Genomic DNA, 57,671 nt, shown 5'->3' on the forward strand with positions numbered 1-57,671 from the left:
CGCGTCGGATGCCTCGGATGTCGCGTGGGTGGCGTTGCGCGTGCGCTATCGGCGACTGCTGGCCCGGATAGCGGCCTACGACCTCGGGCAGGACGACCCCGCGGGCGCGATTCCCGCCGTGGCCTCGTCGTTGGCCGACCTGGCGGGAGCGGCCCTCGAGGCGGCTCTCAGCGTGGCGAGGGCGCGGGTCAGCGGGCCCGGGCCGGGATCGTTCCCTCGTGAACAGGTGGAGGCGACCCGGTTCGCGATCATCGCGATGGGCAAGACGGGCGCGCGTGAGCTGAACTACGTCAGCGACGTCGACGTGATCTTCGTGGGGGGATCGGCCGATGAGGACGCCGTCACCGAGGCGCGCGCGATCGACATCGGCACGCGGCTCGCCGTGCAGACGATGCGCGGCATCTCGGGTCCCGAGATCGAGCCGCCCCTGTGGGAGGTCGACCCGAACCTGCGCCCCGAGGGCAAGCAGGGCGCGCTCGTCCGCAGCCTCGCCTCGCACGAGCAGTACTACGCGCGGTGGGCGAAGAGTTGGGAGTTCCAAGCCCTGCTGAAGGCCCGGGCGATCGCCGGGGACCCGACGTTGGGGGCCGAGTACGTCGCCGCCGTCCAGCCCCTGGTGTGGCACAGCGCCGCGCGAGAGAACTTCGTCGAGGGCGTCCAGCGCATGCGCGAACGCGTCACCGATCACATTCCGTCCGCGGAGGTCAATCGACAGCTCAAGCTCGGGCCCGGCGGCATCCGAGATGTCGAGTTCACCGTGCAGCTCCTGCAGCTGGTCCACGGTCTGACCGATGAACGGATCCGCCAGCGCGGCACGCTCGAGGCGCTCGACGCGCTGGTCGCCGAGGGGTACATCGGGCGGTCCGAGGCCGAGGCGTTCGGTCGCGACTATCGCCTCCTGCGTCTGCTCGAGCACCGCCTCCAGCTTCGCGGTCTCCGCCGCACGGCGCTGTTGCCCGAGAAGGACGACGACCTGCGGGTCCTCGCACGAGCGTCGCGACTGGCCGACTCGGCATCGGGGGTGCAGGCCGTGTGGGAGGGCATCAAGCGCGAGGTGCGCGACATCCACGTGCGCCTGTTCTACCGCCCCCTGCTGTCGGCCGTGGCCGCCCTTCCCGAGGGGGAGCGCACCCTGTCGACCGAGCAGGCGCGCGATCGCCTCGCCGCGATCGGCTTCCGCGACCCGGCCGGAGCGCTCCGCCACATCGCCGCGCTGACCAGCGGCTTGAGCCGCAAGGCGACGATCCAACGGCACCTCATGCCGATCATGATCCGGTGGTTCGCCGACGGCGTGGATCCCGATTACGGCCTGCTCGTCTTCCGCCGCATCAGCGAGCGGCTCGGCAACACCCCCTGGTTCCTGCGGATGCTGCGCGACTCGGCCGGGGCCGCCGAGAGTCTCACGCGGGTGCTCTCGGGCTCGCGGTACATCGGTGAGCTCATGGAATGGATCCCCGAGTCGGTGGCCTGGCTCGACGACGACGCGCTGCTGCGCCCCCGTTCGGGAAAGGCGCTCGAAGAAGAGGCGCGGGCCATCCAGACCCGCTGGCAGAACATCGACGACGCGATGCGTTCGGTGCGGGCGCTGCGCCGGCGCGAGATGCTGCGTGTCGCGATGGCCGCGGTTCTCGGAACGGTCTCGCTCGAGGAGCTCTCCGACGCCCTCAGCACCATCACCGAGGTCACCATCCAGGCCACCCTGCGCGCCGTGCGCCGTGTCGTCGTCCCGCCCGAGGACGACGATCTCGACTTCGCGGTCATCGCGATGGGACGCTTCGGCGGACGCGAGATCGGTTTCGGATCGGATGCCGACGTGATGTACGTCTATCGCGCGAACGGAATCGACCCGCAGCGGGCCAGTCAGCTCGCGCTGAAGCTCGTCGCCGGCCTGCGCGAGCAGTCGGAGGACCACCGTCTGCCGCTCGACCTCGATGCGGAGCTCCGACCCGAGGGGCGGAGCGGTCCTCTCGCCCGCTCCCTCGACGCCTACGCCGAGTACTACCGGCGGTGGTCGTTGTCGTGGGAGGCGCAGGCGCTCCTGCGCGCCCGTGGCGTGGCCGGCAGTGTCAAGCTCATCGGGGCGTTCCTCGAGCTCGCCGACGAGGTGCGGTATCCGGTGTCGGCCGATCAGAACGGGCTCCGCGAGATCCGGCGCATCAAGGCGCGCGTCGAGAACGAGCGTCTGCCGCAGGGCGCCGACCCCGCTCGGCACCTCAAGCTCGGCCCCGGTTCGATCAGCGACGTGGAGTGGCTCGTGCAATTGCTGCAGCTCCAGCACGCGCGCGCGATCCCCGCGATGCGGACGACGTCGACGCTCGAGGCGTTGGATGCCGCTGTCGACGAGGGGATCATCGAGGCCGACGCGGCCGAGAAGCTCGCCGCGGCTTGGCATCTCGCGAGCCGTCTTCGTTCGGCGAACACGCTGTTGTCGGGCCAGACGAGCGATGTGCTTCCCGTGGACCGAGCGAAGCTCGACGGTATCGGTCGCATCCTCGAATATGCTCCGCGCTCGGCCACGCAGGTCGAAGAGGACTACCTGGGCACCACGCGCCGCGCGCGCCGCGTCTTCGACAAGCTGTTTTACGGATGACCGTGAGCGGAAGGGATGCCGCCCGCTCGCGGCATCCCTTCCGCACAGCTCACGACATGAGACGTTCGCGCACCTCGCGTCGCTGGACCTTCCCGATGAGGGAGCGGGGCAGGTCGTCGACCACGACGACACGACGCGGCACTTTGTAGGCCGCGAGGCGCGCCTTGCAGAAGTCGCGGATCGCGTCGGGTTCGACGTGGACGCCGTCGCGCAGCACGATCGCCGCCGCGACGTCTTCTCCGCCGCTCGACTTGGGTAGGGCGACGACCGCCGCTCCGGCGATGTCGGGGTGCGAGGTCAGGACGTCTTCGACCTCGCTGGGCGACACGTTGAACCCGCCCGTGATGATGATCTCTTTGAGACGGTCGACGATGGTGACGAAGCCGTCCGGTGAGACCGAGGCGATGTCGCCCGTGCGCAGCCACCCGCCGTCGAGCAGTGTCGCCGCCGTGTCGGAGGGGCGGTTCCAGTACCCCTGGAAGACCTGGGGACCGCGCAGGAGGAGCTCTCCGGGCTCGCCGAGGGGCCGGTCGACGGTCGGGTCCTCGGGGTCGACGACGCGGATGTCGGTGCTCGGAAAAGGCACGCCCACCGTTCCGGGGCGGCGGGACGGGCCGATGGGGTTGCCGAGGGCGACCGGCGACGACTCGGTCATTCCGTACCCCTCGACGAGAAGACCCCCGGTGGCGGCCTCCCACCGATCGACGGTGGCGACGGGCAGGCTCATCGCCCCCGAGATCGCGAAGCGCACGGTGCTCAGGTCGAGCGTGCCCCGGGCTGCGGCGCGCGCGAGCTGGTCGTAGATGGGGGGAACGGCGGGAAGGAAGGTGGGCGGGCTCTTCTTCGCCGCCGCCGCGACCAGCTCGAGGTCATACTTCGGGAAGAGCACGAGCTTCGCCCCGATGCTCATGGCGAATGTCAGGCAGAGCGTGAGCCCGTAGGCGTGGAACAGGGGGAGGACCCCGTAGAACGTCTCTTCACCGTCGCGAAGGCCCGGTACCCACGCGCGGCCCTGCATCGCGTTGGCCCGCAGGTTCGAGTGGGTGAGGACGGCGCCCTTGGGGCTGCCCGTGGTGCCGCTCGTGTACTGCAGCAGTGCGATGTCGTCGAGAACGGGGCCGGGGTGCTTTCGAGACAACGTGCCGTGCGTGAGGAGCTTCTCCCACGCCTGCGGACGCTTGGACCGCGGCGCGCTGGTGAGCTGCTCGCGCGCGGCCTTGGCTTTCGCCACCGGGAGGCGCAGCGCGAGGCGCTTCGCGAAGGGGAGGGCGGTCGTGATGTCGACGCTGATGATCTTCTCGAGCGCCAGGTCGGCCGGGAACTCGGCGACGGTGTCGGCCAGCTTGTCCCACACGATGGCGAACCGGGCGCCGTGGTCCTCGAACTGATGACGCAGTTCGCGGGGCGTGTACAGCGGGTTGTGCTCGATGACGATCGCGCCGAGGCGCAGCGCGGCATAGAACGCGACGACGTGCTGCGGCGAGTTCGGGAGGACGAGGGCGACGCGGTCGCCGGCCCGAACCCCCAGTCGACGCAGGCCCTCTGCTGCGCGGGAGACCTGGTCGCCGAGCTCGCGATAGGTGGTCGGCGCACCGAAGAACTCGAGGGCGGTCTTCTTTCCGTACCGCGCGACCGAGGCCGCCAGCATCTCGGGCAGTGTCTGCGAGGGCTCGTCGATCTCGAGGGGCACCCCCTCGGCGTAGGAGGTGGACCACGGACGCGACGCGTATGGGGACTCGGCCATGCTCCCATCCTCCCGTGCCCCTCCGACATCGCGGCGGAGGTTCACCTGAAGGGATGCCGGGAAGCCGGCGACGAGGCGAAAAACTGACGACCCTCGCAACCGGCGGCCGATCGGCCTAACCTGGCCCGCATGTGCCGCAATATCGTTCCCCTGCACAACTTCACGCCTCCGGCGACGGATGCCGAGTGCCACGACGCGGCGCTCCAGTTCGTCCGCAAGATCGTGGGGACGACGACGCCATCGCGGGCCAACCAGGACGTCTTCGATCGCGCCGTGGACGAGATCGCGGCATCCGTCCGGAATCTGCTCGACGACCTGGTGACGAAAGCCCCGCCGAAGGTGCGCGAGGTCGAGGCGGCGAAGCGGCAGGCCCGCTCGGCCGAGCGCTACGAAGCCATCCGCGTCTTCCAGGAGCAGAAGCGAGCGTCACGCGCCGGATGATCCGCAGGCGAACGACGATGCCCGCCCCCGCGAAACGGCGGGGACGGGCGTCGACGTGGAGGATCGGGCGATCAGACCCCGAAGTACAGCTCGTACTCGAAGGGGTGCGGGCGCTGGGCGATCGGCTGGATCTCGTTCTCGATCTTGTACTCGATCCAGGTGTCGATGAGCTCCTGCGTGAACACGCCGCCGGCGAGCAGGAACTCGTGGTCGGCGCGCAGAGCCTCGAGCGAGTCGAGCAGCGAGTTCGGAACCTGCGGGATGTTCTTGGCCTCTTCGGCGGGGAGCTCGTAGAGGTCCTTGTCGACGGGCTCGTGCGGCTCGATGCGGTTCTTGATGCCGTCGATACCGGCCATGAGCTGAGCCGCGAACGCGAGGTACGGGTTGCCCGAGGCGTCGGGAGCGCGGAACTCGATGCGCTTTGCCTTGGGGTTGGTACCCGTGATCGGGATACGGATGGCCGCGGAGCGGTTACCGGCCGAGTACACCAGGTTGACCGGAGCCTCGAAGCCCTTCACCAGGCGGTGGTAGCTGTTGAGGGTCGGGTTGGTGAACGCGAGGACCGCGGGGGCGTGCGCCAGCAGACCGCCGATGTACCAGCGGGCGACGTCGGAGAGTCCGCCGTAGCCGGTCTCGTCGTAGAACAGCGGCTTGCCGTCGTTCCACAGCGACTGGTGCGTGTGCATGCCGGAGCCGTTGTCACCGAAGAGCGGCTTGGGCATGAAGGTCGCGACCTTGCCCCACTGCTCGCAGGTGTTCTTGACGATGTACTTGAACTTCAGGATGTCGTCGGCCGCGTGCAGCATCGTGTCGAAGCGGTAGTTGATCTCCTGCTGACCACCGGTGCCGACCTCGTGGTGCGAACGCTCGAGCGCAAAGCCCGCCTCGATCAGCTTGAGGGTGATGTCGTCGCGCAGGTCGGCCGTCTTGTCGACCGGCGAGACGGGGAAGTATCCACCCTTGTAGGGGGTCTTGTTGGCGAGGTTTCCGCCCTCCTCTTCGCGTCCGGTGTTCCAGGCGCCCTCTTCGGAGTCCACCGAGTAGAAGCTCGAGTTCTGCTTCACCTCGTAGCGGACGTCATCGAAGATGTAGAACTCGGCCTCGGGGGCGAAGAACGCGGTGTCGGCGATGCCGGTGGAGGCGAGGTACTTCTCGGCCTTCTTGGCGACCTGACGCGGGTCCTTGCCGTAGATCTCACCATTACGCGGGTTGTAGATGTCGAAGATCATGACGAGGGTCTTAGCCTCGCGGAACTGATCGACGTACGCGGTGGTCACGTCGGGGATCAGCTGCATGTCCGACTCGTGAATGTTCGCGAACCCGCGGATCGACGAGCCATCGAACAGCTGTCCGACGGTGAAGAACTCCTCGTCGACGGTCGAGGCGGGGATGTTGAAGTGCTGCTGCACACCAGGAAGATCCGTGAAACGGATGTCGAGGAACTTGACGTCCTCGTCCTGGATGAACTTGAGCACCTCGGACGAATCTTTGAACATGAAGACTCCAGAGGTAGAACATTCGGGATCATGCCGGCCTCGGCCAGCCTCCTCGACCCTACCCAGAACCGGTGTCCCGGTCATATCTCGCATGTTTCGGGGATGTTACGCGGCGCCGATTACGCTGGATGCCGTGAGCGTCCCCGCCGAGAACGAGTATCCGGGCCAGCGGCTCGGCCTTCCCCGCGAGGGTCGCGGCTCCATCGCCCGCCCAGGACGCCGCATCGCGGCCCTGCTCATCGACGTCGCGAGCGCCGGCCTCATCGGCTACGCGTTCTTCTCCGCACCCGACCCGGTGACGGGCGTGCCGTTCGCGAATCCGATCGCGACGAACCTGATCTTCTTCGCCGTCCAGATCCTCTTCATCCCCCTCCTCGGCGGCAGCCCCGGACACCGGATCCTGGGGATGCGCCTGGAGCTGGCATCCGGGGGCTGGGTGGGCCTCTGGCGCCCGATCGTGAGAACCGTCCTCCTCGCCCTCATCATCCCCGCGGTCGTGTGGGACGCCGACCAGCGCGGCCTGCACGACAAAGTCGTCGGAACGGTCCTCGTGCGTTCCTGAATCCCCGATCCATGGAAAAGGCCCCCGCCGGAGCGGGGGCCTTTCTCATGAGATCAGCGGGGACGCGGGGAGCGCATCTTCGTCGGGTCGACGCCCTTCGGGATCGGCAGCGACGACAGGCCCTGCGACACCGAGGACACGCGCTTGATGACGGCCGCCATCGTCGAGCGGTCGACCTTCTTCGGGAGCGCCTTGATCGTCGAGGCGAGCTTGGCGATCGGCACCTCGTCGTCGCCGTGTCCGACGTAGAGAACGGTGACGGGCACGCCGGCGGCGACGCGCGTCACACGGGAGCGCTCCTCGCCGACGAGACGCGTCAGACGGCTGCGGTTACCCTCGCCGATGAGGACGACACCGCCGCGGCCGATGGCCCGGTAGACGGCCTCCTGCGTGCGCGGGTTGACGCCGATCGGAGCCTCGGAGGCCTGCCAGTTGCGCCCGAGCGACGACGACAGCACGTGACCGGTGGCGCCGGGCATGCCGTCGATCTTCTTGTACATCGCGGTCGTCGACAGACGCGTCATCGTGATCATCGACGCCAGGATGCCGGCCAGCAGGCCCGTGACACCCCAGAGGATGATGCTCCAGGCCGCCAGCGGCGGGATCAGGAAACCGATGAGCACACCGAGGGCGATGCCCACCAGCACGATTCCGGCCAGCAGGAACGGCAACCACCGGTACTCCTTCTGGGTGAAGGTGTACAGGGTTTTGATCTGCGAGAAGAAGCCCGGACGCTTCTCGGGCGTGGTGGTGCGAGCGGCCATGAGAATGATTCTATCTTCGCCGCGAGTCCTTCCTCCCCAGGCGGCGGATCCCTCGTTCGCTCCCCACTTCAGGGGCGACGCGCCCTCGAGGGGCGCCGGGTTCGGCCACCATCGCGGAATGAGCAGCTCCACGGCATCCGTTCTCGCCGAACCCCTCGACGCGTACCTCAGACGTCGAGCGCGCAGCACCCTTCCCCTGACGCCGGGGGAGGCCGTCACGGCAGCCGTCGGCCTCCTTCGCGGATGCCGCGCATCCACCACCGCGGCGGACGGGAAGACCTGGTGGCTCACCGCGACCGGGTGCCCCGTGGCGATCGACGACCCGGACGGACCCGACGCGATCGCAGCGACCGCCGAGACGCTCTCGCACCTCGCTAACATCGCCGACGACACGCCCACGCGCGAGATCGTCGGTCGCGCACGAGAAAGCGTGTTGACGCGCCCTCCACGCGATTGGGAGGCGGTCGAGAGGCGTCTGTTCGCGCACGCGACGCCCGTTCCGCTCGTGCTCGGCCCGTTGTTCCCGGCAGCGGAACCCGTCGCGGATCCGCCGACGCGCGAGCAGGACGGTCCGGCGATCCGGGTGCTCGACCTCGTCGATGCCGACCTCGCCGACGCGACCCGACAAGCGCTCGAGCGTGTCCGCGGACACTGGCGTCGGTCTCGCGTCTTCCGCATGTCCACGTTGAGCGCGAGCATCGGGGTGATCGCCGTGCTGGCCTTCTGCCTGATCCCCGAAGACCGCGCAACGCCGCAGCCTTCTACCGGCCAAACCGACGTCGATCCCGCGCCGACCTCGACGACGCCGTGGCTGTCGGACCCGCTGCCGGTGGACGAGCGCCGTCCGCTGTCCGACGACGTGGAACAGATCGCCCGCACACTGTTCACTGAGCTGCAGGGATGCCGAGGCGACGCGGCCTGCGTGTCCAGGTACGAAGAGAACTCCGCCTTCCCACGGGAACCTGTGGCGGCTGGGGCGGCGGCAGGAAAGATCACCGTCGTCGACGACTTCGGGGGAGTGACCGTCGTGCGGGTCGATGCGGCAGAAGCGACGCAGTACGTCACCCTCGTGCGCCAGAACGAGCGATGGCTGGTCCGCGCCGTCAGAACGGTCGCGGACCAGCCATCATGAGCCGGTGCTCGGTGCGATCAGATTCCGAGGTCACCCTCGAACTGCGCCGCCTCGAGGCGAGCCTTGACCGCGCCGAGGAAGCGAGCGGCGTCGGCTCCATCGATGATGCGGTGGTCGTACGACAGCGCGAGGTAGACGTACGAGCGGACCGAGATCGCGTCCTTGCCGTCGACCGAGACCACACCGGGCTTCTTCACCACGGCACCGAGGCCGAGGATCGCCGACTGCGGCAGGAACACGATGGGCGTGTCGAAGAGCGCGCCGCGCGAACCGGTGTTGGTCAGCGTGAACGTGCCGCCGGCGAGCTCGTCGGGCTTCAGCTTGTTGTCGCGCGTGCGGGCGGCGAGATCGGCGATCTCGCGCGCCAGCTGCGCGATGTTCTTGTCGCCGGCGTCCTTGACGACCGGGGTGAGCAGACCGCGCTCGGTGTCGACGGCGATCGACACGTTCTCGTGAGCGGGGTAGACGATCTCGTCACCCTCGACCGTGGAGTTGATGATCGGGTACGCCTTGAGACCCTCGATGGCCGCGATGGCGAAGAACGGCAGGAACGAGAGCTTGTCGCCCGTCTTCTGCTGGAACTCGCCCTTCATGCGGTCACGCAGAGCCGCGAGCTTGGTCACGTCGACCTCGACCACCGTCGTCAGCTGAGCCGTGGCCTGCATCGACGCGACGGCGCGCTCGGCGATGACCTTGCGCAGGCGCGACATCTTCTGCGTGGTACCGCGCAGGGGCGAGACCTCGACCGGCGCGGGGGCGGCCGCCGGGGCCGACGCGGCAGCGGGAGCCGCAGCGGCGGGAGCGGACTTGGCTGCCTCGGCGGCCTTGAGCACGTCTTCCTTGCGGATGCGTCCACCGACGCCGCTGCCCTTGACCGAAGCCAGGTCGACGCCCTGCTGCTGCGCCAGGCGGCGCACGAGCGGGGTGACGTAGGTCACGTCGTCGTTGGACGAGGCAGCCGGAGCCGCGGCGGGAGCAGGCTGTTCGGCCGGCTTCTGCTCGGCGGCGGGAGCGGGCTGCTCGGCCGGCTTCTCCTCCGCCGCGGGGGCGGGTTGCTCGGCCGGCTTCTCTTCGGCGGCCGGGGCGGCGGGCGCCTCGGGCTGCGCGGCCGGGGCGGCACCACTGCCGATGCGCGCGAGGGCGGCACCGACGTTGACCGTCTCGTCTTCCTGAACCAGGATCTCCTGCAGCGTGCCGGCGACCGGCGAGGGAATCTCGGTGTCGACCTTGTCGGTCGAGATCTCGAGCAACGGCTCGTCGACCGCGACGTCGTCGCCGACGGCCTTCAGCCAGCGGGTGACGGTGCCCTCGGTGACACTCTCGCCGAGCTCGGGGAGCTTCACCTCGGTGGAGTCGCCACTCGCGGCGGGCGCGGACTCGGCAGCGGGCTGCTCGGCGGCGGGCTGCTCGGGAGCGGCCTCGGCGGGGGCCGCCTCTTCGGCCGGAGCGGACTGCTCCTCGGCCGGGGCGGCCTGCGGGGCGTCGTCGGACGAGGCGGCGCCGGAGCCGTCACCGATCTTCGCGAGGACCGCTCCGACCTCGACGGTCTCGTCTTCCTGGACCAGGATCTCCTCGATCACGCCCGAGACGGGCGAGGGGATCTCGGTGTCGACCTTGTCGGTCGAGATCTCCAGCAGACCCTCGTCCTCCTGGACGGTGTCACCGACCTGCTTGAGCCAGCGGGTGACCGTTCCCTCGGTGACGCTCTCGCCGAGAGCGGGGAGGACGACGGAAGTGCTCATGGATATGTCTCCTTCGTACCGGATGCGGTACCTAGCTTAGTGACCGGTTTGTGGTCAGAGTGCGTGCAGGGGCTTGCCGGCGAGAGCCAGGAAGGCTTCGCCGAGCGCCTCGCTCTGGGTGGGGTGTGCGTGGACGAACGGCGCGATGTCTTCGGGGTGGGCTTCCCATCCCACGGCGAGCTGCGCCTCCGAGATCAGTTCACCGACGCGATCGCCCACGAGGTGGGCGCCGACGACGGGGCCGTCGACACGTCGGACGATCTTCGCGATGCCCGAGGTGCCGATGATCTCGCTGCGGCCGTTTCCGGCCAGGTTGTACTCGTACGCCTTCACGGCATCGGATCCGTAACGATCCTGCGCCTGCGCCTCGGTGAGCCCGACGGACGCGACCTCGGGGTGCGAGTAGGCGACGCGGGGGACGTCGACGTCGGGGACCAGCACGGGCGCCAGCCCGGCTATCTCCTCCGCCACGAAGATGCCCTGCTGGAAGCCGCGGTGCGCGAGCTGCAGGCCGGGGACGATGTCGCCCACCGCCCACACGTGGTCCGCGGCGGTGCGCAGACGCTCGTCGGTCTGGACGAAGCCGCGGTCGAGGACGACGCCGGCTTCTTCGTAGCCGAGTCCGGCGGTCACCGGGCCCCGGCCGACAGCGACCAGGACGTAATCGGCCACGAGCTCGGAGCCGTCGTCCAGGGTCACGGTCGCCGAGTCCGCGGACTGCGAGAGGGAGGCGAACCTCTTCCCGAGCTGGAACGAGATCCCGCGCTTTCGGAACGCGCGCTCGAGCGCCTTGCTCGACGCCACGTCCTCGGCCGGCAGCAGGTGGGGGAGTGCCTCGACGATCGTGACGTCGACGCCGAACGAACGCCACACGCTCGCGAACTCGACACCGATCACGCCACCGCCCAGGACGACCACTCGCTCGGGGATCACGTCGAGGTCGAGGGCCTGCTCGCTGGTGAGCACCCGCCCGCCGATCTCGAGGCCCGGCAGGCTCCGGCTGTACGAGCCGGTGGCGAGGATGACATCGGTTCCGCGGTACACGTCGTCGCCGACGCGAACCGTCGGCCCCGCCGCGAGCACCCCTTCGCCGTGGACGACACGGATGCCGCGAGCCGAGATCAGGCCCTCGAGTCCCTTGAACTTCTTCGCGACGATGCCTTCGCGGTACGCCCGCACGCGCGCCGGATCAATGCCCGAGAAGGTCACATCGACGCCGATGTCGGCCGCGCCACGGGCGGCATCGGCGACCTCGCCGGCGTGGAGGAGCGCCTTGGTCGGAATGCACCCCCGGTGCAGGCAGGTGCCGCCGAGCTTGTCCTTCTCGACGAGCACGACGTCTTTGCCCAGCTCGGCGAGGCGGAGGGCGGCGGCGTAGCCACCGCTTCCACCGCCGAGCACGACGACGTCGGCGGAGTACTCGGTCACCGTACGCCGTCCGTGGCCAGCATCTCGACGAGCGAGCGGACCGTCGCTCCCGTCACGCCCTTGTCGGTGTACCCGAAGGGCGCGGACTTGTTCATGCCCACACCGGCGATGTCGAGGTGCACCCAGGGGATACGCGGAGCATCGGCGTCCGACGAGACACGACCCACGAAGTGGCGCAGGAACAATCCGGCGAACAGCGAGCCGCCCGCGGGGTCGCCGATCTTGGCGTTCTGCAGGTCGGCGATGGGGGAGTCGAGGTCGTCGACCATGTGGCCCGGGAGCGGCAACTGCCAGGCGAGCTCTGCCGTCCGCGAAGACGCGGCCAGGTACGTCGCGACCGCCTCGTCGTCTCCCATCACACCGGTGTGGCGGTTGCCGAGCGCGACGGTGATCGCCCCCGTCAGAGTGGCCACGTCGACGATGAGATCGGGGTTCTCGCGGCTGGCCGCGGCGAGGCCGTCGGCGAGCACGAGGCGACCTTCGGCATCGGTGTTCAGCACCTCGACGGTCGTGCCGTCGAGGGTGCGCAGTACGTCGCCCGGGCGCGTCGCGCGACCCGAGGGCATGTTGTCCGCGATGCAGAGCCAGGCGCTCACGTGCACGGGCAGACGCATCTCGGCCGCGGCCTTGAGGACGGCGAGCACTGTCGCGGCGCCGCACATGTCGTACTTCATACCGACCATGGATGCCGGCGGCTTGAGCGAGAGGCCACCGGTGTCGAACGTGATGCCCTTGCCGACGAGGGCGACGTGACGCTCCGCGTCGGCGGGCGCGTAGTCGAGGCGCACCATGCGCGGCGGGCGGTCGGATCCCTGCCCGACTCCGAGGATGCCGCCGTATCCGCCCTCGCGAAGGGCGTTCTCGTCGAGCACCTCGACCTCGACGGGCAGGCCCTCGACAGCCTTCACGGCGGCGTCGGCGAAGTCGGCGGGCCCGAGCCACTCGGCCGGGGTCGTCACCAGGTCCTTCACCAGCGCGACCGCACCGGCGACGGCCGCGACCGCAGCGGTGTCGCTGTCGGCGGGCGCCTCATCGGCGACCACCGTCACGCGGGTCGCGCGCACCTTCGCCGCCTTCTTCTTGTAGTCGGCGAAGCGGTATCCGCCGAGAGCGGCACCCTCGGCGATCGGACGCCACGGGGAGGCGACGAGCGACTGCACGGCGACGTGCTCGAAGCCGGTCAGCTGGCGGAGCCCCGTGCCCGCGGCGTCACGCAGAGCCGCGTCCGCCGGGTTCGAGCCCGCACCGGCCACGGCCACGGGGGTGGAGACGCCCGGGACGTGCACCCGCTGGAACGAGCCCGCCGCGCCGGTGAAACCGACGGCGGACAGCGACGCCATCAGTCCCTCCCAGCCGGCCGGATCCGGAGCCCCCTCCGAAACAGTGGGGACGATCAGAAGGATCGCGTCGGCGTCGGACTCGAGAACGGGGGCGTCGGTATACGCCACGGAGGGAAACGGCATGGCATCCATCCTAGGTTCGAGCGTGTTCGCTAGGAGCGGGACGCACCGCGGCCGACGCAACCGGCACGCTCGTAGAGTGGAGGTATGCGTTCCTCCGCCCCGCTGTACGACCGCGCCCCTGCGGCGCCCCCCGTGCCGTCGGGCCTGCCGCTCGTGATCGCCCTCACCGGCTTCACCGATGCCGGTGGCGCGGTGACCCGTCTCGTCGAGTACTTCCGAAACGACGTGCAGCCCAACGCCCTCTTCGTCTTCGACAACGACGCGCTGCTGGATTACCGCGCGCGCCGACCCGCGATCACGTTCGTGGAGGACCACCTCACGGACTACCGACCCGCGCGCCTCGAGCTGTCGCTCGCACACGACTCCCTCGGGCAGCCCTTCCTGCTCCTCGCGGGATACGAGCCCGACTTCCTCTGGGAGGCCTTCGCCGAGACCGTCCTCGAGCTGTCGGCGGGACTGCAGGTCTCGTCGATCTCGTGGGTGCACGCGATCCCCATGCCGGTCCCGCACACGCGCCCCATCGGCACCACCGTCAGCGGAACGCGCCCCGACCTCGCCGAGGCTCACTCCGTCTGGCGCCCTCACACCCAGGTGCCCTCCACGGCGGGCCACCTTCTCGAGTACCGCTTCGCCGAAGCCGGCGCCAAGGTGGCGGGCTTCGCCCTGCTCGTTCCCCATTACCTGGGCGACACGGAGTACCCCGCCGCAGCCCTCGCCGCTCTCGACAGCTTGACCGTCGCGACCGGTCTGGTGTTCTCGGGAGAAGTGCTGCGCGAAGAGAACCGCGAGTTCCTCGAGAAGGTCACCGAGCAGGTCGAAGGCAGCGACGAGCTGACCCGCATGCTCGAGAACCTCGAGGAGCGTTACGACGCATACATGGCGGGTTCGACCCAAGCCACGCCGATCATCCACACGGGCGATCTGCCGAGTGCCGACGAGCTCGCCGCCGAGCTCGAGCGCTTCCTCGCCTCGCGCCCCGGCGACGACGATCGTCGCGGCAAGCTCGGCTGACGGCATCCGACATCCGCGTCGACGGGATGCCGAGGAGTCGGCATCCCGGGAATGTCCCATCGGGCGCGAGCGTTGTCTACGCATAGATCCCCGGTCCACGTCAAGTCCCGGTCCGGGAATGTGAGACAATGAAGAACCTGACCCGTTGTCAACCGGACCAGGAGCCCCCGCTCCTCGGTTCGGGACTTGACAAGGGTCTTACTAGTGTCCGAGAACGACCGGTGGCCGTGCAGCGTACGTTCCCGGTGAAAGGCGAAACGTGGCAGACACGACAACCAAGACCCGCTCCCGGAGTGCGAAGGACACCGAGCTCGAGAACTCCGAGGAGACCGTGACGGCGTCGAAGACGACGACCGCCAAGAAGGCCCCCGCGAAGAAGGCTCCGGCAAAGGCCAAGGCGACCCCCGCCAAGGCGAAGGCCAAGGCCAAGAAGGACGACGACCTCGAAGAGGACGACGTGGTCGAAGAAGGCGACGTCGAGATCGACGAGACCGACGACAGCGACGACTCCGACGACGCGGCCAAGACCGACGCGAAGAAGACCGACGACGACGATGACGACGAGACACCGGCGGCGCCCGCCGAGGCACTTCCCACCGGCGCCATCGTCATCTCGTCGAGCGACGAGGACGACGTCCCCGTCTACTCGGCGCAGATCACCGGCGCCACCGCCGACCCGGTCAAGGACTACCTGAAGCAGATCGGCAAGGTCCCGCTGCTGAACGCGGCCGAAGAGGTCGAGCTCGCGATGCGCATCGAGGCCGGTCTGTTTGCCGAAGAGAAGCTGTCGAACATGTCGGCGGCCGAGAAGACGAGCCAGCTCGGACTCGACCTGCAGTGGGTCGCCCGTGACGGTCAGCGCGCCAAGAGCCACCTGCTCGGCGCCAACCTCCGCCTCGTCGTCTCGCTCGCCAAGCGCTACACCGGCCGCGGCATGCAGTTCCTCGACCTCATCCAGGAGGGCAACCTGGGCCTGATCCGTGCGGTCGAGAAGTTCGACTACACCAAGGGCTTCAAGTTCTCGACCTACGCCACCTGGTGGATCCGTCAGGCCATCACACGCGCGATGGCCGACCAGGCCCGCACCATCCGCATCCCGGTGCACATGGTCGAGGTCATCAACAAGCTCGCGCGCGTCCAGCGTCAGATGCTGCAGGACCTCGGTCGCGAACCCACGCCCGAGGAGCTCAGCCGCGAGCTCGACATGACCCCCGAGAAGGTCATCGAGGTGCAGAAGTACGGCCGCGAGCCGATCTCGCTGCACACGCCTCTCGGTGAAGACGGAGACAGCGAGTTCGGTGACCTCATCGAGGACACCGAGGCCGTCGTCCCCGCCGACGCGGTGGGCTTCACCATGCTGCAGCGTCAGCTGGAGTCGCTCCTCGACTCGCTCAGCGAGCGCGAGGCGGGCGTGATCCGCATGCGCTTCGGCCTCGGCGACGGTCAGCCCAAGACCCTCGACCAGATCGGCGACACGTTCGGTGTCACGCGCGAGCGCATCCGCCAGATCGAGTCGAAGACCATGGCGAAGCTGCGTCACCCCAGCCGCTCGCAGTCGCTCCGGGACTACCTCGAATGAGCGGCGAGGCCAACGCCGGCAAGGCGCTCACCGTCACCGTCGAGGGCACGTCGTACGCCCGCATCCCGATCCGCACGCGGGTCGTCATGCCGGGCGACGACCTCGACGCGTTCATCCTCGAGTACGCGAAGGATGCCGTGCAGCCGGGCGACCTGCTGTTCGTCACTGAGAAGATCGTCGCGATCACGCAGGGCCGGTCGTTCAAGCTCGACACGATCAAGCCCCGCAAGCTCGCGCTCTTCCTGTCGAAGTACGTCACCCGCACGCCCTACGGCATCGGTCTCGGCATGCCCGAGACGATGGAGATGGCGCTACGCGAGTGCGGAACGCCCCGCATCCTGTTCGCCGCGGCCGTCTCGGCCGTGACCAAGGCGTTCGGACGCAAGGGCGACTTCTACCGCATCGCCGGCGACAAGGCGCGCGCGATCGACGGCCCCACCAAGGGCACGATCCCGCCATACAACCAGGCCGTGGTGCTCGGACCCGAGCGTCCGCGCGAGGTGGCCGCCCGCCTCAAGTCGCTGCTCGGCGGCGACCTGCAGGTGGCCGTGGTCGACATCAACGACCTGGGTGGCAACATCCTCGGCTCGACGATGGACAAGGCCGGCGAGAAGCGCCTCGTCGCGATCCTCAAGGACAACCCGCTCGGTCAGGGCCACGAGTCGACGCCGCTCGGCATCGTGCGTCACACCTGAGACACCTCGTCGAGAGGCCCGTCCCGTTCTCGGGGCGGGCCTCTCGCGTTCCCGGATGCCTCCTCCCAACCGCCCGCGCCCGTCACCCAGATGTCTCGCCCCGGTTGCGCGGCGACGGCCCCGCCGGGCGCCCACTTGCGGCAAACGAGCGGGTCGAGGCGCCCACGCACGGCGCTCATGTGCCGCAGATGCACGCCACCGGCCACTCCAGGCGCCCATTTACGGCAAACGAACGGCCCGCGGCGCTCACGCACGACGCTCATGTGCCGCAGATGCACGCCACCGGCCACTCCAGGCGGCCCTTTGCGGCAAACGAACGGCTCGCGACACTCAGGCGCGGCTGCGCGTGTGGGGCGTACTCACCACGCGGCCCCGGTAGGTGTTCACGCCGCGCGCCACCGGGCGGGGGACCGAGGCAGTGAGCATCTTTCGCGCCGACGGAATACAGCAGAGGCCCGCCCCCACGCGGGGGGACGGGCCTCTCGGCATCCGGGATCAGAACCCGATGGCGGCCTGGTAGCGCGGCTTGTGCCCGGTGCGGATTCCGGTCACGCTCGGCTTGTTCTCGTAGACACCGGCGCCCCAGTTGCCCTCGACGAGTACGGGGCCGTCGGGGCCGACGACGATGTCCCAACCGACGTACTGCACCTGGGGGACGACGCGGGCGACCTGGTCGACGAACGCCTTCACCTTGTCGATCATCGGCAGCTGGAAGTCGGCGATGCGAACGCCCGAGTCGGGGTGCAGCTCGTGCACGTGACCGTGCGAGTCGTAGCCGGCGCCAAGCGCATGGCCGTTCTCGTCGAGCATCGTGTAGAAGCCGCCGAAGGTCATCTGGTCGCTCACCGCGCCGCGGCCGAACTTCTGCGCCATTGCAAGGATGTGAGTCTTCTGTCCGTCGAAGAACGCGGTGACGCGCGTGGTGTTGACGGTGCCGGGGCAGACGGCCGCGAGGTCGTCGTGCTGGCGGATGACCTCTTCGACGAGGATCTCCCCGCGCTCGAGCAGTCCGCGGTGGAAGGCGCTCCAGTCGTCGACCTCGGCCGCGTGATACCGGTGCACGCCGGTGCCGGCCTGACCGACCGGCTCCTTGGTGACGATGGTTCCAAGGCGCTCGGTGAAGGCGTGCAGTTCGTCGGCGTTGCCGGCATCCACCACCATCCAGTCACGACGGAGGAACTCGCTGAAGGTCTTGTCGAACTCGACCTTGTCCTGGAACAGGCCGCGGTAGTCGGGGTGGTCGTACTTCTGCGAGATCTGGTTCGAGACCGGGTGCGTCATGTACGTCGCGCGCTCGGCGGGGGTAAGGATCGCGAAGTCGTAGTCGATGTAGTCCTGGAAGCCGACGTTCTTGACACCGGCCTGGAAGAGCATGTCCGCGACGACGAGTGGCAGGGCCTTGCCGTGCTGCGCGGAGGCCTCTTTGGCTCGTTCGACGACGGATCCGACGTCGATGCGGCGGGCCCGCCCAGCGAGGTAACGCAGGCGTGTGACGGGGGAGAAACCCTGTTGAGGCATGAGGCTCCGAGGTCGGGGACGAAGGACCCCGTTAGTCTAAAGGGGTGACCTCCACGCTCCCTGCCCGCTTGCCCGCGGCCGGCGGAGTAGCCCCGGTGGCCCTCGTCTCCGAGTCGGCCCTGCGTCGCAACGCGCCCCTCGCCCTCGCCGCCGGCACCGCGACCGGCACCGACGACGTTCTCGCCGACGACGCGTGGGGGCACGGCGCCGAGTGGGTGGCATCCGTGCTCTCGGATCTCGGGATGGATGCCGCGCCCCTCGACGCAGCGGTCCTGTTCGGCCTGCCCGGCTCGCACGCACAGCCCGTGATGTCGCTGCGCGGACGCGCTCTGGGAATCAAGCCGCTCCTGCGCGGCGAGGGCGTCTCGTACGGCTACACGCACCGCGCTCCTCACGACACCACCGTGGCCCTCGTCACCGGCGGCTACGCGCAGGGGGTGGTGCGCTCGCTCGGGAACGCCGCCACGGTCGCGATCGACGGGCGCCGGCACCGCATCGTCGGGCGCGTGGCCATGGACGTCTGCGTCGTGGACGTCGAGCACGCCGCTGTGCCGCGCGGAGCGGAGGTCGTCTTCTTCGGCGACCCCGCAGAGGGGCACCCCTCGCTCGAGGAGTGGACGGATGCCACGGGGCTCGGTGCCGCCGAGATCGTCGCCGTCGTGGGCGTCCGCGCCGTTCGGCGGGTGAGCGCGTGAGCGCCGTTTACCGCGTCGACCTCGACGCCTTCGCTCGCAACCTCCGTCGCGTGCGAGAGGCCGTGGCCCCCGCGGCGCACATGCTCGTCGTCAAGGACGACGCCTACGCCCACGGTCTGGAGCAGATCGTGACGCGGGCCGTCGCGGAGGGCATCCGTTGGATCGGCGCTTTCGACGTCGTCACCGGGGCGGCCGTTCGCCGCATCGCCGGTCCCGACGTGCGCATCTTCGTGTGGCTGATCGGCGGATCCGACGATCTGGCCGCGGGCATCGCGGCCGACCTCGACCTGGGCATCGGCGACGAAGCGCTCCTCGACGACCTGTCCCGGCTCGAGGCCCACCGGCCCGCGCGCGTGCACCTCAAGATCGACACGGGCCTTCACCGCAACGGCATCCGTCCCGAACGATGGGAGGCCGCTCTCGCGCAGACCTCGGAGCTCGTCGCCGCGGGCCGGGTGGCCTTCGAGGGGATCTGGTCGCACATCTCCGAGGCCTCGGATGCCGACGACGACGACGCCCGAGCGGTGTTCCTGGCCGCGCGCGAGACGGCGCGCGCCGCGGGGCTCGACCCGCGTTTCTCCCACTTGGCCGCCAGCGCGGCAGGGTTCGCGCGCGAGGAGTTCCGCGAAGACATCGTGCGGGTCGGGGCGTTCTCGTACGGCATCCGTCCCGCCGGCGGCCCGGGGGAGCGGGAGCTCGGCATCGAGCCGATCGCGACGCTGTCGGCCACGGTGACGGCGGTGGATGCCGCGGGCGTGCACCTCGACCTCGGAAGTCTGCACGGGTTGCCCAGCGCCCTGGGCGGGCGATTCGACGTTGTCACCCCCGGGGGGCCGCGACGGGTCGAGGCGATCGCGCCGACCGAGACGGTGCTCGCCCCGTGGGCCGGCGCTCAGCCCGGCGACGAGATCGCCCTGTTCGGTCCCGCGGCTCTGCACACGGCGACCGATCTGGCCGAACTGATCGACACGATCGGCGAGGAGATCGCGCTGCGCGTGTCGCCGACCGTTCCGCGCGTCTACGTCTCGACCGACGCCTGAAACGCGGAACGGGCCCCGACGCACTTCGTGCGTGCGGGGGCCCGTTTCGAGGTGATGGTTTCAGTCGGCGGCGTTGAGTCGCGCCGTCTCGTCGTGCCACGAGGTGGCGACGCTGCGGAGCTTCTCTTCGTACTTGCGGCCGTGGTGTGCGCAGAACAGCAACTCACTGCCGTTCACCTCAGCGGCGATGTACGCCTGTGCGCCGCAGGAGTCGCAGCGATCGGCCGCCGTCAGGCGGTGATCGAGGACGGCTGACGCTTCGGGTGCAGTCGTGGTGGTCATGTCGGGTGCCCTCCTCAGGTGGTCGTGGGCGAGTCTCCATATACAACCACGCGGATGTTTCCCCTATGCCGCGGCTTGATCACATTTCGCTGTGCGCGTACGGTGACCCGACCTTGCTGTGTGTCTGGCAGGCGATGTCGGTGCCCCCGATTACGCTGGGAAATCGTGACGTCCGAGTACTCCGCCCATCATCTGCAGGTCCTCGAGGGCCTCGAAGCCGTGCGCAAGCGCCCGGGCATGTACATCGGGTCCACCGACTCCCGTGGTCTCATGCACTGCCTATGGGAGATCATCGACAACTCCGTCGACGAAGCCCTCGGCGGCTTCGGCTCGCGCATCGACATCGTGCTGCACGCCGACGGCAGCGTCGAGGTGCGCGACAGCGCCCGCGGCATCCCGGTCGACGTCGAACCTCGCACGGGTCTGACGGGTGTCGAGGTCGTCTTCACCAAGCTGCACGCTGGCGGCAAGTTCGGCGGTGGCTCGTACGCGGCATCCGGCGGTCTGCACGGCGTGGGCGCGTCGGTCGTCAACGCGCTGTCGGAGCGCCTCGACGTCGAGGTCGACCGCGGCGGCAAGACCTACGCGATGTCGTTCCACCGCGGCGAGCCCGGTCTCTTCTCGGGCGACACCCCCGATTCGACGTTCACCCCCTTCGAGCGCAGCAGTGAGCTGCGCGTGATCGGCAAGGCGCCGCGCGGAGTCACCGGCACGCGCATCCGCTACTGGGCCGACCGACAGATCTTCACCAAAGACGCGACCTTCGGGCTCGACGAGCTCGTGCAGCGCGTGCGCCAAACGGCGTTCCTCGTGCCGGGGCTCGAGATCGTCGTGCAGGACGAGCGGAGCGACGAGCGCGTCGAGACGAGCTACCGCTTCGACGGCGGCATCTCGGAATTCGCCGACTTCCTCGCGCCCGACGCGGCGGTCACCGACACCTGGCGTCTCACCGGCACCGGCACCTTCACCGAAACCGTGCCCGTGCTGCAGCCCGGCGGATCGATGATCCCGACCGAGGTCTCGCGCGAGTGCGAGGTCGACATCGCGGTGCGCTGGGGCACGGGCTACGACACCACGACCCGCTCATTCGTCAACATCATCGCCACGCCCAAGGGCGGCACGCACCAGCAGGGCTTCGAGCAGGGGCTCATGAAGGTGCTGCGCGCGCAGGTCGAGCAGAACGCCCGCAAGCTCAAGGTCGGCAACGACAAGATCGAGAAGGACGATCTGCTGGCGGGTCTCACCACGGTGCTCACCGTGCGTCTGCCCGAGCCGCAGTTCGAGGGTCAGACCAAAGAGGTGCTCGGCACCCCGGCGGTACGCCAGATCGTGGCATCCGTCGTCCAGAAAGAACTCGCGGCCCGCTTCGCCTCGCCCAAGCGCGACGACAAGGCGCAGACGGCTCAGCTGCTCGAGAAGATCGTTTCCGAGATGAAGGCGCGCATCTCCGCGCGCACCCACAAAGAGACCCAGCGACGCAAGAACGCCCTCGAGTCGTCGTCGCTGCCCGCCAAGCTGGTCGACTGCCGCTCGAACGATGTCAACGATTCCGAGCTGATCATCGTCGAGGGCGACTCCGCGCTCGGCACGGCCAAGCTCGCGCGCAACAGCGAGTTCCAGGCGCTGCTGCCCATCCGCGGCAAGATCCTCAACACGCAGAAGGCTTCGATCAGCGACATGCTGTCGAACGCCGAGTGCGCCTCGATCATCCAGGTCATCGGTGCGGGCTCCGGACGCTCGTTCGATCTCGACGCCGCCCGCTACGGCAAGATCATCCTGATGAGCGACGCCGATGTCGATGGCGCGCACATCCGCACGCTGCTGTTGACGCTGTTCTTCCGGTACATGCGGCCGCTGGTCGAAGAGGGGCGTGTCTTCGCCGCCGTCCCGCCGCTGCACCGGGTGATCGTCATGAACCCGGGCACCAAGCCCAACGAGACGATCTACACCTACAGCGAGCAGGAGCTGCACGCGCTGCTCGCCAAGCTCAAGCGCGGCAACAAGCGCTGGCAGGAGCCGATCCAGCGCTACAAGGGTCTCGGCGAGATGGATGCCGATCAGCTCGCGACCACGACCATGGATCGCGCCGGCCGCATGCTGCGCCGCGTGCGCGTGCAGGACATGGAGGCCGCGGCATCCGTGTTCGACCTGCTCATGGGCAGCGACGTGGCCCCGCGCCGCGAGTTCATCATCGACTCGAGCGACCGGCTCGCGCGCGAGCGCATCGACGTCTGAGCCTGCCGGCCGCTGGGGCCATCACGTCCCACCCGAGCACAACCGCGGATGCCACGACCGACACGCCGCGCGCGGCTCGGCCCCACCGGCGCGCCGCCCGAAACTCCCGCCATCGCGCACGCCCCAGGGACGCGCACCGGCGGAGGCGCCTCAGCGGACGACGGTGCCGATCGCGCCGACGACGGCGTCGAGGGGCTGACCCGAGGCGTCGCGTTTCGCGCCGACGTCCGGAAGCGCACGCACCGAGCCGTCGGGCCCGACCGCGCGCGGATCGGTGCCCACCCAGGCGAGCACGAGGCCGTCTTCGCCGCGCAACAGGCGCTGGGCGCGCACGCCTCCGGTGGCGCGCCCCTTCGCGGGGAACTCCGTGAAAGCCGAGACTTTAGCGCTGCCCGCGTCGGTGCCCGGCAGGGCGGCAGACGAGCCGGCGATGGTCACGACCACCGCGTCGAAGGCCGAGGCCCCGACGACGGCGAAGTCGATCACCCGGGCGCCGTCGGAGAGGCGGATGCCGGCCATCCCGCCCGCGGATCGGCCCTGGGGCCGCACGGAAGAGGCCTCGAAACGCAGCAGCTGCGCGTCGCTCGCGACGAAGACGAGCTCGGCGTTGTCCCCGGCCGGAGCCGCGCCTACCACCCGGTCGCCGTCGCGTAGGGAGATGATCTCGATCTCGTCCTTCGTGCCGAGCTCGGTGGCCGCGACGCGCTTGACGACACCCTGCTCGGTGCCGAGCGCGATGGTGGGGGAGTCGATCAGCGGCACGAGGGCCACGACCTTCTCGCCCTTCGCGAGCGGAAGGTACTGCTCGACCTTCGTGCCCGCGGCGACCTGGACGGAGTTCGCAGGGACCGACGGCAGGTCCACCGGCGAGAAGCGCACGAGACGACCGGCCGAGGTCACGGCGCCGATGTCGCCGCGCGTGGTCGTATCGACCGAGGAGCGGATCGCGTCGTGCTTTGAGCGGCGCGCGGGCGGAACGACCCCACCGGCGGGCGCGTCGGCGATCAGCTCGGCGCGGACCATACGTCCGGTGGCCGAGAGGTACACGCGGCAGGGGGCATCGGCGATCTGCAGGTCGGCGGCAGCGGCCGCGGCCCGCGCCGAGCGGGGCTGCACGGGCCCACCGTTCAACAGCATCGTGCGGCGAGGGGTGCCGTACGCGTCGGCCGCGGCATCCAATTCTCTGGCCACCTGCTGACGGAGCAGCGTCTCGCTGCCCAGCAGCTCGACCAATTGTGCGATCTCGGCGTTCAACTGATCGCGCTCGGCCTCGAGCTCGATGCGCGAGAACTTCGTGAGGCGGCGCAGGCGCAGTTCGAGGATGTACTCGGCCTGCAGGTGCGAGAGGTCGAAGACCTCCTGCAGCTTCGTGCGGGCCTGCTCACCGTCGTCCGAGGAGCGGATGACCTGGATGACCTCGTCGATGTCGAGGATCGCGATGAGCAGACCCTCGACCAGGTGGAGCCGCTCGCGCTTACGCGCCAGGCGGAACTCGCTGCGCCGCGTGACGACACGGATGCGGTGATCGATGTACACCCGCAGCATCTCGCGCAGGCCGAGCGTCTGCGGCTGACCGTCGACCAGGGCGACGTTGTTGATACCGAAGGAGTCCTCGAGCGGGGTGAGGCGGTAGAGCTGCTCGAGCACGGCCTTGGGGTCGAAGCCGGTCTTGATGCCGATCACCAGGCGCAGGCCGTTGTTGCGGTCGGTGAGGTCGGTGACGTCGGCGATGCCGGTCAGCTTCTTCGCCTGCACCGCGTCTTTGATCTTCTCGATCACGCGCTCGGGGCCGACGAGGTAGGGCAGTTCGGTGATGACGATTCCGGTGCGGCGCGGGCCGAGCGACTCGATCGACGCCTTCGCGCGGGTGCGGAACGTGCCGCGGCCGTTCGTGTACGCGTCTTTGATGCCGTCGAGACCGACGATGATGCCGCCCGAGGGCAGGTCGGGGCCGGGCACGAACTCCATGAGTTCTTCGACGGTGGCATCCGGATGCTGGAGCAGGTGGATCGCGGCGGCGACGACCTCGATGAGGTTGTGCGGGGCCATGTTCGTGGCCATGCCGACCGCGATGCCCGTCGCGCCGTTCACCAACAGGTTGGGGAAGGCCGCCGGCAGCACCTCGGGCTGCTGGAACTGCCCGTCGTAGTTGGGGATGAAGTCGACGACGTCTTCGTCGAGGTTCTCGGTCAGCGCCATCGCCGGGGCGGCCAGGCGCGCCTCGGTGTAGCGGGGCGCGGCGGGACCGTCGTCGAGCGAGCCGAAGTTGCCGTGGCCGTCGACCAGCGGCACCCGCAGCGAGAAGTACTGCGCGAGGCGCACGAGGGCGTCGTAGATGGGGGCGTCACCGTGGGGGTGGAGCTTTCCCATCACCTCGCCGACGACGCGAGCGCTCTTGACGTGCCCGCGGTCGGGTCGCAGCCCCATCTCCGCCATCTGGTACAGGATGCGGCGCTGCACCGGCTTGAGTCCGTCGCGGGCGTCGGGAAGGGCCCGCGAGTAGATGACCGAGTAGGCGTACTCGAGGAACGACCCCTGCATCTCGGTCGAGACATCGACGTCTTCGATGCGCTCGACGACGGGTGACGTCGCGGATGAGGAGGAACGGGAATCGGGCATAGGTACGGCCTCGGGTCGGGCGGGCGTCGCGTCTCGACGGGGATCGGGGCTCCTGTGGGAGACTGGGCCCGATGTCACTCAGCCTACCGGCGGACCCGCCGCGCTCCCGGAGCCTCACCGGTGTGGTGGAGCAGTCGATCGCCGCGCTGACCGGCGAATCCGAGTGGTTCGCCCCCGCTCGCAGCGCGATCGTCATGCTCGTGGACGGCCTCGGCTCGCACAACCTGGCTGCCCGTCGCGGGCACGCGCGGTTCCTCGGCTCGGTCGGCGGTCGGCGCGATGTCGCACGCACCGTCTTCCCCTCGACCACCGCCGCGGCCCTGTCGAGTCTTCTGACCGGTACCGGTCCGGGCGTGCACGGCATCGTCGGCTATCGCGCACGCATCCCGGGGACCGACAAGGCCCCGAACCAGCTGCACGGGTGGGAGACCGACGGCCTCGACCCGCACACCTGGCAGCGGTCCGAGCCCCTGTTCGCCCGCCGCGCCGCCGCGGGACGACCGAGCTTCGTGGTGTCGCGTCCCTCGTACACGGGTACCGGTTTCACCGAGGCGACGCTGCGCGGGGCCGAGTTCTTCCCCTCCGACGACCTCGACGAGCGTGTGCGTCTCGCGGCCGACCTGGCGGCACGGCATCCGGGATCGGTCACCTACCTGTACGCCCCCGAGCTCGACACGGCCGGTCACCGCGACGGGTGGGAATCCGATCGCTGGACCGACGCCCTCGAGCGGGTGGATGCCGCGGCCCGACGCCTCGCCGACGGGATCGACGCGCACACGGGCGTCCTGATCACCGCAGACCACGGCATGGTTGACGTCCCCGCCCACAAGCATGTGCTGCTGCGCGAGGGCGATCCGCGCCTCGACGGCGTCGCCCTCATCGGCGGCGAGCCCCGCATGCTCCACCTCTACACGGACGAGGGACGAGCGGATGCCGTGGCCTCCCTGTGGCGCGAGACCGAGGCCGCACGGGCCTGGGTGATGACGCGCGATGAGGCGATCGCGGCGGGCCTCTTCGGCGCCGTCGACGACGACGTGCGTCCGCGGATCGGAGACGTCCTCGTCGCCGCGCGGGGGCGCTTCGCGTACTACGACGACCGCGAGGCGGACAAGCGTCCGCAGCGGATGGTCGGCCAGCACGGTTCTCTCACCGACGAGGAACGCACCGTTCCGTTGCTGCGTCTCGGCGCGTTCACCTGAACCTGTCGGAGTGCACCGGATGCCGGCATCCGGCCCCCTCACTCCGAAGGGGCGTCTGCGGCGCCGTGAGCCGGGGGAGGACCCGCGTCAGCTCTCGTCGGAGCGGGCCCCGAAGACGATCTCGTCCCACGAGGGCATCGACGGACGTCCCTTCGTCCGGCGGCCGTTGTCGGACGAAGGTCGCTCGGGTTCGCCCGCGGACTCGTCAACATCGTCGGCGCACCCCGGCTCGACGGCGTCGAACAGGGCCACGGGGGCGCTCGACGAGGGGCGCGGCTCGGGCTCGATCTCGGTCGCGCCGGGCAGAGGTTCGCGCTGTCCGCGTCGACGACGCAGTGCCTCGAGCAGATCGGCGGTCTCGGCCGAGGTGACGGGGGCATCGGGCGCTCGCTTGATCGCCGCAGCCTGAACGGCCGGGGCGACGGGACCGGTCGCCTCGACGCCCGGCTCGTCGTCGATGTCGATGCGGCGGGGCCCGAAGGCTCCGCTGTCGAACCGCGAGTCGTCCTTCGAGACGTTGTCGAGAGCGCGCAGACGGGGGATCAGCCCCTCGGGGAGCGATCCCTGCCGCGACAACTGGATCGCGTCGGCGTTCTGCGGCGAGAGGATGCTGCGGCGCGGGTCGAAGCTCCAGCGCGCGTCGTGGTCGATGCCGTTGGCGGTGAACTCGAGCTTGACGGACCAGCCCGACGACTCCTTCCAACTCGTCCACCGCTCGGCGGAGGCGCCGGCCTCGGCGAGCTTCGCCCGGACGGCCGCACCGAAGGTGATGGGGGAGTCGTGCTCGAGAGTGCCACCCAGCAGGACCGGGACGGCCAGCGCCTGGGCGACGACGTGCTCGCGCTCCGCGAGCACGGGTCCCTCGAAACGCTCGACGTCTTCGACGCGGGCGTTCAGCAGCGTCGCCACCTCGCGCGCCGACAGGCCGGCGCGGATGTGCGCCTGGATCTCTCGGGGGCTCGGGCGCGGGGCACGGTCGTCGTCCTCGCGGTCCCGACGCGCACGGCGCGCCTCAGCGCGCAGCACCTCATCGAGCGCGAGGGCGAAGCGTTCGCCCGCCTGCGTCGCCACGACGAGGACGTCATCTTCGGTTCCGATGACTTTGAGCTGTTCCATACGAAACACCCCTCCGATCTGCGGTCAGCGTTCATGCTGACACGCACACGGTCCGCATCCGGGAATATCGCGGGCGCGCCGCGAGTTTCCCGTCAGGCCTGACACGCACGCCCGTCTCGGAGCATTTGCTTATCGAGGACGGGTCATGCAAACTATGGCCGCCCGATCGGGCACCCGATGGGGCACAGCACCACGAAAACCGGAAGTAGAGACCTGCACGCATGGCAACCGATTACGACGCACCGCGCAAGACCGAGGACGACAGCGAGTCGATCGAGGCCCTCAAGGAGCGCGTGCCTGACAAGGCGTCGGGGTCGATCGACAACGAGGATGCCGATAACCCCTCGGGCTTCGAACTGCCCGGCGCCGACCTTTCCGACATCGAGCTCGATGTCGTCGTGCTTCCCCCTCAGGAAGACGAGTTCACCTGCATGAACTGCTTCCTCGTGAAGCACCGTTCGCAGATCGCCGAAGAGAGCGGCCCCGGCTTCATCTGCCTGGAGTGCGCAGCCTGACCTGAGCGCGCTGGATCGCCGCCACCAGGCGGTCCGGCGTGCGGGTGGACACCACCCACGACGGAGTCGGATCATCGGGATCGATCACGGGAACCGTGACGATCCCGTCGATCCCGCCCCGGATGACATGCCACGCCCGGTGGTCGAGACCACTCCCACGGGCCGTACGCGCTTCTTCGGCGATGACGCCGGTGGGAACGCCCAGAAGATCGACCGGGATGTGCGCCCGTCCCGCTCGGAACTCCCCGTCACGGATCTCGATGACCGGTGCGAGCGCGAGAAGGCCCGTCACGATCGCCACCGACACGAGCAGCCCGATGAACAGGGCCAAGGTCGTGTCGAGCGGGGAGAAGACGACGGCCGCCATGGGGCCGCACACGGCTGCGGCGACCAACGCCCACAGCGACGGGCTCAGGCGCTCTCGATACTCGGCTGCGGTGCGGATGCCGCACCCCCTCTTCTGCATTACCCTCGTGGGGTGACCGAAACGGTGGACGTCCTCATTGTCGCATCCGAGCCTCCGGTCTTCGCCCACCCCGGCGACGCCGGAGCCGACCTGACCGCCGCCGAGGCGGTACGCCTGGAGCCTGGGCGACGCGCTCTCGTCTCGACGGGTGTGCGCATCGCGCTTCCCGAGGGATACGCCGCGTTCGTCGTGCCGCGCAGCGGCTTGGCCGCCAAACACGGCATCACGATCGTGAACGCGCCCGGCACGATCGACGCCGGGTACCGCGGCGAGATCAAGGTCGCCCTGTTGAACACCGACCTCGACGAGGCCTATGACATCGCGGTCGGAGACCGCATCGCCCAGCTCATCGTGATGCCCGTCCCGGCCGTGCGCTTCGTCCCCGTCGACGAACTGCCCGACAGCGTGCGCGGTCAAGGCGGCTTCGGATCGAGCGGATACCAGACTCTGCAAGGGAGCACCCGATGACCGACGACGAGTCGCAGACCACGCCCGACACCGCCGACCAGCCCGGAAACGAAGCGGTGCAGGCGCTCAAGAGCGCCCCCACCGATCGCGAGACCGCGGGTCCGTTCGACGAGGCCGAGGCGAACCCCGTCCGCCCCTACATCGACCTGGGTGGCATCAAGATCCTCCCGCGCGAGGGGCTGAACCTCCGCCTCGAGGTCGAGGAGCAGACCAAACGCATCGTGGCCGTGGGCCTCGACTACGCCGACTCCACCCTGCAGGTGCAGCCCTTCGCCGCGCCGCGCTCGAGCGGCCTGTGGGAAGAGACGCGGGAGCAGATCCGCCAGCAGGTGAAGCAGCAGGGCGGCCGCGTCGAAGAGCGCGAGGGCCCGCTCGGTCCCGAGCTGCTCGCCGAGGTGCCCGTCATGGCCGGCGCGGACGGCGCCGCCAAGCGCCTCGCGCGTTTCGTGGGCGTCGACGGGCCCCGCTGGTTCCTGCGCGGGGTCGTCGGGGGAGCCGCGACCAGCGACGTCGAGGCAGCCGCCGCCGTCGAGGACCTCTTCCGCTCGATCGTCGTGGTCCGCGGATCGTCACCGATGCCGCCGCGCGACCTCATCCCCCTCCGGATGCCGTCGAGCCCCGGAACCGCATGAGCGACGACTCCGCACGCCCGGCGCGAGAAGACGACCGCGTCCCCCTCGACCCGCCGTCCGCGGCGGACAGCGTCAGCGCGGCTCTCGGCAACGCCGCGCGCCGCGCGGGGCTCGACCCTTCGAAGCACACCTCGACCGGGGCCGCCGTGTGGTCGGCGATGGGCGGGGTGCGCGGCATCCTGGAATCCGTCCTGCCCTCGCTCGCGTTCGTGGTGCTCTTCACCGTCACGATCGACCCCGAGACGCGCCAGGGCAACCTGTGGGTGAGCCTCGGGGTGTCCGTGGGGCTCGCCGTCGTCTTCACCCTCGCGCGTCTGATCGCCAAGTCGCCCCCGAGCGCCGCGATCGGCGGACTCCTCGCGACCGCGGGCGCCGCCGTCCTGTCGCTGGTGACGGGCCGCGGGCAGGACAACTTCGTGCTGGGCTTCTTCACGAACGGCGCGTACGGGACGGCGTTCCTCGTCTCGGCCCTCATCGGCTGGCCGCTGATCGGTCTGGCCGCCGGGTACCTGCTCGGTGAGGGCACGCGCTGGCGCGCCGACAAGCGCAAGCGCCGCGCCTACACGTGGCTCTCGATCGCCTGGGCCGCCCTGTTCGCCGCCCGACTCGCTGTGCAGCTGCCGCTGTACTTCGCGGGAGACGTCACCGCGCTCGGCACGCTCAAGATCGTCATGGGCCTGCCGCTGTTCGCCCCGATGCTGGCGGTGACGTGGCTCGTGGTGCGCGCTCTCCACCCTCGCCGAGAGTCCTGATAATATCTTGACATCAAGATAAATCCGCAGCTCCGAGCGGTTAGGTCGACCTTCCTGGAATCGACCTCTCCGCGCGGGGAAGATGGAGAAATGCGGGCTGACGCCTGCGCATTCGCCGACGAAGGAGACGATCGTGTCCACGGTTGACAGCTTCGGTGCCAAGAGCACCCTGACGGTCGGCAGCACCGACTACGAGATCTTCCGCATCGACACGGTCGCCGGTCACGAGAAGCTCCCGTTCAGCCTCAAGGTGCTGCTCGAGAACCTTCTGCGCACCGAGGACGGCGCCAACGTCACCAAGGAGCAGATCGAGGCCCTCGGCTCGTGGGTCCCCACGGCCGACCCCGACACCGAGATCCAGTTCACGCCCGCTCGCGTGGTCATGCAGGACTTCACCGGTGTGCCCTGCATCGTCGACCTCGCCACCATGCGCGAGGCCGTGACCGCCCTGGGCGGCGACCCCAGCAAGATCAACCCGCTCTCGCCCGCCGAGATGGTCATCGATCACTCGGTCATCGCCGACCTGTTCGGCAGCGAGAACGCCCTCGAGCGCAACGTCGAGATCGAGTACGAGCGCAACGGCGAGCGGTACCAGTTCCTCCGCTGGGGCCAGACGGCGTTCGACGACTTCAAGGTCGTCCCCCCGGGAACGGGAATCGTGCACCAGGTCAACATCGAGCACCTCGCCAAGGTCATCTACGACCGCTCGGTCGACGGCGTGCTCCGCGCCTACCCCGACACCTGCGTCGGCACCGACTCGCACACGACGATGGTCAACGGCCTGGGCGTGCTCGGCTGGGGCGTCGGCGGCATCGAGGCCGAGGCCGCGATGCTCGGCCAGCCCGTGTCGATGCTGATCCCGCGCGTCGTCGGCTTCAAGCTCTCGGGCGAGATCCCCGCCGGCGTGACCGCGACCGACGTCGTCCTCACCATCACCGACATGCTGCGCAAGCACGGCGTCGTCGGCAAGTTCGTCGAGTTCTACGGCGAGGGCGTCGCCTCGGTGCCGCTGGCCAACCGCGCCACCATCGGCAACATGAGCCCCGAGTTCGGCTCGACCGCCGCGATGTTCCCCATCGACGACGTGACGCTCGACTACCTGCGCCTGACCGGCCGCGACGAGCAGACCGTCGCCCTGGTCGAGGCGTACGCCAAGGAGCAGAAGCTCTGGCACGACGCCGACCGCGAGCTCGTCTTCAGCGAGTACATGGAGCTCGACCTGTCGACGGTCGTCCCCTCGATCGCCGGTCCGAAGCGCCCCCAGGACCGCATCCTGCTGTCTGAGGCCAAGAACCAGTTCGAGAAGGACATCCTCAACTACGCGGGCGCGTCGGTCTCCGACTCGATCGTCGACCTCGAGGTCGACGGGACCTTCCCCGCATCCGACCCGGGCGCGGTTCCCGGCGAAGAGCACGAGGACGTCACCGAGAGCGAGGTGCTGATCTCTTCGGGTCACCCCGCCAACGCGTCGAACCCCGTCAAGGTCACCACCCCCGACGGCCAGTCGTACCTGCTCGACAACGGCGCGGTCACGCTCGCGGCCATCACCTCATGCACGAACACCTCGAACCCCTCGGTCATGATCGCGGCGGGCCTGCTCGCCAAGAACGCCGTCGACAAGGGCCTCAAGCGCAAGCCGTGGGTCAAGACGACGCTCGGACCCGGCTCGAAGGTCGTCACCGACTACTACGAGAAGTCCGGCCTCGACAAGGCGCTCGAGGGTCTCGACTTCTACACCGTCGGCTACGGCTGCACCATCTGCATCGGCAACTCGGGACCCCTCATCGAAGAGGTCTCCGAGGCCATCAACGAGAACGACCTCGCCGTCACGGCCGTCCTCTCGGGTAACCGCAACTTCGAGGGGCGCATCAGCCCCGACGTGAAGATGAACTACCTCGCCTCGCCGCCGCTGGTCGTCGCCTACGCCCTCGCCGGCTCGATGAACTTCGACTTCGAGACCGACGCCCTGGGCACGGACCAGAACGGCGACGACGTCTTCCTGAAGGACATCTGGCCGGCCCCCGACCAGGTGCAGACGATCATCGACGCCTCGATCTCGCGCGAGCAGTTCATCCAGCAGTACGCCACCGTCTTCGAGGGCGACGAGCGCTGGAAGAACCTGCCCACCCCGACCGGCCCGATCTTCGAGTGGGATGCCGACTCGACCTACGTCCGCAAGGCCCCGTACTTCGACGGCATGACCATGCAGCCCGATGCCGTGCGCGACATCACCGGCGCACGCGTCATGGCGACGCTGGGCGACTCGGTCACGACCGACCACATCAGCCCGGCCGGAAACATCAAGGCGGGTACCCCCGCCGCGCAGTACCTGATGGAGCACGGCGTCGCGCAGAAGGACTTCAACTCCTACGGCTCGCGTCGCGGCAACCACGAGGTCATGATCCGCGGGACGTTCGCCAACATCCGCCTCAAGAACGAGCTCACGGCAGCGGTCAACGACGGCACGGTCGTCGAGGGCGGCTACACCCGCGACTTCACCCAGGAGGGCGGCCCGCAGTCGTACATCTTCGACGCGAGCCAGAACTACCAGGCGCAGGGCACCCCGCTCGTCATCTTCGGCGGCAAGGAGTACGGCTCCGGCTCGTCGCGCGACTGGGCGGCGAAGGGCACCAACCTGCTGGGCGTCAAGGCCGTCATCACCGAGAGCTTCGAGCGCATCCACCGCTCGAACCTGATCGGCATGGGCGTCGTTCCGCTGCAGTTCCCCGCCGGCGAGAGCTGGAAGTCGCTGGGCCTCGACGGCACCGAGATCGTCTCGATCGAGGGCCTGGAGCAGCTCAACGAGGGCGTCACGCCGAAGACCGTGAAGGTCACCGCCGAGCCGAGCGAGTTCTCGCCCGAGGGCAAGCAGGCCGTCACGTTCGACGCCGTGGTCCGCATCGACACCCCCGGTGAGGCCGACTACTACCGCAACGGTGGCATCCTGCAGTACGTGCTGCGTTCGCTGGTCTGACCCGCTTCATCGATGTGCCCCGGGAGCCTCGCGCTCCCGGGGCACATCGCGTTCGCAGACAGTACACGGCCCCGGCGCGCAACCCGTTGCCGGGCCTCTCGCACCCTCGGAGACTAGAATCGACCCGTACGCGCGGCCCCCGCGCGCATCGCACGAGAGGAGTCTCATGGCTCTCCTACCCGGCATTCACGGCCCCCGTGACCTCGACGGACTGAACCCCGACCAGCTACGACAGCTGGCCGCGGAGGTCCGTTCGTTCCTCGTCGAGAACGTCGCCCGCACCGGCGGGCACCTCGGTCCGAACCTCGGCGTCGTCGAGCTGACGATCGCCCTGCACAAGGTCTTCGATTCACCGTCCGACCCGATCATCTTCGACACCGGGCACCAGTCCTACGTGCACAAGATGCTCACCGGTCGGCAGGACTTCTCGGCTCTCCGCTCGCGCGGCGGCCTCGCGGGCTACCCGCAGCGTTCCGAGAGCGAGCACGACGTCGTCGAGTCCTCGCACGCGTCGAGCTCGTTGAGCTGGGCGGACGGCGTGTCGCGCGCGTTCAGCCGCACCGGTCGTCGAGACCGTCATGTGATCGCCGTCGTGGGCGACGGCGCCCTCACCGGCGGCATGACCTGGGAGGCCCTCAACAACATCAGCGACGACAACGAGCGCAACCTCGTGATCGTCGTCAACGACAACGGCCGGTCCTACGCCCCGACCATCGGGGGCATGGCGCGCTACCTCAACCGCGTGCGCACCAACGACGCCTACCGGACGCTGCACCGCGGCTCCGACACGCTCTTCCGTCGCCTGGGCCCCGCGGCGCGTGCCGTGTATCGCGGCATCCGCGGCGGCACCCACGGCTTCCTGTCGCGCTTCACCAACAACGAGGCGCTGTACAGCAACCTCGACATCAAGTACCTCGGTCCCATCGACGGCCACGACTTCGAGTCACTCATCGAGACCCTCGAGCTGGCGAAGTCGTACGGTGCTCCGGTCATCGTGCATGCCATCACCGACAAGGGCAGCGGCTACGCCCCGGCGATGAGCGACGAGGCCGACCAGTTCCACGCGGTGGGCAAGATCGATCCGATCACGGGCGAAGCCCTGGGCTCGGGCGGCGGTCTGCAGTGGACCGACATCTTCGCCGAAGAGCTCGTGAGGGTCGGCACCGAGCGCCAGGACATCATCGCGATGACCGCGGCCATGCTCCGCCCCACGGGTCTGCAGCACTTCGCCGAGAGATTCCCCGAGCGCGTGTACGACGTCGGCATCGCGGAGCAGCACGCCGTGGCATCCGCCGCCGGTCTGGCCTTCGGCGGCCTCCACCCGGTCGTCGCCATCTACGCGACGTTCATGAACCGCGCGTTCGACCAGGTCATGATGGACGTCGCCCTGCACAAGGCCGGCGTCACGTTCGTGCTCGATCGCGCCGGCGTCACCGGCCCCGACGGCCCGAGTCATCACGGCATCTGGGATCTGGCGATGCTGCAGCTGGTCCCCGGCATCCGCATCGCCGCCCCGCGAGACGCCGCGCGCCTGCGCGAGGTGTTCCGCGAGGCCACCGCGGTCGAAGACGCGCCCACCGTGGTGCGTTACCCCAAGGGCAAGGTCAACGACGAGGTCGAGGCGATCGAGCGCCTCCACGACGGCGTCGATGTGCTGAGCCGCGGCTCGAGCGAAGACGTGCTGCTGGTCGGCATCGGTCCGATGGTGCACCTCGCCCTCGAGGTCGCCGAGCGTCTCAAGGCGCAGGGCATCGGCGCGACGGTCATCGACCCGCGCTGGGCGATCCCGGTGCAGCCCTCGATCGTCGAGTTGGCGCGCGAGCACCGTCTCGTGATCACGATCGAAGACGGCATCCGCGTCGGCGGCGTCGGCACGCGCGTGCGGCAGGTGCTGCGCGAGGCGGGCGTCGACACGGCCGTCGACGAGCTCGGCATCCCCGACGAGTTCATCGACCACGCGACGCGCGAGCAGATTCTCGAGGATGCCGGCCTGACGGCCTCGAAGATCGCACACGACGTGGTCGCCCAGGTGCTGGGCACGCGCATCCCCATGGCGCGTCAGACGCCGACCGGCTCGATCCCCACGATCGAGGAGTGGGAGAAGTCGCGCCCGTAGACCCGCACGAACCACAGCGGCGCCGCCCCTCGGGACGGCGCCGCTGTCGTATCCGGGGTCAGGCCCCGATGCCGCGGATGGGCGGGTGGTGGAACGTGTCGCCGAAGGCGCGCTCCGACGCCCCCTCGCGGTCGAGGTAGGGCGAGGCGCCACCATCGATGAAGGGCCAGCCGGCGCCGAGGATGAGGCACAGGTCGATGTCCTGCACCTCGGGGACCACGCCCTCGTCGAGCATGATCTTGATCTCCTGTGCGAGGCCGTCCTGCACGCGGGCGAGGATCGTCTCAGGCGCAACGGGCGTCTTGCCGGTGACGAGAACCTTCTGCGCGGCCTTCGTCCAGCCGGTCACGCGGCCGCCCTTGTCCTTCTCGACGACCTCGGGGAGCGCGGCGAGCTCGTGGAAGTTCTCCGAGGCGAAGAACCGGTCGGGGAACGCGTGCGCCATCGTGTCCTGCACGTGCGCGGCGACCTTCCAGCCGACGAGGTCGATGAGCTGGAACGGCCCCATCGGCAGGCCGAGGGGCGCGAACGCCTTCTCGACCACCATGATCGGCGTTCCCTCGTAGACCGCGCGAGCGGCTTCGCCCATGACCTTCGCCAGCAGGCGGTTCACCACGAAGCCGGGTGCGTCCGCGGTGAGCACGGCGTTCTTGCCGAGACCCTTCGCGACGACGAAAGCCGTCGACAGTGCGGCGTCGGAGGTGGCATCCGTCTTCACGACCTCGATGAGCGGCATGACCGCGACGGGGTTGAAGAAGTGGAAGCCCACCAGGCGCTCCGGGTTCTGCAGCACCGAGCCGATCTCGGCGACCGAGAGCGACGAGGTGTTCGTGGCGAGGATGGCGTCGTCGGCGACGATCTTCTCGATGGCCGAGAACACCTCCTGCTTGACGCCCACCTCTTCGAACACGGCCTCGATGACGAAGTCGCAGTCGGCGAACTCCGACCGGTCGGTCGTGCCGTGCACGAGCGCACGCAGCTGGTTGGCGGTGTCGCCGTCCAGGCGGCCCTTGGCCTCCAGCTTGCCGATCTCGTCTCGAATGGATGCCACGCCCTTGTCGACCCGCCCCTGATCGAGGTCGGTGATGATCACGGGCACCCGCAGCTTGCGCACGAACAGCAACGCGAACTGCGAGGCCATGAGGCCCGCGCCGATGACGCCGACCTTGGTGACCTTCTTCGCGAGAGCCTTGTCGGGGGCCCCGACCGGACGCTTGGCGCGCTTCTGCACGAGGTCGAAGGCGTACATGGATGCCGCGAACTGGTCGCCCGTGATGAGCTCGGCCAGCGCCTCGTCTTCGCGCGCGAAGCCCTCGGCCTTGGTGCCGCCCTTCGCCTTGTCGAGCAGGTCGAGCGCGACGTAGGGGGAGCGGGGCACGGTGCCGATCTTCGACTCGAGCATGCCGCGGGCCATCTTGATGGCGATGGGCCACTTGGTGAGGCGCTCGAGCTTGCCCGGCTCGTTCTTGCGCTCGACGCGCACCCGACCGGTGAGCACGCCATCGGCCCACCGCAGCGAGTCCTCGAGGTAGCTGGCCGCCGGGAAGATGGCATCCATAATCCCGAGATCGAAGGCCTGCTGCGGCTTGAGCATGCGGTTCTGCTTGAGCGGGTTCGAGATGACGACCTCGAGCGCGTTCTCGATGCCGATGAGGTTCGGCAGCAGGTAGGCGCCTCCCCAGCCGGGAATGATCCCGAGGAACACCTCGGGCAGCGCGATCGCCGCGGCGGAGGAGTCGACCGTGCGATAGGTCGAGTTGAGCGCGATCTCGAGACCGCCGCCGAGGGCGAGGCCGTTGACGAACGCGAACGAGGGGACGCCGAGCTCCGACAGCGACCCGATCACCTGGTGTCCGCGCTGTGCGATGAGGCGCGCGACATCTTTCGAGGGCAGCTTCGCCACGTCGGACAGGTCGGCGCCCGCCGCCAGGATGTACTGCTTGCCGGTGATCGCGACGGCGTGGATCTCGCCGGCGTCGGCGCGCTTCTTGAGCGTCTCGAGCGTCTGCCCGAGCTCGGCGAGGGTCGCAGGTCCCAGCGTGTTGGGCCGGGTGTGGTCGCGACCGTTGTCGAGGGTGATCAGCGCGAGCACGTTGCCCGAGGGCAGACGCACGTCGCGGACGGGGGAGTGGGTCACCACCTCGTCGCCGGTGAGGGCGTCGAGGGGCGTGAAGTCGATCGAGGTGTAGTTGCTCACGTGCGCTTCTTCTTTCCGTCGAAGAACGGGTTCTCCCAGATGACCGAGCCGCCCTGACCCAGGCCCACGCACATGGCGGTGAGGCCGTAGCGCACGTCGGGTCGCTCGGCGAACTGCGCCGCCAGCTGAATCATGAGACGCACTCCGGATGCCGCGAGCGGGTGGCCCAGGGCGATGGCGCCACCCCAGGGGTTCACGCGCGGGTCGTCGTCGGCGATGCCGAAGTGGTCGAGCAGCGAGATCACCTGGATGGCGAAGGCCTCGTTGAGCTCGAACAGGCCGATGTCGTCGATCGTGAGGCCGGCCTTCTTGAGGGCCTTCTCGGTCGAGGGGATCGGGCCGATGCCCATGATCTCGGGCTCGACGCCGGCGAAGGCGAACGACACCATACGCATCTTGGGCGCGAGGCCGAACTCCTTCACGGCGCCGGCTCCGGCGAGCAGGCTGATGGTCGCACCGTCCGTGAGGGGCGACGACGTACCGGCCGTGACGCGCCCGTGGGGGCGGAACGGCGTCTTGAGCGTCGCGAGGCCCTCGACGGTGGTCTCGGGGCGGCGCCCCTCGTCCTCCGTGGCGAGACCCCACGCGCCCTCGGCGTCCTTGACGGCGACCGAGACCAGGTCGGGCTGGATCTTGCCCGCCTCGTAGGCGGCCTGCACCTTGTGCTGGCTGGCGGCGCCGAAGCGGTCGGCGCGCTCCTTCGTCAGGTGCGGGAAGCGGTCGTGGATGCGTTCAGCGGTGACGCCCATGTTGAGCGCGCCCGGGTCCACGAGCTTCTCGGCCACGAAGCGCGGGTTGGGGTCGACGTTTCCGCCGATGGGGTGGCGTCCCATGTGCTCGACGCCGCCGGCGAGGGCGAGGTCGTACATGCCGACGCCGATCGAGGCGCCCATCGTCGTGACGCTCGTCATGGCGCCCGCGCACATGCGCTCGATCGCCAGGCCCGGCACCGTCATCGGCAGACCCGCGAGGATCGCCGCGGTGCGCCCGAGGGTCAGTCCCTGGTCACCGGTCTGCGAGGTCGCGGCGATCGCCACGTCGTCGATCCGGTCCTTGGGCACGTCGCCGTTGCGTTCCATCAACCCCATGATCGCCTTGACCACGAGGTCGTCGGCGCGGGTGTTCCAGTACATGCCTTTTTCGCCGGCGCGCCCGAAGGGGGTGCGCATTCCGTCGACGAAGAAGACGTCCGTCATCTCGGCCACTCTGCCTCCATAGTTTGGGATGACCCCAGCCTAGGAAGAGGCGAATCCGCCGCAGAATCGGTTGTCCGAACCTACGAATCCGTTCCGGACACGTCGTCATCGGCATTGAGGGAAGCTACAAAACTATCGGCGATCACCTGTGAGGTCCGGTCAATCTGCCACGGCCGCGCCCCCAGCTGCGCGAGAGCCTCCCCGATGGCCTCGGCGGTCGTCTCGGCGGGCGGCGCCCAGGCGAGACGACGCAGCGTCTCGGGCGTGAGAAGGTTCTCGGTCGGCATCCGGAGCTCTTCCGCCCGCGCCTCGACGGCCGGACGCGCCTTCTTCAGCCGGCGATCGGCCTCGGGATTGCGATCGGCCCACGCGCGCGGCGGAGGCAGCGTGTCGCTCGGGACGCGGTCCGCCGGCAGGTCCGTCGCCTCGCGTCCGGCGACGATCGCGTTCCACCAGCGATCGAGCTGCGTGCGGCTTGCCCGGCCATTGAATTCCTTGACGCCCGCGAGAGCCTGTTTGCTCGCGGGATCGGCGAGGACGGCGGCCACCAGCGCGCGGTCGGGCACGAGACGCCCGGGGGCGACATCCTGCTCGCGGGCGTAGTCCTCGCGCGCCTGCCACAGCGAACGGGCGACGGCCAGCGACCGGCGACCGCGGACGCTGTGCAGGCCGCTCAGGCGCCGCCACGGGTCGTCACGAGGAGGCTTCGGCTCGCGATCGAGCACGGCCTGGAACTCCTGCCTCGCGATCTCGGTCTTGCCCTGCTCGGTGAGCTCGGCATCCAGCACGTCACGCACGTCGATCAGGTGCTCGACGTCGAGGGCCGCGTATTCGAGCCAGGATGCCGGCAGGGGGCGCGTCGACCAGTCCGCGGCCGAGTGGGCCTTGGCCAGGGTGATGCCCAGCGTCTGCTCGACGACGGCCCCGAGACCGACCCGCTCATGCCCGAGAAGGCGCGAGCCGAGCTCGGTGTCGAAGATGCGCGGCGGCTCGAGACCCCGCTCGCGCAACGACGGCAGGTCTTGGCTCGCGGCGTGGAACACCCATTCGACGTCGCCGATGGCGCGCTGCAAGGGCGAGAAGTCCTCGATCGTGGAGGGGTCGAAGAGGAAGACCCCGGCCTCGCGCCGGAACACCTGGATCAGGTACGCACGCTGCGAATACCGGAACCCCGAGGCACGCTCGACGTCGACCGCGACGGGACCGCTCCCCGCGGCCAGGGTCTCGCACGCGGCGAGGAACCCCGCGGCATCCTCGATGACGATGTACTCAACCACGCGTGGGCCTCCGGGCTCCGAGAACAGCGACGCCCTCCGACCCCGGGGGGAGGCCGGCGAGCATGCACACGAGCTCCGCCCACGCCTCGAGGTGCGGGCGGAAGGGACCGCGCGGCGACCATGACGCGCGAAGTTCGATCTGCGACCCCTCACCCTGGGCTGCCAGGGCGCCGAAGCCGGTGGAAAGGGTCTTGGTGGCGGTGCCCGACTCCGAGTGGCGCTGCGCCCCGCGCGAATCCAGCGCGTCGATCAGCCACGACCAGGCGACCTCGGCCAGCAGGGGGTCGACCCCGATCTCGGGTTCGAGAGGGGCCTGCGCGAAGCACACGATGCGCCACGCACCGCCCCACGGTTCGGGCTCTTCGGGGTCGTGGAGCAGGATGAACCGTCCCGTGCCGAAGGGGGAGTCGGTCGCGTGCTCCTCGGGGCGGACATCGCCGGCGAGAGCGAGCGAGAAAGGAGCCAAGCCCGAGGGCGAGGGGATCTGCCGGACGACCAGATCGTCGCGGAAAGCCGTGTCGCGCACCTCTTCGACGGCTCGCGCGAAGGGGCTGTCGGCCTCCGCCGGGCGCTGGTCACTCACGGCCACAGACTAGAGTGAGGCCTCGATGAACGCTCCCAGGCGCGCCGCGGGTCCTCGCGCATCGCAGCGCACGAACCCCGGCCTCCGCGTCACGCTCTCCGCTCTCGGCGTCGCCCTCGCGGCCTCCGCGACCGCTCTCGGGGCGGTCTCGCTGAGCGTCGCACGAACGGTCGTCCGTCCCGCCGGACGACGCCCCGACACGCGCATCGTGCGTCTGGACGCCGCCGCGCAGACCATCACGCTCGGGCGCTCTGCCGACACGGTGCTGCCCGGTCGTTACGGTCTCTTCACCGTCGGATCGGCCGACTACCTGCGGGTCGGCTCGATCGTCGGCGAGGACGAGGACACCGTCACCCGCAAACTCCTCACCCACGTACCCGCGGACGGAGACCTCGCCGCCGAGGCGGCCTTCAGCGGGTGGTACTTCGACAAGCCGGACGACCTGCTCCTGCCGTTTCAGTCGATCGACATCGACACCGGAGTGGGCGCATGCCCCGCGTGGGAGTTCCCCGCCCACGGCGACACCGACGTCTGGGTCATCCAGGTGCACGGCCGCGGCACGACCAGGTCCGAGACCCTGCGCGCCGTCCCCGTGTTCCACGCGCTCGGCATCTCGAGCCTTGTGGTCTCGTACCGCAACGACGGAGACGCCCCGCGCAGCCCGTCCGGCACCTACGCCCTCGGCGCGACCGAATGGCGCGACGTCGACGCGGCGATCGGCTACGCCCGCCGTCACGGGGCTCGCCGCGTGCTGCTGATGGGCTGGTCGATGGGCGGAGCGTTGTCGCTGCAGGCCGCGCTCGAGTCGCCGCACGCCGACGTGATCGCCGGCCTCGTCCTGGATTCGCCGGTGGTCGACTGGCGGACGGTGCTGAACTTCCAGGGGCGCGCGATGCGCCTGCCCGCACCCGTCATCGCGCTCGCGGAACGCACGCTCGCCTCGAACTGGGGAGCCACGGCGCTACGCAGCGGCGAGCCCATCCCTCTCGACCGTCTCGACGGGGTCTCCCGGGCGGCCGAGCTGCGGCATCCTGTCCTCATCCTGCACAGCGACGACGACGGCTTCGTCCCCGCCGACGCCTCGCACGCGCTGGCGCAGGCGCGCCCCGACCTCGTCACGATGGAGACGTTCACGGTCGCCCGCCACACCAAGCTGTGGAACTACGACGAGACCCGGTGGACCTCCGCCATCCAGGAGTGGATCCGCGGACAGGGCCTCGCGCGGGACTGATCCGGGATGCCGGGAACCCGGCAACCCGCGCGGCTCAGGCGTCCCGCTTCGCGCGCACCTGGCGTTTGGCGCGCATGAGCATGCCGGTCATGCCCGCGATGCGCAACGGACTCACGGCGCGCGTCAGACCGATGCTCTGCGGGAAGTCGTCGGGCACCGCGAGCACCTCGTCGGCGGACAGCCCCGTGAGCCCCTGCGACAGGATGCTCGCGAAGCCGCGCGTGGTCGGCGCCTCGGCGGGGGCCGTGGCGTGCATCGCGACCCGGTCGGCGTCGTCGACGGTGACGATGATGTACACCGGCGACTGGCACTCGACGACACGCTCACGCATCTCGGGGTGGTCGGCGTACTCCGCCGGAACCTCGGGCAGCTCCTGCGAGAACTCGAGCAGCAGCTGCAGGCGATCGGGCTCGTCGAGCTCGAGGAACTCGTCGCGGATCTCGGCGAGGCGGGCGGGGAGGGCGTTGTCGGACATCACCGTCATCCTCCCACGCCCGCGTCGACCGGGATCAGCGCGAGGGGACCTCGCCGGGCTCGGCACCCGCGACGATCGGCACGCGGACCGCGCTGCCCCACTCGGTCCACGAGCCGTCGTAGTTGCGGACGTCGTCGAAGCCCAGCAGGTGCTTGAGCACGAACCAGGTGTGGCTCGAGCGCTCACCGATGCGGCAGTACGCCACGATCTTGTCTCCGTCGGCCAGGCCGGCGCCGTCGCGGTAGATGGCATCCAGCTCTTCACGCGACTTGAACCCGCCGTCCTCGGCCACGGCCTTGCCCCACGGCACGCTCTGCGCGCTGGGGATGTGGCCGGCGCGGAGAGCGCCCTCTTCGGGGTAGGCCGGGGCGGTGGTGCGCTCGCCCGAGTACTCCTCGGGGGAGCGGACGTCGATCAGCGGGTTGCCGAGGTGGGCGAGCACGTCGTCCTTGTACGCGCGCAACACCGAGTCGTCGCGCTCGACGACCGGGTAGTCGGTGGGTTCGAGGACCGTCTTGTCGGTCGTGATCGGGCGGCCCTCGGCGATCCACTTGTCGCGGCCCCCGTCGAGCAGGCGCACGTCCTCGTGACCGAAGAGCGAGAAGACCCACAGGGCGTACGCCGCCCACCAGTTGTTCTTGTCGCCGTAGATCACGACGGTGTCGTCGCGCGAGATGCCCTTGCGGCTCAACAGCTCGGCGAATCCCGCGCCGTCCACGTAATCACGGACGACGGGATCGTTGAGCTCGGTGTGCCAGTCGACCTTCACGGACCCGGGGATGTGCCCCGTCTCGTAGAGCAGAACGTCTTCGTCGGACTCCACGACCACGAGTCCCGGCTGCCCGAGACGCTCCTGGAGCCACTCGCCCGTGACGAGACGGCCGGGCTCGGCGTAGTCGGCGAACTTGGGGGACGTGGTGTCGAACTCGACGGTCACGGAGACTCCTCGGTCAAGGCGGTGGATGGCGCGGCATAGGGTGGACACCGCACCATCGACCCTAGATCCGCGGCATGGGGCACGCACCCTCCCCGTAAGACTTGGACACAGGACGGCCATGACCTCCACTCCCGCCACGACCGGCCTCATCCACCTCACCGAACGCGAGCCCGCCGTCTCGGGCGCCGACATGGTGAACGCCCTCGTTCCGCCTCCCCAGTTCGATGGAGCGACCTTCGAGTCGTACCGCGCCGACGACGCCTACCCCTCGCAGCAGGAGGCGAAGGAGCTGCTGCAGGAGTTCGCCGGTCGACAGGCGGCGCCGGCCAAGAAGGGCGGCTTCTTCCGCCGTGCCGAGAAGGTGGCCCCCGTCAAGCCGGGCGTCTACCTCGACGGCGGATTCGGCGTCGGAAAGACCCACCTCCTCGCGGCGATCTATCACGCGATGCCCGCCCGCCGGAAGTACTTCGGATCGTTCATCGAGTACACGGCCCTCGTGGGGGTCCTCGGCTACGCCAAGGCCGTCGAGCTGTTCCGCGGTTCGGACCTCCTCTGCATCGACGAGTTCGAACTCGACGACCCGGGCGACACGATGGTCATGACGCGCCTGCTCGGCGAGCTCGTGGCATCCGGAACCCGGCTCGCCGCGACCTCGAACACCCCGCCGAACGCGTTGGGCGAGGGGCGCTTCGCGGCGCAGGACTTCTTGCGCGAGATCCAGTCGATGGCCGACAGCTTCCGCACGATCCGCATCGACGGCACCGACTTCCGTCAGCGCGCGATCGACGGAGAAGCGAAGGTCCTGTCCGACGAGGGGTATCGACAGGCGATGGATGCCGCCGCCGGCGGCGCCGTGGCATCCGACGACTCCTTCCTCGACCTCGTCGGCCACCTCGCACGGGTCCACCCGTCGCGCTTCATCCGCCTGATCGACGGGGTCGATGTGATCGGCCTGCGCGACGTGCAGGTCCTGCACGATCAGTCGGCCGCGCTGCGCCTGGTCGCGTTCGTCGACCGCGCCTACGACGCGCAGATCCCGATCCGGGCGACGGGCGTGCCCCTGAACACGGTGTTCAGCGAAGAGATGCTCGGCGGCGGATACCGCAAGAAGTACCTGCGCGCGGTCTCGCGACTCGTGGCGCTGACGCACTCCTGAGGCGAGTTCATCGCCGGTTCGCGGGCGCAGGAAACGCGATGTTTACCGGAGCGGCCCGCCTGTAACGCCCCCGAAACACGGGGCGAACGGCGGCGGAACCGAGGCTGTGGACACTGAGGGGACCCGACGCTTTACCTGCGTCCCTGCAGAGAGGTTCCCTCCGAGATGGATCAAGGCAACACCGCATTCATCCTGATAGCAGCGGCACTCGTGCTGCTCATGACGCCAGGACTCGCGTTCTTCTACGGCGGTCTCGTCAAGGCCAAGAGCGTCATCAGCATGATGATGATGAGCTTCGGCGCGATGGGCCTCATGGGCGTCCTGTGGGTGCTCTACGGCTACGCGATCGCGTTCCCCGCGACCGACGCCGGGGTCACCAACGCTCCGTGGCACATCGACGGCACCGACTTCGGCCTCGCCAACGTGCTCACCACCCCCGAGGGCGCCGCGTACCCGCCGCTCGCCTTCGTCGCCTTCCAGGCCACGTTCGCCATCATCACCGTCGCCCTCGTCTCGGGCGCGATTGCCGACCGCGCCAAGTTCGGCGCGTGGATGATCTTCGCCGGCATCTGGGCCACGGTCGTCTACTTCCCCGTGGCGAGCTGGGTCTTCAACTTCGGCCTCGCCGAGGACGGCACCTTCAGCTACGGCGGCTGGATCACGCACGGTCTGCAGGATGTGTTCGGCGTCGGCGCAATCGACTTCGCCGGTGGTACCGCGGTCCACATCAACGCCGGTGCGGCTGCCCTCGCCCTGGCCCTGGTGCTCGGGAAGCGCGTCGGGTTCCAGAAGGGCGCCCACGTCCCTCACAACCCGCCGTTCGTCCTCCTCGGTGCGGGTCTGCTGTGGTTCGGCTGGTTCGGCTTCAACGCCGGTTCCGAGCTCGCCGCCGACAACACCGCCGCCCTGGCCTTCGTCAACACGATCGCCGCTCCCGCCGCGGCCCTTCTGTCGTGGCTGATCGTCGAGAAGATCAAGGACGGCAAGCCCACCTCGGTCGGCGCCGCCTCCGGTGCCGTCGCGGGTCTCGTCGCGATCACCCCGGCCTGCGCCGCGCTGACGCCGATCTGGGCCATCGTGCTGGGCCTGCTCGCCGGCGCGATCTGCGCCCTCGCCATCGAGCTGAAGTTCAAGCTCGGCTTCGATGACTCGCTCGACGTGGTCGGCATCCACCTCGTCGGTGGTCTGCTCGGAACGCTCTACCTCGGCATCTTCGCCAACACGAGCGGCCTCATCTACAGTGGCTCGTTCAACCAGCTGATCGTCCAGGCGATCGCGGCCCTCGCGGTGCTGGTCTACTCGTTCGTGCTGGCCTTCATCATCGGCTTCGCGATCGAGAAGACGATCGGCTTCCGCGTGAAGAACGAGGACGAGATCGCCGGCATCGACACCGTCGTGCACGGCGAAGAGGGCTACGTCCTCTCCGACGTCCGCGCCTGATACCCGCCCGACCCCGAACGGGGCGTCGCCGATTCGTCGGCGGCGCCCCGTTCGGCGTGCCTAGGGTGTGGGTATGGGAACCGCTTCTCGTCTGCTGTCCGCCGTGCTGGGCATGTTCCGGTCGACGCCGGCGGCTCCGCCCGTTCGTCGTTCCGCCCCCGTCACGCCGACCGCGCGCCCCTCGGCCCCGAGCGGGAGCGAGACCGTCGAGATCGATCCGCCGCGGCGGCTCACCCTGTCGTACGCGCCGAAACGCGACAACGCCCCCGACGGGGGCGAGATCGTCTGGACGTGGGTTCCCTACGAGGAGCGCGACGGGCGTGGAAAGGATCGGCCGGTCCTCGTCATCGGTCGAGCGGATGCCACCCGCTCCTACGCCGTGCGACTCACCAGCAAGCCGCACGACGGCGACCGGCAGTACCTGTCGCTGGGCACGGGGGAGTGGGATCCCCAGCGCCGTCCCTCGTGGATCGACATCGACCAGCTGTATCTGGTCCATGACGCGGGGATGCGCCGGGAGGCGGCGGCCCTGGACCGCGCGCGGTTCGACGCCGTCGCCGCCGCTCTCGCCGCGCGCTACGGGTGGTCGCGCGGCTGACTCTCTGCGTCCATCGCCGAACCGGACGAGGAACTGTTCGTGAGAGCTACGTGAGATTCCTCTCATCTACCGGGCTTTCTTGACGGGAACCGTTCGTTCTCGGCGCCCGGGTCGCTAAATTTCTGCCGTGCCGTTGGATCCGGAAGAGTCGTTCGCGCAGGTCGAAGCCGACGTTCGTCGTGCCGAGCTGCGCGCCGCGCAGATGCCGGCCTTCGAGGCGACGGTCGCTTCGGTGCGCGGGACCGGTCGCTCTCGTGGTCGCGACGTCATCGCCCAGGTGGACTCGGGCGGCCGGGTCGTCGATCTGCGGCTGAGCGAGGCAGCTCTGGCCCGCGGCGCGCAGCGGCTGTCCGCCGAGATCCTCTCGACCATCCGTCACGCCGAGGCCGACGCCCGCGAGAGTACTCTCCGCGCGGTGAGCGAGCTGCTCGGTGCCGACGATCCCATCGTCGCGCAGTTGCGCGACACCGAACCCGCCTCACCCGAGAGGACTCTTCATGGCCGATGACATCGCCGTCGACTTCGATCGACTCCGACAGCACGCCGCATTCGTCGATTCCCTCGTGGGAGACGTCGGATCGGCGCTCTCCGTCCTCCGCGGCGGAAACCTGCTCCCCGAAGCCTTCGGACTCCTGTGCGCTTTCCTCGTTCCCCCCGGACTCGCGCTGTCGGCAGCCGCCACCGGCCTGCTCGGCGAGGACCAATCACTGCTCATACGAACCGCCGGAGAGCTGCGGCAGACCGCCGACCAGTGGGAGCAGTTCGAGAGCGACACCATCGCGACCATCCGATCGCTCGAGTCTGCGATGGGGGTCTGATGAGCACCGCCGTCGCCCCCGGCACCACCTTCTCGGGGAGCCGCGTCATTGAGTCGGGTCGAGCCCTCGCCGACGCCGTCAAGAGCGGCAACTGGCTCGACGGAGGAATGGCCTTCCTCGACACCCTGGGTGATGCGGCCGCTGCCCTCACCGACCCCATCGGCACGTTGACCGCGTGTGGTCTCGGATGGGTGATGGAGCACCTCAAGCCCCTCAGCACCTGGCTCGACCAACTCGCCGGCAGCGCCTCCAACGTCGCCTCCGTCGCGTCGCAGTGGGTCTCCGCCGGGTCGTCGATGCGACAGGCGGGCGCCGACCTCACCCGCCGGTTGAGCGACCTCGAGGGCATGACCGGCGGCAGCATCACCGCCTACGTGCGGTTCGCCACCGACGCGGCGAAGCACCTCGGCGCGTCGGGCGAGTGGGCCGAGGCCGCGGCGAGCGGACTCACCTCCGCCTCCACCCTGGTGACGAAGATGCAGGGTGTCGTCAAGTCGGCGATCTCCAAGGTCGTCGCCACCGCGATCGAGGCCATGGCGGTCGTCGCCGCCTCGTTCGGTCTCGGCATGGGCTACGCCATCGCGCGCGTCGTGATGAAGGTCAACGAGATGGTGAACAAGGTCGTGCGGCCCCTGCGCGCCGTGCTCGGCTCGGTCAAGGCCCTCACGGGGCTCGTGCAGCAGCTTCGCGGCGTCTTCGACCGCACGTCGACCACGACCGCTGCGGCCCTGCAGAACAGCGCCCAGACCATCCGCATCGACTCGGGGACCGTCGTCGACGCATCGGACGCCACCCGCTACGGAAACAACGCGGCCCACGACCTCACCGTCAAGGGTCAGCGTGCCGACGGGGTCGTCTACCGCCCCTTCGCCGTTTCGGGCGAGCACGCCTCGGGGGACTTCCACCTCAGCGGCTCCGGAGGCCTATCCGGCGCCCCCACGCCCGATGGGGCGGTCATCGGCCAGGCCTCCCTCGGCGGGTCCGGCGGCGCGGGCGGCTCGCTCGGTGGGCTGACCGGGCTCGACGCGAAAATGTTCGCCGGCGTCCACAGCGGAAGCACCGGCGCCCTCATCGGAGGGACAACCGGGGGAGCGGCCATGGCCGCGACCTCGATGTCGGCCGCGCAGGGCACCGGCCCCGGTGGTCTGCGGCCCCCAATGACGGGGGCGGGTACTCAGCACGGAGCGGGGGCCGGCAGCCGACAGAAGCTCGGTCAGCGCCGCCGCGATCTTCGCGTGGTCATCGAAGACGACTGACCCGCGATTCGACGACGCCCCGGCGTCCGGCCTCACGACGGCCGGGGCGTTACCACGTGGGGCGCGAATCGGCAGGGGCCGACGAGCGGTCGCCCCGACCGGCACGGGTCTACGGCCAGTTGGCCCGGGACGCCGAGCGGGCGGTGCGCCGACGATCTGCGACCACGGGCGCCAGCCCGGGGAAGAAACAGAAAACCCCCGGAAGGACCGGGGGTGAAACTGTGGGCGATGCCGGACTCGAACCGACGACCTCTTCCGTGTGAAGGAAGCGCGCTACCAACTGCGCCAATCGCCCTCATCCCGAACGGGACTCATCGATCGTACCGGATGCCGAGAGGTGCTTCGAACCACGAGGAGAGGACACGCGCGGGGCGCGCGCCGTTTTGCACCCGCGCTCAGATCGGGTAATGTCTTACGAGTGCTCGGGGCAAGCCCCGGGAACGAAATGCGGATGTAGCGCAGTTGGTAGCGCACAACCTTGCCAAGGTTGGGGTCGCGAGTTCGAGTCTCGTCATCCGCTCGAGTGGAGGGATCTCCGTCTGGGAAACCGACGGAGAATCACGACACGTGGGTCGAACCACATCACGGTGGCGTGGCCGAGCGGCTAGGCACCGGCCTGCAAAGCCGTTTACACGGGTTCGAATCCCGTCGCCACCTCAACTCATAAAAGAACAGCCTGTACAGGCGCGATTGGCGCAGCGGTAGCGCGCTTCCCTGACACGGAAGAGGTCACTGGTTCGATCCCAGTATCGCGCACCACCTGAAGAAGCCCCCGGTTCGCCGGGGGTTTCGTCGTTTCCGGACCATCTCGCGCAGGCCGCCCGCAGCTCAAGCGGTCGACCGGCACACATGCGGCCGTCGACCCTCGACACGAAGACACGCCAGCGGGCACGCACGGGCCCGACAGCGCGGCGGGTCGCCGTTCGCATTCCGGAGCACGGGACTTCTCGCCGCTCCGCTCACTGCGCACGGGCCGAGGAAGGGCCGAGAGGTGCGCCGGACGGGGGAAAGATCCGGGGTGGTCGTTCCCGCCGCCAGTAAGGGGGGCTGCGGAGTGCCTGGCGGCGGGAACGAGACGAGACTACGCCGTGTCCACCATTTGGGGGACACGTTCGGCGCAGTCTTGCGCTGTCCTTGCGCTGATCTTGCGCTGGCTTTGAGGTCTGCGGACCGGCTTGCACAGCGGGGCCATGGGTGCGGCTCAGTAGGGTGGCCGGACGCCTCCGCCACCCCCGCGGCAGGCGCGACGCACTGCTTCGGCGGAACAGGAAGCGAGAACGCGTGACGAGCGAAGCCCCCCTCTTCACCCCGCCGACGGGCCCCATCCGCGGACGCCGCGACGGTGCGGTGCTGCGGGCCAGTGGCATCCCGTATGCACGCGCGGAGCGCTTCGGTCGTCCCCTCCCTCTGCCGGACCGGGCTGACGACGACGTCTTCGAGGCCCTCGAGCCCTCGCCCGCCGCCCCGCAGGCACCCACTCCGCTGATCGACGCTCTCGGCGACCAGACCGGCGGCCTTCCGATCCGCGAGGAGTGCCAGCACCTCTCGATCACCGTTCCGGCCGACCGCGGCGACGCGGACGCCGCGCTGCCCGTGATGGTGTGGGTGCACGGCGGTGGCTACACGAGCGGTGCGGGTGATCTGCCCGTCTACGACCCCGCCGTCCTCGCGGCCGAGCAGCACGTCGTCGTCGTCACGGTCACCTACCGGCTCGGCGTACTCGGCTATCTCGGTGACGGAGCGGAGCGTCCTGCCAACCTCGGGCTCCTCGATCAGCTCGCCGCCTTCGAGTGGGTCCAGCGCAACATCGCGGCGTTCGGGGGAGACCCGGCCCGCGTGACGGCGTTCGGACAATCCGCGGGCGCCGACGCCGTGCTCCACCTCATGGCCGTCGACCGCGCTCGGGGGCTGTTCTCGCGCGCCATCGTGCAGAGCGCACCCATGGGCACCATGGGTGCGCGCGCCGGCCTCACGGCGGCGATGAGCGCGGCGACCGCGCAGCTTAGCCCGGCGACCCCGTCGGACGATCTGATGCACCTCCAGGCGGACGCGATGCAGGCCGCGCGCGGTTTCGGACGGTTCTCCCTGATGCCCTTCGCTCCGCAGCCCGGGTTCGACCCCCTGCCTCCCCACGGCGAGATCGCCGAGAGGTGGCTCGAGGGGGCCGCACGCATTCCCCTGCTGATCGGGGTCACCGCCGAGGAGACGCGGCTCTTCCTCCCCGGCGTGACGGCCCTGGACGGGTTGCGCGCCGTGCCGCTGCTGCACGCCCTCGCCTCAACGGTCCTCGACACCGCGATGAACGCGGTCGTCTACGGCCGCCCGGCCCGTCGCCTCGCCCGCGACTACCGCAGGGCGGGAGGGACGGCGCTGCGCTACGTCTTCCGGTGGCGGGCGAACGACCTCTACCGCGCCTCCCACGCGATCGAGGTGCCCTTCGTCTTCGGTACCGAGTCGACCGGGCCGCAGCTCGCGCCCTACGCCGGCGCGCGCCCCGACGAGCTCACCGCTGTCGGCCGGAGCGTCCGTGCGCTCTGGGGCGGCTTCGCACACGGGCGCATCGAGGAGATGGCATCCGTTCCCGGGGTTCTCGATCTGTTCGGACCTCGCGGCGGGCCGTCGGCGCAACCCATCGCCGCCGCTGCGACCGCCCAGTACGGTGAGACCATGACCGTCCCCGACACCCTGTGGCGCGAGATCGCGGCCTCGTCCTTCGTCTCGCTCGGCACCTATCGCCGCAACGGAGCCCTCGTGGCGGTCCCGGTGTGGGTCGCGCGCGACGGCGACGAGCTGGTCGTGACGAGCGAGCGGTCCACGGGCAAGGTGAAGCGTCTGCGCAACGATTCGCGCGTGACCCTGCAGCCCTGCAGCAGGATGGGCGCCGTCGAACCGGATGCCATCCGCGTCGAGGCGCACGGCCGGATCGCCGGCCCCGCCGCGGACGACGCTCGCGCCGACGCCGCCCTCAAGCGCAAGTACGGCTTCCAGTACCGCGCGATCCTCGGCTTCGAGGCGTTGGTGCGTCGTCTGCAGCGCAAACCCGGCGACCGCGTCATCATCCGCATCTCGCGCGACACCTGATTCGCGGCATCCCTCCGCTTTTCTCGCGGCTTTATCCCGAAACCGCAATCTCCCGCAAGGGGGTTTGCGTGAACGTCGATTCCGAGAGACGGTGCACGCAGAGAAAGCGGTCGCCGCCCCCCGACCTCCGCGTTCGACTTCTCGCCGAGAGGCGCCGGGCCGCGGGCGGCACCGACGGGAGTCACCATGGGCAAGTTCATCTACGACGGCAACATCAAGGTCGATTTCGAGGACCGGCTGCTCGCGCACCTGCAGGCGGTGATCATGGCGAAAGTGCGTCGCGGCGAGAGCTTCCCGTTCACCTGGAAAGACGACATCAGCACGGGCGGGGGGCGCACGACGGTCTACATCCACCCGTACGTGTCGCTGGTGTTCAAGTTCCACGGCAGTCGAACTCCGCAGCTGAGCACCGCGTGGCTGCACGCGCTGACCTACAACGCGAACTCCGGCCGCGGCCTGTACGTCGTCACCGAGCCCGACGAATTCGTTCCGCGCGAGAGCAGCCGTCGCGAAGAGATGGTCTTCAGCGAGGTGCCGAACGATCAGGCCCCGCATTCCGTCGGGTCCTGACCGGGGAATGGATGCCGCCACCCCGGCGGTTGCACCGAGCATGAGCGACTGGACCCGCACCAAGCCGTACTTCGAGACCGACGCCGTCGCGCACCTCGCGACGCTCATGCGCGACGGGTCGCCGCACTCGATCCCGCTCTGGGTCGGAGTCGACGGGGACCGCCTGATGCTGTTCACCGAGGTCGACACCCTGAAGGACCGCAACCTTCAACGTGACCCGCGCGTGGCCGTCTCGGTCACCGCCGCCGACAACAGTTACTCGATGGCGTTCGTGCGCGGGGTGGCCCTCGAACGGATCGACGGCGACGAGGCCCTGCCCTACGTCGACCGGATCTCGCGGCTGTACACCGGCGAGGCGTACGGTCTGCGAACGGGCCTGGCCGTGTGGTTCATCGAGCCCCACAAGGCCTGGTCGCGAACGTACGAGGACTGACACTCACCAGACGAGCGGCAGGACCCCGAGGAACAGGATCAGCGGCGCGATGATCGCGCCGAGCAGGATGAACCGACTCCACCGCACCTCGATGCCCGCGGCGACCAGGCGGTCGTGCCAGAGGAGGGTGGCCAGTGACGCCCACGGCGTGACGATCGGCCCGGCGTTCACGCCGATCAGCAGCGCCGCGAGTCGCGCGGGGGAGCCCGCCACCGACTCGAGGGCGAGGTAGGCGGGGAGGTTGTTGATGCCGTTCGCCGCGAGGGCTCCGACACCCGCCAGCTGCCACAGCGACACCAGGTCATCTCCGGAACCGGCGAGCACCGAGGTGATGCGCCCGATCCCCAGGGCCTCGAGCGCCCCGACGGCGAGGAACAGGCCCCCCGCGAACACCAGCAGCGACCAGGGCACCAGACGGATGCCGAGGGCCCGCGGCGCGCGCCAGGCGAACGCCGCGATGAGTACCACCGCGGCGGCCGTGGCCGGCATCCACGGTTCGAGCCCGACGACCAGCAGGGGCAGCAATGCAACCGTCACCACCGCGGAGATGCGCAGGAGGACGCGGTCGGACACGTCCGGGGCGGTCGCATCGGGGTAGGTCTTCGGCAGCCGGCGGAGGAACACGACCGTCAGCACGACGACCGAGACCACGATCGCGATGAGCGCCGACGGCCCGAGGAGCGCGAGGAAGGCGATGGGGTCGTGGCCCCCGCCCAGGGCATCGGATGCGAGCAGGTTGGTCAGGTTCGACACCGGCAGCACCAGAGACGCGGTGTTCGCGAGCACGACGGTGACGAACGCGAAGGGGAGCGGATTCAGCTTTCGCGCCACCGCCATCGCCACCACCACGGGGGTCAACAGAACAGCGGTGGTGTCGAGGGAGAGGAACGCCGTGGCGACGGTGGCCAAAGCCACGACCAGCACCCACAACAGCGCGGTGCGCCCGCGGGCGAGCTTCGCCAACCGCGCGGCCACGACGTCGAAGAGCCCCGCCTTCGAGGCGAGTTCGGCGACGATCGTCACGGCCACGACGAACAGCAGGATGGGCCAGACGCGGTCGGCGACGGCGAGAGCGGCGTCGGCGGGGAAGACGCCGGTGAGCAGCGCGATGATCCCGAGGACCCAGAGCACGCCGCCGATGATGGCCAAAGTCACCGCTCCACTATGGGGCACGTTGCGTGCCGTCGAGACCACGCCCGCCCGGTAGCCTGGAAACGACCCCTTTCAGGAGATGTTCTGTGACTGATTTCCCCGCCGATGGCTTCGCCCTCTTCCCCGACCGTTCGGTCGTCGCTCTGCGCGTCAACGGGGAGTTGAAAGACCTGGCCACGACCGTGACGGCCGACGACCAGGTGGAGCCGGTCACGATCGACAGCGCCGACGGCCTCTCGATCCTGCGCCACTCGACCGCACACGTCCTCGCGCAGGCCGTGCAGCGTGTCAAGCCCCAGGCCAACCTGGGCATCGGCCCGCCCGTCACCGACGGCTTCTACTACGACTTCCAGGTCGACGAGCCCTTCACCCCTGACGACCTCAAGGTCATCAAGAAGGAGATGGAGCGCATCGTCCGCGAGAACCAGCGCTTCGTGCGTCGCGTCGTCACCGACGACGAGGCCCGCGCCGAGCTGGCCGACGAGCCGTTCAAGCTCGAGCTCATCGGGCTCAAGGGCGGCTCGGCCGAGGCCGCGGAGGGCGCGTCCGTCGAGGTCGGCGCCGGCGAGCTGACCATCTACGACAACGTCACCCGCGACCGCGAGACCGCGTGGAAAGACCTGTGCCGCGGACCCCACGTGCCCGGCACGCGCCTCATCGGCAACGGCTGGGACCTCACCCGCATCGCCGGCGCCTACTGGCGCGGCAGCGAGAAGAACCCCCAGCTGCAGCGCATCTACGGCACCGCATGGCCCACCAAGGACGAACTGCGCGCCTACCAGCACCGCCTCGAAGAGGCGGCCAAGCGCGACCACCGCAAACTCGGCAAGGAGCTCGACCTCTTCTCGTTCCCCGACGAGATCGGTCCGGGGCTGTCGGTGTTCCATCCCAAGGGCGGCATCATCCGCTACGAGATCGAGCGTTACATGCGCGAGCGCCTGCTCGCGAGCGGCTACGAGGTCGTGAACACCCCGCACATCACCAAGGGCGACCTGTTCATGACGAGCGGCCACCTGCAGTGGTACGCCGACGGCATGTACCCCCCGATGGTGCTCGACGAGGTGACGGATGCCGACGGGCACGTCTCGCGCGAGGGCCAGGAGTACTACCTCAAGCCCATGAACTGCCCGTTCCACAATCTGATCTTCCGCTCGCGCGGACGCAGCTACCGCGAGCTGCCGCTGCGCCTGAGCGAGTTCGGATCGGTGTACCGCTACGAGAAGAGCGGAACTCTTTCGGGCCTCACGCGCGTGCGCGGCATGACCCAGGACGACACCCACATCTACGTCACCGCCGACCAGGTGAAGGGCGAGCTGACCCACAGCCTCGACTTCGTGCTGCAGACCCTGCGCGACTACGGCCTGAACGACTTCTACCTCGAGCTGTCGACGAAGGAGGAGGGCAACCCGAAGTTCATCGGCGACGACGCCCTCTGGACCGAGGCGACCGAGACACTCCGCGAGGTCGCCGAGGCGTCGGGCCTCGAGCTCGTGCCCGACCCGGGTGGGGCCGCGTTCTACGGCCCCAAGATCTCGGTGCAGGCGCGCGACGCGATCGGGCGCACCTGGCAGATGTCGACCATCCAGCTCGACTTCAACCAGCCCGAGCGCTTCGAGCTTGAGTACACCGGCCCGGACGGCGAGAAGCACCGCCCCGTGATGATCCACCGCGCCCTCTTCGGCTCGGTCGAGCGCTTCTTCGCGATCCTGCTCGAGCACTACGCTGGCGCGTTCCCGGTGTGGCTCGCCCCCGTGCAGGTCGTGGCCGTTCCCGTGGCCGCCGAGTACGGCGACTACCTGCAGGGCATCGTCGCCGACCTCAAGACCAAGGGCGTGCGCGCCGAGGCCGACCACAGCGACGACCGCATGCAGAAGAAGATCCGCACGCACACCACGCAGAAGGTGCCGCTCATGCTGATCGCTGGAGAGCAGGACCGCTCCAACGGCACGGTCTCGTTCCGCTTCCGCGACGGCACGCAGCTCAACGGCATCCCGGTCGATGAGGCCGTCGCGCGCATCACGGGCGCGATCGCCCAGCGCACCCTCGTGAACACCGCGGAGGACCTGGCGTGATGAGCGATCCGGATGCCGTCGGGGCAGGCTCGTCGTCGGATTCCGCTACGACGCGCGCCGTCGACGGGTCCGGATCGCACACGACCGATGCGGAACTCGTCGACGCCGCGACCCTTCCCGGCGTGCCCGACGAGTTCCAGCGCCTGTGGACGCCGCACCGCATGGCCTACATTTCGGCCGGGCGCGAGCCGATGGAGAAGACCTGTCCGTTCTGCGCCGCGCCCGACAAGAGCGACGAGGACGGGCTGATCGTCGCGCGGGGGAAGACGGCGTACGTGCTGCTGAACCTGTTCCCGTACAACTCCGGTCACCTGCTGGTGTGCCCGTACCGCCACATCGCGACGTACGACCAGGCCACCGACGAAGAGGTCGCCGAGATCGGCGCGCTCACCCAGCGCGGCATGAGGGTGCTGCGCGCGGTGTCGAACTGCGACGGCTTCAACCTCGGTATGAACCAGGGAGCGATCGCGGGGGCGGGTGTCGACGCGCACCTGCACCAGCACATCGTCCCCCGGTGGGCGTCGGATGCCAATTTCTTCCCCATCATCGCGAAGACCAAGGCCCTGCCGCAGCTGCTCGGCGACGTGCGCCGGGCGGTCGCCGACGCCTGGGAAGTGTGAAACGGGTTATCCACAAGCCCCACTCCCGGGCCGGGCGTTCTCGCTAGCGTGACGGTATGAACGCTCGGACTCGCCCTCTGGTTCTCTCCCTCACTCTCGCTGCCGTGCTCCTCGCGACGACGGCGTGCATCCCGCTGCCGAGCCCCCTGGGGCCGGACGGTGCCGAGGGGCGGCCGACGTCCGCTCCGGACGCGGCGCAGAGTCCCGCGCCCGAGGAGTCGACCACGGTCGACCCCGACGACGTCGGCGACGTCTTCGCGGAGCGCGAGGAGTACTTCCGCGAGCAGCAGCTCCCGATGGACGGTTCCCCCCTGGTCGCGGTGACGCCCGCCCAGAAGGAGTTCATCGCCGAGCAGCGCGCCTACGTCGAGCAGCAGGGGTCGACGTGGACGGCGACCGACGAGAGCCTCGCCCTCGCCCTGGCGGGCGACGCGTGTGAGACGGCGATCCTGAATCGCCACCAGATCGACGCCACGACCATGAGCACGCACGTGGCCACTTCGCCGCTGTTCGCCCAGCTCATTCCGAGCGACCTTCAGGGCGCCGCGCGCACGGAGGCCGAGAAGCCGATCGCGAGCGTCATGGTCTTCGGCGCGACCTTCATGTGCCCCGCGGACGGCGAGCAGTGGCTCGCCGCCTACCAAGAGGTCTACGGGGGCTGAGCCTGAGGTCCGGCGCTCGCGCCTCGGCTTAGCGCACCTGACGGACGGCGAACTGCAGGCGCGGGTGCGCGTACGCCTCCTGCGATTCCACGAGTCGGAGTTCGCGCGAGCCGGCCTCGAACGTGTTCGAGAGCAGGTCGAAGACGCTGGATGCCGTGCGCGCGAGCGCATCGGCTGCGTCGCCGGTGCGGCGGTAGTGCGCCGTGAACAGCGCCGCCGTGACGTCCCCCGAGCCGTTCGCCTTCATGGGGATCAGGGGCGTCTGCACGATCCACGCCCCGGCATCGTCGACGACCATCATCTCGATGGTGTCGGGCGCGCGGTCGGGGCGCTCAACGCTCGTGACGAGCACCGTCCGCGGGCCGCGGGCGCGCAGCATGTCGGCGGACTCGAGCGTCGAGTCGATGCTGCCGGGCTCGGTGTCGGTGAGGAAGCCGAGCTCGAACTGATTCGGGGTCAGGATGTCGGCGACCGGCACGACGCGCTCGCGCAGCAGCACCGGGATCGCGGGCGCCACGAAGCACCCCGATTTGGCGTTGCCCATGACGGGGTCGCAGGCGTACACGGCATCCGGGTTCGCCTTCTTCACCCGCGCGACCGCGTCGATGATGACGTCGGCGATGCCCTCGCCGCCCTGGTATCC

At 69.4% G+C, this 57,671-nt stretch carries 49 protein-coding genes and 4 tRNA genes (2 of these 53 only partly in view); 33 read left to right on the plus strand and 20 right to left on the minus strand.

Features of this window, described 5'->3' with window-relative positions; translation table 11 throughout:
• A protein-coding gene (locus ASE56_RS15030; RefSeq protein ID WP_056231484.1) for a bifunctional [glutamine synthetase] adenylyltransferase/[glutamine synthetase]-adenylyl-L-tyrosine phosphorylase crosses the window boundary here: on the plus strand, positions 1-2,590 show its 3' portion. It extends 401 nt beyond the left edge of the window; only the last 2,590 of its 2,991 coding nucleotides appear in the window; the start codon falls outside the window, past its left edge; the stop codon is at positions 2,588-2,590.
• A 49-nt stretch (positions 2,591-2,639) separates the two neighbouring features.
• On the opposite strand, the gene ASE56_RS15035 is transcribed toward ASE56_RS15030, so the two are convergent.
• Positions 2,640-4,334 carry a long-chain-fatty-acid--CoA ligase gene (locus tag ASE56_RS15035; protein ID WP_056231486.1) on the minus strand — a complete coding sequence of 565 codons (1,695 nt, stop codon included), beginning with the start codon at positions 4,332-4,334 and terminating at the stop codon, positions 2,640-2,642.
• 129 nt (positions 4,335-4,463) lie between these two features.
• Between ASE56_RS15035 and ASE56_RS15040 the strand changes: the two genes are divergently transcribed.
• Positions 4,464-4,775, plus strand: coding sequence for a DUF2277 domain-containing protein (locus ASE56_RS15040; RefSeq protein WP_056231489.1), 312 nt, complete (start codon positions 4,464-4,466; stop codon positions 4,773-4,775).
• Between the two features lie 71 nt (positions 4,776-4,846).
• Here ASE56_RS15040 and glnA read toward each other — a convergent pair whose 3' ends face one another.
• On the minus strand, positions 4,847-6,271 hold the full coding sequence (glnA, locus tag ASE56_RS15045) for a type I glutamate--ammonia ligase (RefSeq protein ID WP_056231492.1): 1,425 nt from the start codon (positions 6,269-6,271) through the stop codon (positions 4,847-4,849).
• 91 nt (positions 6,272-6,362) lie between these two features.
• On the opposite strand from glnA, the gene ASE56_RS15050 reads away from it, so the two are divergent.
• Entirely contained in the window at positions 6,363-6,833 is a 471-nt protein-coding gene (locus ASE56_RS15050; protein WP_056231494.1) for an RDD family protein, read from the plus strand.
• Positions 6,834-6,886: 53 nt separating this feature from the next.
• Here ASE56_RS15050 and ASE56_RS15055 read toward each other — a convergent pair whose 3' ends face one another.
• Complete coding sequence (locus ASE56_RS15055) at positions 6,887-7,597, minus strand: DUF4191 domain-containing protein (protein WP_056231496.1); 711 nt, start codon at positions 7,595-7,597, stop codon at positions 6,887-6,889.
• 118 nt (positions 7,598-7,715) lie between these two features.
• On the opposite strand from ASE56_RS15055, the gene ASE56_RS15060 reads away from it, so the two are divergent.
• A complete protein-coding gene (locus ASE56_RS15060; RefSeq protein WP_056231498.1) occupies positions 7,716-8,729 on the plus strand; it encodes a hypothetical protein in 1,014 nt (337 codons plus the stop codon).
• Positions 8,730-8,746: 17 nt separating this feature from the next.
• Here the strand turns inward: ASE56_RS15060 and sucB are convergent, their stop codons facing one another.
• Genes sucB through ASE56_RS15075 form a run of 3 tightly spaced genes read right to left on the minus strand, consistent with a single transcriptional unit; the run spans position 8,747 to position 13,362 of the window.
• The gene (sucB, locus tag ASE56_RS15065; RefSeq protein ID WP_056231501.1) at positions 8,747-10,471 is read right to left on the minus strand and encodes a 2-oxoglutarate dehydrogenase, E2 component, dihydrolipoamide succinyltransferase; all 1,725 of its coding nucleotides are present in this window, start codon (positions 10,469-10,471) and stop codon (positions 8,747-8,749) included.
• 54 nt (positions 10,472-10,525) lie between these two features.
• Positions 10,526-11,899: a dihydrolipoyl dehydrogenase gene (lpdA, locus tag ASE56_RS15070; RefSeq protein WP_056231504.1), complete on the minus strand. Its 1,374-nt coding sequence runs from the start codon at positions 11,897-11,899 to the stop codon at positions 10,526-10,528.
• Entirely contained in the window at positions 11,896-13,362 is a 1,467-nt protein-coding gene (locus ASE56_RS15075) for a leucyl aminopeptidase (RefSeq protein WP_056232376.1), read from the minus strand. The genes lpdA and ASE56_RS15075 overlap by 4 nt, the downstream gene beginning before the upstream one ends.
• 84 nt (positions 13,363-13,446) lie before the next feature.
• Here ASE56_RS15075 and ASE56_RS15080 point away from each other — a divergent pair, with 84 nt between their 5' ends.
• The 3 genes from ASE56_RS15080 to ASE56_RS15090 all read left to right on the plus strand — a co-directional run bounded on the left by ASE56_RS15080 (position 13,447) and on the right by ASE56_RS15090 (position 16,647).
• Positions 13,447-14,373, plus strand: coding sequence for a proteasome assembly chaperone family protein (locus tag ASE56_RS15080; protein WP_056231507.1), 927 nt, complete (start codon positions 13,447-13,449; stop codon positions 14,371-14,373).
• A gap of 259 nt (positions 14,374-14,632) precedes the next feature.
• On the plus strand, positions 14,633-15,952 hold the full coding sequence (locus ASE56_RS15085; RefSeq protein WP_056231510.1) for an RNA polymerase sigma factor: 1,320 nt from the start codon (positions 14,633-14,635) through the stop codon (positions 15,950-15,952).
• Complete coding sequence (locus tag ASE56_RS15090; RefSeq protein ID WP_056231515.1) at positions 15,949-16,647, plus strand: coenzyme F420-0:L-glutamate ligase; 699 nt, start codon at positions 15,949-15,951, stop codon at positions 16,645-16,647. The genes ASE56_RS15085 and ASE56_RS15090 overlap by 4 nt, the downstream gene beginning before the upstream one ends.
• Before the next feature lie 495 nt (positions 16,648-17,142).
• On the opposite strand, the gene ASE56_RS15095 is transcribed toward ASE56_RS15090, so the two are convergent.
• Positions 17,143-18,165, minus strand: coding sequence for a sugar-transfer associated ATP-grasp domain-containing protein (locus tag ASE56_RS15095; RefSeq protein WP_056231518.1), 1,023 nt, complete (start codon positions 18,163-18,165; stop codon positions 17,143-17,145).
• A 44-nt stretch (positions 18,166-18,209) separates the two neighbouring features.
• Between ASE56_RS15095 and ASE56_RS15100 the strand changes: the two genes are divergently transcribed.
• Together ASE56_RS15100 and ASE56_RS15105 are read left to right on the plus strand one after the other, a co-directional pair.
• Positions 18,210-18,860, plus strand: coding sequence for an alanine racemase C-terminal domain-containing protein (locus ASE56_RS15100; RefSeq protein WP_056231521.1), 651 nt, complete (start codon positions 18,210-18,212; stop codon positions 18,858-18,860).
• On the plus strand, positions 18,857-19,900 hold the full coding sequence (locus ASE56_RS15105) for an alanine racemase (protein WP_056231524.1): 1,044 nt from the start codon (positions 18,857-18,859) through the stop codon (positions 19,898-19,900). The genes ASE56_RS15100 and ASE56_RS15105 overlap by 4 nt, the downstream gene beginning before the upstream one ends.
• Before the next feature lie 60 nt (positions 19,901-19,960).
• On the opposite strand, the gene ASE56_RS15110 is transcribed toward ASE56_RS15105, so the two are convergent.
• A complete protein-coding gene (locus ASE56_RS15110) occupies positions 19,961-20,182 on the minus strand; it encodes a hypothetical protein (RefSeq protein ID WP_056231527.1) in 222 nt (73 codons plus the stop codon).
• A 162-nt stretch (positions 20,183-20,344) separates the two neighbouring features.
• On the opposite strand from ASE56_RS15110, the gene ASE56_RS15115 reads away from it, so the two are divergent.
• Positions 20,345-22,417 carry a type IIA DNA topoisomerase subunit B gene (locus ASE56_RS15115; protein WP_156371769.1) on the plus strand — a complete coding sequence of 691 codons (2,073 nt, stop codon included), beginning with the start codon at positions 20,345-20,347 and terminating at the stop codon, positions 22,415-22,417.
• 150 nt (positions 22,418-22,567) lie between these two features.
• On the opposite strand, the gene ASE56_RS15120 is transcribed toward ASE56_RS15115, so the two are convergent.
• On the minus strand, positions 22,568-25,036 hold the full coding sequence (locus tag ASE56_RS15120) for a DNA topoisomerase (ATP-hydrolyzing) subunit A (protein ID WP_056231534.1): 2,469 nt from the start codon (positions 25,034-25,036) through the stop codon (positions 22,568-22,570).
• Positions 25,037-25,107: 71 nt separating this feature from the next.
• Between ASE56_RS15120 and ASE56_RS15125 the strand changes: the two genes are divergently transcribed.
• The gene (locus tag ASE56_RS15125; protein WP_056231537.1) at positions 25,108-26,235 is read left to right on the plus strand and encodes an alkaline phosphatase family protein; all 1,128 of its coding nucleotides are present in this window, start codon (positions 25,108-25,110) and stop codon (positions 26,233-26,235) included.
• An 87-nt stretch (positions 26,236-26,322) separates the two neighbouring features.
• Here the strand turns inward: ASE56_RS15125 and sepH are convergent, their stop codons facing one another.
• Positions 26,323-27,351: a septation protein SepH gene (sepH, locus tag ASE56_RS15130; RefSeq protein WP_056231542.1), complete on the minus strand. Its 1,029-nt coding sequence runs from the start codon at positions 27,349-27,351 to the stop codon at positions 26,323-26,325.
• Between the two features lie 221 nt (positions 27,352-27,572).
• On the opposite strand from sepH, the gene ASE56_RS15135 reads away from it, so the two are divergent.
• The gene (locus tag ASE56_RS15135; protein ID WP_056231545.1) at positions 27,573-27,866 is read left to right on the plus strand and encodes a DUF4193 domain-containing protein; all 294 of its coding nucleotides are present in this window, start codon (positions 27,573-27,575) and stop codon (positions 27,864-27,866) included.
• Here ASE56_RS15135 and ASE56_RS15140 read toward each other — a convergent pair.
• Positions 27,841-28,332 carry a DUF3093 domain-containing protein gene (locus tag ASE56_RS15140; protein WP_056231549.1) on the minus strand — a complete coding sequence of 164 codons (492 nt, stop codon included), beginning with the start codon at positions 28,330-28,332 and terminating at the stop codon, positions 27,841-27,843. The two genes, ASE56_RS15135 and ASE56_RS15140, sit on opposite strands and share 26 nt — an antisense overlap.
• A 12-nt stretch (positions 28,333-28,344) precedes the next feature.
• Here ASE56_RS15140 and dut point away from each other — a divergent pair, with 12 nt between their 5' ends.
• The 5 genes from dut (at position 28,345) to dxs (ending at position 35,274) form a co-directional block, all read left to right on the plus strand.
• Positions 28,345-28,800, plus strand: coding sequence for a dUTP diphosphatase (dut, locus tag ASE56_RS15145; RefSeq protein ID WP_056231552.1), 456 nt, complete (start codon positions 28,345-28,347; stop codon positions 28,798-28,800).
• Positions 28,797-29,432: a DUF3710 domain-containing protein gene (locus tag ASE56_RS15150; protein ID WP_056231555.1), complete on the plus strand. Its 636-nt coding sequence runs from the start codon at positions 28,797-28,799 to the stop codon at positions 29,430-29,432. Before dut ends, ASE56_RS15150 begins: the two co-directional genes overlap by 4 nt.
• On the plus strand, positions 29,429-30,184 hold the full coding sequence (locus ASE56_RS15155; protein ID WP_056231557.1) for a DUF3159 domain-containing protein: 756 nt from the start codon (positions 29,429-29,431) through the stop codon (positions 30,182-30,184). The genes ASE56_RS15150 and ASE56_RS15155 overlap by 4 nt, the downstream gene beginning before the upstream one ends.
• Before the next feature lie 133 nt (positions 30,185-30,317).
• Entirely contained in the window at positions 30,318-33,158 is a 2,841-nt protein-coding gene (acnA, locus tag ASE56_RS15160; RefSeq protein WP_056231560.1) for an aconitate hydratase AcnA, read from the plus strand.
• Between the two features lie 166 nt (positions 33,159-33,324).
• Positions 33,325-35,274, plus strand: coding sequence for a 1-deoxy-D-xylulose-5-phosphate synthase (gene dxs, locus ASE56_RS15165; protein ID WP_056231572.1), 1,950 nt, complete (start codon positions 33,325-33,327; stop codon positions 35,272-35,274).
• A 58-nt stretch (positions 35,275-35,332) separates the two neighbouring features.
• Here the strand turns inward: dxs and ASE56_RS15170 are convergent, their stop codons facing one another.
• From ASE56_RS15170 to ASE56_RS15185, 4 genes are all read right to left on the minus strand, one after another.
• A complete protein-coding gene (locus ASE56_RS15170; RefSeq protein ID WP_056231575.1) occupies positions 35,333-37,471 on the minus strand; it encodes a 3-hydroxyacyl-CoA dehydrogenase NAD-binding domain-containing protein in 2,139 nt (712 codons plus the stop codon).
• On the minus strand, positions 37,468-38,676 hold the full coding sequence (locus ASE56_RS15175) for a thiolase family protein (protein WP_056231580.1): 1,209 nt from the start codon (positions 38,674-38,676) through the stop codon (positions 37,468-37,470). The genes ASE56_RS15170 and ASE56_RS15175 overlap by 4 nt, the downstream gene beginning before the upstream one ends.
• Before the next feature lie 71 nt (positions 38,677-38,747).
• On the minus strand, positions 38,748-39,944 hold the full coding sequence (locus ASE56_RS15180) for an HRDC domain-containing protein (RefSeq protein ID WP_056231585.1): 1,197 nt from the start codon (positions 39,942-39,944) through the stop codon (positions 38,748-38,750).
• Entirely contained in the window at positions 39,937-40,527 is a 591-nt protein-coding gene (locus tag ASE56_RS15185; protein WP_056232378.1) for a DUF3000 domain-containing protein, read from the minus strand. Before ASE56_RS15185 ends, ASE56_RS15180 begins: the two co-directional genes overlap by 8 nt.
• 25 nt (positions 40,528-40,552) lie before the next feature.
• Between ASE56_RS15185 and ASE56_RS15190 the strand changes: the two genes are divergently transcribed.
• Positions 40,553-41,758 (plus strand): S9 family peptidase, encoded by a 1,206-nt coding sequence (locus ASE56_RS15190; RefSeq protein WP_056231590.1) that lies wholly within the window; start codon positions 40,553-40,555, stop codon positions 41,756-41,758.
• Between the two features lie 34 nt (positions 41,759-41,792).
• Here the strand turns inward: ASE56_RS15190 and ASE56_RS15195 are convergent, their stop codons facing one another.
• Together ASE56_RS15195 and ASE56_RS15200 are read right to left on the minus strand one after the other, a co-directional pair.
• A complete protein-coding gene (locus ASE56_RS15195; RefSeq protein WP_056231595.1) occupies positions 41,793-42,233 on the minus strand; it encodes a SufE family protein in 441 nt (146 codons plus the stop codon).
• 34 nt (positions 42,234-42,267) lie between these two features.
• Positions 42,268-43,170 carry a sulfurtransferase gene (locus ASE56_RS15200; RefSeq protein WP_056231601.1) on the minus strand — a complete coding sequence of 301 codons (903 nt, stop codon included), beginning with the start codon at positions 43,168-43,170 and terminating at the stop codon, positions 42,268-42,270.
• A 118-nt stretch (positions 43,171-43,288) separates the two neighbouring features.
• On the opposite strand from ASE56_RS15200, the gene zapE reads away from it, so the two are divergent.
• From zapE to ASE56_RS15230, 6 genes are all read left to right on the plus strand, one after another.
• Positions 43,289-44,326: a cell division protein ZapE gene (zapE, locus tag ASE56_RS15205; protein WP_056231604.1), complete on the plus strand. Its 1,038-nt coding sequence runs from the start codon at positions 43,289-43,291 to the stop codon at positions 44,324-44,326.
• A gap of 165 nt (positions 44,327-44,491) precedes the next feature.
• Positions 44,492-45,766, plus strand: a complete 1,275-nt coding sequence (locus tag ASE56_RS15210) for an ammonium transporter (RefSeq protein WP_056231608.1) — start codon at positions 44,492-44,494, stop codon at positions 45,764-45,766.
• A 73-nt stretch (positions 45,767-45,839) separates the two neighbouring features.
• Complete coding sequence (locus ASE56_RS15215; protein ID WP_082450736.1) at positions 45,840-46,364, plus strand: type II toxin-antitoxin system PemK/MazF family toxin; 525 nt, start codon at positions 45,840-45,842, stop codon at positions 46,362-46,364.
• A 127-nt stretch (positions 46,365-46,491) separates the two neighbouring features.
• Entirely contained in the window at positions 46,492-46,872 is a 381-nt protein-coding gene (locus ASE56_RS15220) for a YbaB/EbfC family nucleoid-associated protein (protein ID WP_056231611.1), read from the plus strand.
• Positions 46,862-47,182: a type VII secretion target gene (locus tag ASE56_RS15225; RefSeq protein WP_056231614.1), complete on the plus strand. Its 321-nt coding sequence runs from the start codon at positions 46,862-46,864 to the stop codon at positions 47,180-47,182. The genes ASE56_RS15220 and ASE56_RS15225 overlap by 11 nt, the downstream gene beginning before the upstream one ends.
• Positions 47,182-48,438, plus strand: a complete 1,257-nt coding sequence (locus tag ASE56_RS15230) for a hypothetical protein (RefSeq protein WP_056231617.1) — start codon at positions 47,182-47,184, stop codon at positions 48,436-48,438. The genes ASE56_RS15225 and ASE56_RS15230 overlap by 1 nt, the downstream gene beginning before the upstream one ends.
• Before the next feature lie 222 nt (positions 48,439-48,660).
• Here ASE56_RS15230 and ASE56_RS15235 read toward each other — a convergent pair.
• Positions 48,661-48,733: transfer RNA gene (locus ASE56_RS15235), tRNA-Val, on the minus strand.
• A gap of 152 nt (positions 48,734-48,885) precedes the next feature.
• Here ASE56_RS15235 and ASE56_RS15240 point away from each other — a divergent pair.
• The 6 genes from ASE56_RS15240 (at position 48,886) to ASE56_RS15265 (ending at position 52,522) form a co-directional block, all read left to right on the plus strand.
• Positions 48,886-48,958, plus strand: a tRNA-Gly gene (locus tag ASE56_RS15240).
• 66 nt (positions 48,959-49,024) lie between these two features.
• Positions 49,025-49,095: transfer RNA gene (locus ASE56_RS15245), tRNA-Cys, on the plus strand.
• Positions 49,096-49,122: 27 nt separating this feature from the next.
• Positions 49,123-49,197 (plus strand) — tRNA-Val (locus ASE56_RS15250).
• 522 nt (positions 49,198-49,719) lie between these two features.
• Positions 49,720-51,519: a PPOX class F420-dependent oxidoreductase gene (locus tag ASE56_RS15255; RefSeq protein ID WP_162234524.1), complete on the plus strand. Its 1,800-nt coding sequence runs from the start codon at positions 49,720-49,722 to the stop codon at positions 51,517-51,519.
• 186 nt (positions 51,520-51,705) lie between these two features.
• Entirely contained in the window at positions 51,706-52,089 is a 384-nt protein-coding gene (locus ASE56_RS15260; RefSeq protein WP_056231622.1) for a hypothetical protein, read from the plus strand.
• Between the two features lie 40 nt (positions 52,090-52,129).
• A complete protein-coding gene (locus tag ASE56_RS15265) occupies positions 52,130-52,522 on the plus strand; it encodes a TIGR03618 family F420-dependent PPOX class oxidoreductase (protein WP_056232385.1) in 393 nt (130 codons plus the stop codon).
• Positions 52,523-52,525: 3 nt separating this feature from the next.
• Here the strand turns inward: ASE56_RS15265 and ASE56_RS15270 are convergent, their stop codons facing one another.
• Positions 52,526-53,677: an SLC13 family permease gene (locus ASE56_RS15270; RefSeq protein ID WP_143017853.1), complete on the minus strand. Its 1,152-nt coding sequence runs from the start codon at positions 53,675-53,677 to the stop codon at positions 52,526-52,528.
• 83 nt (positions 53,678-53,760) lie between these two features.
• Between ASE56_RS15270 and thrS the strand changes: the two genes are divergently transcribed.
• From thrS to ASE56_RS17525, 3 genes are read left to right on the plus strand one after another with little or no spacing between them, the layout of a single operon-like run.
• Positions 53,761-55,746, plus strand: coding sequence for a threonine--tRNA ligase (gene thrS, locus ASE56_RS15275; RefSeq protein WP_056231625.1), 1,986 nt, complete (start codon positions 53,761-53,763; stop codon positions 55,744-55,746).
• Entirely contained in the window at positions 55,746-56,366 is a 621-nt protein-coding gene (locus tag ASE56_RS15280; RefSeq protein WP_056231629.1) for an HIT domain-containing protein, read from the plus strand. Before thrS ends, ASE56_RS15280 begins: the two co-directional genes overlap by 1 nt.
• A gap of 56 nt (positions 56,367-56,422) precedes the next feature.
• Positions 56,423-57,028: a hypothetical protein gene (locus ASE56_RS17525; RefSeq protein ID WP_056231634.1), complete on the plus strand. Its 606-nt coding sequence runs from the start codon at positions 56,423-56,425 to the stop codon at positions 57,026-57,028.
• Positions 57,029-57,056: 28 nt separating this feature from the next.
• Here ASE56_RS17525 and pdxY read toward each other — a convergent pair whose 3' ends face one another.
• Positions 57,057-57,671: the 3' portion of a pyridoxal kinase PdxY gene (gene pdxY, locus ASE56_RS15290; protein WP_056231639.1), read on the minus strand. 237 nt of this gene lie beyond the right edge of the window; 615 of the gene's 852 nt are visible here — the last part of the coding sequence; its start codon lies beyond the right edge, outside the window; its stop codon occupies positions 57,057-57,059.

Source organism: Microbacterium sp. Leaf203, from assembly GCF_001421275.1.
GTDB classification, from domain to species: Bacteria; Actinomycetota; Actinomycetes; order Actinomycetales; family Microbacteriaceae; genus Microbacterium; species Microbacterium testaceum_A.

Coding starts and splice junctions, on each gene's coding strand:
- ASE56_RS15035 (WP_056231486.1), bottom strand. CDS start 4,334: ATGGCCGAGTCCCCATACGCGTCGCGTCCGTGGTCCACCTCCTACGCC.
- ASE56_RS15040 (WP_056231489.1), top strand. CDS start 4,464: ATGTGCCGCAATATCGTTCCCCTGCACAACTTCACGCCTCCGGCGACG.
- glnA (WP_056231492.1), bottom strand. CDS start 6,271: ATGTTCAAAGATTCGTCCGAGGTGCTCAAGTTCATCCAGGACGAGGAC.
- ASE56_RS15050 (WP_056231494.1), top strand. CDS start 6,363: ATGTTTCGGGGATGTTACGCGGCGCCGATTACGCTGGATGCCGTGAGC.
- ASE56_RS15055 (WP_056231496.1), bottom strand. CDS start 7,597: ATGGCCGCTCGCACCACCACGCCCGAGAAGCGTCCGGGCTTCTTCTCG.
- ASE56_RS15060 (WP_056231498.1), top strand. CDS start 7,716: ATGAGCAGCTCCACGGCATCCGTTCTCGCCGAACCCCTCGACGCGTAC.
- sucB (WP_056231501.1), bottom strand. CDS start 10,471: ATGAGCACTTCCGTCGTCCTCCCCGCTCTCGGCGAGAGCGTCACCGAG.
- ASE56_RS15075 (WP_056232376.1), bottom strand. CDS start 13,362: ATGCCGTTTCCCTCCGTGGCGTATACCGACGCCCCCGTTCTCGAGTCC.
- ASE56_RS15080 (WP_056231507.1), top strand. CDS start 13,447: ATGCGTTCCTCCGCCCCGCTGTACGACCGCGCCCCTGCGGCGCCCCCC.
- ASE56_RS15090 (WP_056231515.1), top strand. CDS start 15,949: ATGAGCGGCGAGGCCAACGCCGGCAAGGCGCTCACCGTCACCGTCGAG.
- ASE56_RS15095 (WP_056231518.1), bottom strand. CDS start 18,165: ATGCCTCAACAGGGTTTCTCCCCCGTCACACGCCTGCGTTACCTCGCT.
- ASE56_RS15110 (WP_056231527.1), bottom strand. CDS start 20,182: ATGACCACCACGACTGCACCCGAAGCGTCAGCCGTCCTCGATCACCGC.
- ASE56_RS15120 (WP_056231534.1), bottom strand. CDS start 25,036: ATGCCCGATTCCCGTTCCTCCTCATCCGCGACGTCACCCGTCGTCGAG.
- ASE56_RS15125 (WP_056231537.1), top strand. CDS start 25,108: ATGTCACTCAGCCTACCGGCGGACCCGCCGCGCTCCCGGAGCCTCACC.
- sepH (WP_056231542.1), bottom strand. CDS start 27,351: ATGGAACAGCTCAAAGTCATCGGAACCGAAGATGACGTCCTCGTCGTG.
- ASE56_RS15135 (WP_056231545.1), top strand. CDS start 27,573: ATGGCAACCGATTACGACGCACCGCGCAAGACCGAGGACGACAGCGAG.
- ASE56_RS15140 (WP_056231549.1), bottom strand. CDS start 28,332: ATGCAGAAGAGGGGGTGCGGCATCCGCACCGCAGCCGAGTATCGAGAG.
- ASE56_RS15150 (WP_056231555.1), top strand. CDS start 28,797: ATGACCGACGACGAGTCGCAGACCACGCCCGACACCGCCGACCAGCCC.
- ASE56_RS15155 (WP_056231557.1), top strand. CDS start 29,429: ATGAGCGACGACTCCGCACGCCCGGCGCGAGAAGACGACCGCGTCCCC.
- dxs (WP_056231572.1), top strand. CDS start 33,325: ATGGCTCTCCTACCCGGCATTCACGGCCCCCGTGACCTCGACGGACTG.
- ASE56_RS15190 (WP_056231590.1), top strand. CDS start 40,553: ATGAACGCTCCCAGGCGCGCCGCGGGTCCTCGCGCATCGCAGCGCACG.
- ASE56_RS15195 (WP_056231595.1), bottom strand. CDS start 42,233: ATGTCCGACAACGCCCTCCCCGCCCGCCTCGCCGAGATCCGCGACGAG.
- zapE (WP_056231604.1), top strand. CDS start 43,289: ATGACCTCCACTCCCGCCACGACCGGCCTCATCCACCTCACCGAACGC.
- ASE56_RS15210 (WP_056231608.1), top strand. CDS start 44,492: ATGGATCAAGGCAACACCGCATTCATCCTGATAGCAGCGGCACTCGTG.
- ASE56_RS15215 (WP_082450736.1), top strand. CDS start 45,840: ATGGGAACCGCTTCTCGTCTGCTGTCCGCCGTGCTGGGCATGTTCCGG.
- ASE56_RS15225 (WP_056231614.1), top strand. CDS start 46,862: ATGGCCGATGACATCGCCGTCGACTTCGATCGACTCCGACAGCACGCC.
- ASE56_RS15230 (WP_056231617.1), top strand. CDS start 47,182: ATGAGCACCGCCGTCGCCCCCGGCACCACCTTCTCGGGGAGCCGCGTC.
- ASE56_RS15260 (WP_056231622.1), top strand. CDS start 51,706: ATGGGCAAGTTCATCTACGACGGCAACATCAAGGTCGATTTCGAGGAC.
- ASE56_RS15265 (WP_056232385.1), top strand. CDS start 52,130: ATGAGCGACTGGACCCGCACCAAGCCGTACTTCGAGACCGACGCCGTC.
- ASE56_RS15280 (WP_056231629.1), top strand. CDS start 55,746: ATGAGCGATCCGGATGCCGTCGGGGCAGGCTCGTCGTCGGATTCCGCT.
- ASE56_RS17525 (WP_056231634.1), top strand. CDS start 56,423: ATGAACGCTCGGACTCGCCCTCTGGTTCTCTCCCTCACTCTCGCTGCC.